General features: G+C 53.1%; 50 protein-coding genes (1 of these 50 running past the window's edge). 25 read left to right on the forward strand and 25 right to left on the reverse strand.

The features are described from left to right. Positions 1-37: 37 nt before the first annotated feature. The 8 genes from AC52PS_RS05060 to AC52PS_RS05095 all read left to right on the forward strand — a co-directional run bounded on the left by AC52PS_RS05060 (position 38) and on the right by AC52PS_RS05095 (position 13056). On the forward strand, positions 38-1297 hold the full coding sequence (locus tag AC52PS_RS05060) for an ABC transporter substrate-binding protein (RefSeq protein WP_495562183.1): 1260 nt from the start codon (positions 38-40) through the stop codon (positions 1295-1297). A gap of 99 nt (positions 1298-1396) precedes the next feature. Continuing rightward, positions 1397-2284: a carbohydrate ABC transporter permease gene (locus AC52PS_RS05065; RefSeq protein WP_495561955.1), complete on the forward strand. Its 888-nt coding sequence runs from the start codon at positions 1397-1399 to the stop codon at positions 2282-2284. 3 nt (positions 2285-2287) lie between these two features. Further along, positions 2288-3145: a carbohydrate ABC transporter permease gene (locus tag AC52PS_RS05070; protein WP_495561956.1), complete on the forward strand. Its 858-nt coding sequence runs from the start codon at positions 2288-2290 to the stop codon at positions 3143-3145. 4 nt (positions 3146-3149) lie between these two features. Then, a complete protein-coding gene (locus tag AC52PS_RS05075) occupies positions 3150-5414 on the forward strand; it encodes an alpha-galactosidase (protein ID WP_495561957.1) in 2265 nt (754 codons plus the stop codon). 43 nt (positions 5415-5457) lie between these two features. Further along, positions 5458-8961 carry a glycoside hydrolase family 2 TIM barrel-domain containing protein gene (locus AC52PS_RS05080; protein WP_495561958.1) on the forward strand — a complete coding sequence of 1168 codons (3504 nt, stop codon included), beginning with the start codon at positions 5458-5460 and terminating at the stop codon, positions 8959-8961. Between the two features lie 121 nt (positions 8962-9082). Further along, entirely contained in the window at positions 9083-9388 is a 306-nt protein-coding gene (locus tag AC52PS_RS05085; RefSeq protein WP_495561959.1) for a metal-sensitive transcriptional regulator, read from the forward strand. A gap of 66 nt (positions 9389-9454) precedes the next feature. Next, the gene (locus AC52PS_RS05090) at positions 9455-12055 is read left to right on the forward strand and encodes a heavy metal translocating P-type ATPase (protein WP_495561960.1); all 2601 of its coding nucleotides are present in this window, start codon (positions 9455-9457) and stop codon (positions 12053-12055) included. Positions 12056-12300: 245 nt separating this feature from the next. After that, positions 12301-13056 carry a sensor histidine kinase gene (locus AC52PS_RS05095; protein ID WP_495561961.1) on the forward strand — a complete coding sequence of 252 codons (756 nt, stop codon included), beginning with the start codon at positions 12301-12303 and terminating at the stop codon, positions 13054-13056. A gap of 17 nt (positions 13057-13073) precedes the next feature. Here the strand turns inward: AC52PS_RS05095 and AC52PS_RS05100 are convergent, their stop codons facing one another. After that, a complete protein-coding gene (locus tag AC52PS_RS05100) occupies positions 13074-14054 on the reverse strand; it encodes an aldo/keto reductase (protein ID WP_495561962.1) in 981 nt (326 codons plus the stop codon). After that, positions 14051-15169 carry a sensor histidine kinase gene (locus AC52PS_RS05105; RefSeq protein ID WP_495561963.1) on the reverse strand — a complete coding sequence of 373 codons (1119 nt, stop codon included), beginning with the start codon at positions 15167-15169 and terminating at the stop codon, positions 14051-14053. The genes AC52PS_RS05100 and AC52PS_RS05105 overlap by 4 nt, the downstream gene beginning before the upstream one ends. A gap of 158 nt (positions 15170-15327) precedes the next feature. Here AC52PS_RS05105 and AC52PS_RS05110 point away from each other — a divergent pair, with 158 nt between their 5' ends. Continuing rightward, on the forward strand, positions 15328-15798 hold the full coding sequence (locus AC52PS_RS05110; RefSeq protein WP_495561964.1) for a DUF134 domain-containing protein: 471 nt from the start codon (positions 15328-15330) through the stop codon (positions 15796-15798). A 116-nt stretch (positions 15799-15914) separates the two neighbouring features. Here the strand turns inward: AC52PS_RS05110 and ilvD are convergent, their stop codons facing one another. The 3 genes from ilvD to AC52PS_RS05125 form a co-directional block, all read right to left on the reverse strand. After that, positions 15915-17624 carry a dihydroxy-acid dehydratase gene (ilvD, locus tag AC52PS_RS05115; protein ID WP_495561965.1) on the reverse strand — a complete coding sequence of 570 codons (1710 nt, stop codon included), beginning with the start codon at positions 17622-17624 and terminating at the stop codon, positions 15915-15917. 107 nt (positions 17625-17731) lie between these two features. Continuing rightward, positions 17732-18685, reverse strand: coding sequence for an HAAS signaling domain-containing protein (locus tag AC52PS_RS05120; protein WP_495561966.1), 954 nt, complete (start codon positions 18683-18685; stop codon positions 17732-17734). A gap of 1 nt (position 18686) precedes the next feature. Further along, entirely contained in the window at positions 18687-19028 is a 342-nt protein-coding gene (locus AC52PS_RS05125; protein WP_495561967.1) for a PadR family transcriptional regulator, read from the reverse strand. A 189-nt stretch (positions 19029-19217) separates the two neighbouring features. Here AC52PS_RS05125 and AC52PS_RS05130 point away from each other — a divergent pair, with 189 nt between their 5' ends. The 3 genes from AC52PS_RS05130 to AC52PS_RS05140 all read left to right on the forward strand — a co-directional run bounded on the left by AC52PS_RS05130 (position 19218) and on the right by AC52PS_RS05140 (position 21872). Then, a complete protein-coding gene (locus AC52PS_RS05130; protein WP_495561968.1) occupies positions 19218-19490 on the forward strand; it encodes a DUF4342 domain-containing protein in 273 nt (90 codons plus the stop codon). Continuing rightward, positions 19477-20151 carry an NUDIX hydrolase gene (locus AC52PS_RS05135; protein ID WP_495561969.1) on the forward strand — a complete coding sequence of 225 codons (675 nt, stop codon included), beginning with the start codon at positions 19477-19479 and terminating at the stop codon, positions 20149-20151. Before AC52PS_RS05130 ends, AC52PS_RS05135 begins: the two co-directional genes overlap by 14 nt. 62 nt (positions 20152-20213) lie before the next feature. Then, positions 20214-21872: a formate--tetrahydrofolate ligase gene (locus AC52PS_RS05140; protein ID WP_495561970.1), complete on the forward strand. Its 1659-nt coding sequence runs from the start codon at positions 20214-20216 to the stop codon at positions 21870-21872. Here AC52PS_RS05140 and hutH read toward each other — a convergent pair. After that, the gene (gene hutH, locus AC52PS_RS05145; RefSeq protein ID WP_495561971.1) at positions 21857-23404 is read right to left on the reverse strand and encodes a histidine ammonia-lyase; all 1548 of its coding nucleotides are present in this window, start codon (positions 23402-23404) and stop codon (positions 21857-21859) included. The two genes, AC52PS_RS05140 and hutH, sit on opposite strands and share 16 nt — an antisense overlap. Positions 23405-23689: 285 nt before the next feature. Here hutH and chrA point away from each other — a divergent pair, with 285 nt between their 5' ends. Then, the gene (chrA, locus tag AC52PS_RS05150) at positions 23690-24853 is read left to right on the forward strand and encodes a chromate efflux transporter (RefSeq protein ID WP_495561972.1); all 1164 of its coding nucleotides are present in this window, start codon (positions 23690-23692) and stop codon (positions 24851-24853) included. 32 nt (positions 24854-24885) lie between these two features. Here the strand turns inward: chrA and AC52PS_RS05155 are convergent, their stop codons facing one another. The 5 genes from AC52PS_RS05155 to rsgA form a co-directional block, all read right to left on the reverse strand. Further along, positions 24886-25299, reverse strand: coding sequence for a DUF2721 domain-containing protein (locus AC52PS_RS05155; protein WP_495561973.1), 414 nt, complete (start codon positions 25297-25299; stop codon positions 24886-24888). Between the two features lie 21 nt (positions 25300-25320). Then, on the reverse strand, positions 25321-25554 hold the full coding sequence (locus AC52PS_RS05160; RefSeq protein ID WP_495561974.1) for a YgaP family membrane protein: 234 nt from the start codon (positions 25552-25554) through the stop codon (positions 25321-25323). Between the two features lie 75 nt (positions 25555-25629). Further along, on the reverse strand, positions 25630-26085 hold the full coding sequence (locus AC52PS_RS05165; RefSeq protein ID WP_495561975.1) for a hypothetical protein: 456 nt from the start codon (positions 26083-26085) through the stop codon (positions 25630-25632). Beyond that, on the reverse strand, positions 26082-27683 hold the full coding sequence (locus tag AC52PS_RS05170; RefSeq protein ID WP_495561976.1) for an aldehyde dehydrogenase family protein: 1602 nt from the start codon (positions 27681-27683) through the stop codon (positions 26082-26084). Before AC52PS_RS05170 ends, AC52PS_RS05165 begins: the two co-directional genes overlap by 4 nt. A 103-nt stretch (positions 27684-27786) precedes the next feature. Next, entirely contained in the window at positions 27787-28824 is a 1038-nt protein-coding gene (gene rsgA / locus AC52PS_RS05175; protein ID WP_495561977.1) for a ribosome small subunit-dependent GTPase A, read from the reverse strand. A 554-nt stretch (positions 28825-29378) separates the two neighbouring features. On the opposite strand from rsgA, the gene AC52PS_RS05180 reads away from it, so the two are divergent. Continuing rightward, positions 29379-30176, forward strand: coding sequence for an SGNH/GDSL hydrolase family protein (locus tag AC52PS_RS05180; protein WP_495561978.1), 798 nt, complete (start codon positions 29379-29381; stop codon positions 30174-30176). A 31-nt stretch (positions 30177-30207) separates the two neighbouring features. On the opposite strand, the gene AC52PS_RS05185 is transcribed toward AC52PS_RS05180, so the two are convergent. Both AC52PS_RS05185 and AC52PS_RS05190 read right to left on the reverse strand, forming a co-directional pair. Beyond that, complete coding sequence (locus AC52PS_RS05185) at positions 30208-31650, reverse strand: YfcC family protein (RefSeq protein WP_495561979.1); 1443 nt, start codon at positions 31648-31650, stop codon at positions 30208-30210. A gap of 77 nt (positions 31651-31727) precedes the next feature. Beyond that, positions 31728-33662, reverse strand: coding sequence for an AMP-dependent synthetase/ligase (locus AC52PS_RS05190; RefSeq protein ID WP_495561980.1), 1935 nt, complete (start codon positions 33660-33662; stop codon positions 31728-31730). A gap of 202 nt (positions 33663-33864) precedes the next feature. On the opposite strand from AC52PS_RS05190, the gene AC52PS_RS05195 reads away from it, so the two are divergent. From AC52PS_RS05195 to AC52PS_RS05210, 4 genes are all read left to right on the forward strand, one after another. Continuing rightward, on the forward strand, positions 33865-34620 hold the full coding sequence (locus tag AC52PS_RS05195; RefSeq protein ID WP_495561981.1) for an AzlC family ABC transporter permease: 756 nt from the start codon (positions 33865-33867) through the stop codon (positions 34618-34620). Next, a complete protein-coding gene (locus AC52PS_RS05200; protein ID WP_495561982.1) occupies positions 34617-34934 on the forward strand; it encodes a branched-chain amino acid transporter permease in 318 nt (105 codons plus the stop codon). The genes AC52PS_RS05195 and AC52PS_RS05200 overlap by 4 nt, the downstream gene beginning before the upstream one ends. Positions 34935-35028: 94 nt before the next feature. Next, entirely contained in the window at positions 35029-36114 is a 1086-nt protein-coding gene (locus AC52PS_RS05205) for a lysophospholipid acyltransferase family protein (protein WP_495561983.1), read from the forward strand. Beyond that, positions 36111-37082, forward strand: coding sequence for a class I SAM-dependent methyltransferase (locus AC52PS_RS05210; RefSeq protein ID WP_495561984.1), 972 nt, complete (start codon positions 36111-36113; stop codon positions 37080-37082). Before AC52PS_RS05205 ends, AC52PS_RS05210 begins: the two co-directional genes overlap by 4 nt. Positions 37083-37105: 23 nt before the next feature. Here AC52PS_RS05210 and AC52PS_RS05215 read toward each other — a convergent pair whose 3' ends face one another. Then, positions 37106-37870, reverse strand: coding sequence for a sugar nucleotide-binding protein (locus tag AC52PS_RS05215; RefSeq protein WP_495561985.1), 765 nt, complete (start codon positions 37868-37870; stop codon positions 37106-37108). 140 nt (positions 37871-38010) lie between these two features. Between AC52PS_RS05215 and AC52PS_RS05220 the strand changes: the two genes are divergently transcribed. The 3 genes from AC52PS_RS05220 to AC52PS_RS05230 all read left to right on the forward strand — a co-directional run bounded on the left by AC52PS_RS05220 (position 38011) and on the right by AC52PS_RS05230 (position 41184). Further along, entirely contained in the window at positions 38011-39846 is a 1836-nt protein-coding gene (locus tag AC52PS_RS05220; protein ID WP_495561986.1) for a 2-oxoacid:acceptor oxidoreductase subunit alpha, read from the forward strand. Beyond that, positions 39821-40699: a 2-oxoacid:ferredoxin oxidoreductase subunit beta gene (locus tag AC52PS_RS05225; RefSeq protein ID WP_495561987.1), complete on the forward strand. Its 879-nt coding sequence runs from the start codon at positions 39821-39823 to the stop codon at positions 40697-40699. Before AC52PS_RS05220 ends, AC52PS_RS05225 begins: the two co-directional genes overlap by 26 nt. 188 nt (positions 40700-40887) lie before the next feature. Then, positions 40888-41184 carry a ribbon-helix-helix domain-containing protein gene (locus AC52PS_RS05230; RefSeq protein ID WP_495561988.1) on the forward strand — a complete coding sequence of 99 codons (297 nt, stop codon included), beginning with the start codon at positions 40888-40890 and terminating at the stop codon, positions 41182-41184. Between the two features lie 16 nt (positions 41185-41200). Here the strand turns inward: AC52PS_RS05230 and AC52PS_RS05235 are convergent, their stop codons facing one another. Then, positions 41201-41827: a DUF1007 family protein gene (locus tag AC52PS_RS05235; protein ID WP_495561989.1), complete on the reverse strand. Its 627-nt coding sequence runs from the start codon at positions 41825-41827 to the stop codon at positions 41201-41203. Between the two features lie 162 nt (positions 41828-41989). On the opposite strand from AC52PS_RS05235, the gene AC52PS_RS05240 reads away from it, so the two are divergent. Next, entirely contained in the window at positions 41990-43399 is a 1410-nt protein-coding gene (locus AC52PS_RS05240; protein ID WP_495561990.1) for an alpha-amylase family glycosyl hydrolase, read from the forward strand. A gap of 80 nt (positions 43400-43479) precedes the next feature. On the opposite strand, the gene AC52PS_RS05245 is transcribed toward AC52PS_RS05240, so the two are convergent. The 5 genes from AC52PS_RS05245 to AC52PS_RS05265 all read right to left on the reverse strand — a co-directional run bounded on the left by AC52PS_RS05245 (position 43480) and on the right by AC52PS_RS05265 (position 49055). Further along, on the reverse strand, positions 43480-44859 hold the full coding sequence (locus tag AC52PS_RS05245) for a hypothetical protein (protein ID WP_495561991.1): 1380 nt from the start codon (positions 44857-44859) through the stop codon (positions 43480-43482). An 87-nt stretch (positions 44860-44946) separates the two neighbouring features. After that, positions 44947-46125, reverse strand: a complete 1179-nt coding sequence (locus AC52PS_RS05250; RefSeq protein WP_495561992.1) for a sodium ion-translocating decarboxylase subunit beta — start codon at positions 46123-46125, stop codon at positions 44947-44949. A gap of 1 nt (position 46126) precedes the next feature. Next, on the reverse strand, positions 46127-48001 hold the full coding sequence (locus AC52PS_RS05255) for a biotin/lipoyl-containing protein (protein WP_495561993.1): 1875 nt from the start codon (positions 47999-48001) through the stop codon (positions 46127-46129). Next, positions 48001-48201, reverse strand: a complete 201-nt coding sequence (locus tag AC52PS_RS05260) for an OadG family transporter subunit (RefSeq protein WP_495561994.1) — start codon at positions 48199-48201, stop codon at positions 48001-48003. The genes AC52PS_RS05255 and AC52PS_RS05260 overlap by 1 nt, the downstream gene beginning before the upstream one ends. A gap of 95 nt (positions 48202-48296) precedes the next feature. Beyond that, positions 48297-49055, reverse strand: coding sequence for a biotin--[acetyl-CoA-carboxylase] ligase (locus AC52PS_RS05265; protein WP_495561995.1), 759 nt, complete (start codon positions 49053-49055; stop codon positions 48297-48299). 250 nt (positions 49056-49305) lie between these two features. Between AC52PS_RS05265 and AC52PS_RS05270 the strand changes: the two genes are divergently transcribed. Genes AC52PS_RS05270 through AC52PS_RS05280 form a run of 3 tightly spaced genes read left to right on the forward strand, consistent with a single transcriptional unit; the run spans position 49306 to position 54063 of the window. After that, positions 49306-50724 carry a sodium/glutamate symporter family protein gene (locus AC52PS_RS05270; protein ID WP_495561996.1) on the forward strand — a complete coding sequence of 473 codons (1419 nt, stop codon included), beginning with the start codon at positions 49306-49308 and terminating at the stop codon, positions 50722-50724. A gap of 46 nt (positions 50725-50770) precedes the next feature. Then, entirely contained in the window at positions 50771-51622 is an 852-nt protein-coding gene (locus AC52PS_RS05275; RefSeq protein ID WP_495561997.1) for a DUF1295 domain-containing protein, read from the forward strand. Beyond that, entirely contained in the window at positions 51619-54063 is a 2445-nt protein-coding gene (locus AC52PS_RS05280; protein ID WP_495561998.1) for an alpha-galactosidase, read from the forward strand. The genes AC52PS_RS05275 and AC52PS_RS05280 overlap by 4 nt, the downstream gene beginning before the upstream one ends. A 7-nt stretch (positions 54064-54070) precedes the next feature. Here the strand turns inward: AC52PS_RS05280 and AC52PS_RS05285 are convergent, their stop codons facing one another. From AC52PS_RS05285 to udk, 5 genes are all read right to left on the reverse strand, one after another. After that, positions 54071-55051 carry a malate dehydrogenase gene (locus AC52PS_RS05285; RefSeq protein ID WP_495561999.1) on the reverse strand — a complete coding sequence of 327 codons (981 nt, stop codon included), beginning with the start codon at positions 55049-55051 and terminating at the stop codon, positions 54071-54073. A 170-nt stretch (positions 55052-55221) separates the two neighbouring features. Further along, on the reverse strand, positions 55222-56598 hold the full coding sequence (locus AC52PS_RS05290; protein ID WP_495562000.1) for a hypothetical protein: 1377 nt from the start codon (positions 56596-56598) through the stop codon (positions 55222-55224). Further along, positions 56591-57388 carry an RsmE family RNA methyltransferase gene (locus AC52PS_RS05295; protein WP_495562001.1) on the reverse strand — a complete coding sequence of 266 codons (798 nt, stop codon included), beginning with the start codon at positions 57386-57388 and terminating at the stop codon, positions 56591-56593. The genes AC52PS_RS05290 and AC52PS_RS05295 overlap by 8 nt, the downstream gene beginning before the upstream one ends. Next, the gene (locus AC52PS_RS05300) at positions 57385-57528 is read right to left on the reverse strand and encodes a hypothetical protein (protein WP_495562002.1); all 144 of its coding nucleotides are present in this window, start codon (positions 57526-57528) and stop codon (positions 57385-57387) included. Before AC52PS_RS05300 ends, AC52PS_RS05295 begins: the two co-directional genes overlap by 4 nt. Position 57529: 1 nt before the next feature. Continuing rightward, positions 57530-57671 carry the end of a uridine kinase gene (udk, locus tag AC52PS_RS05305; RefSeq protein WP_495562003.1) on the reverse strand. It continues 464 nt past the right edge of the window, so only the last 142 of its 606 coding nucleotides appear in the window; its start codon lies beyond the right edge, outside the window — the gene reads right to left on this strand; the stop codon is at positions 57530-57532.

Here is a 57671-nt window from a genome sequence, read left to right on the forward strand (position 1 = left end):
GGACAATGATATATCACATCAACGAGGAGGATGTTTGATGGTACGACGTGTGTTAGTAATAATTGCCTGTATGTTGCTTATTGTGCCCGTAGGTCTTGCAGCCAACGGTCAGGATGAAGCGGCAGACGACGGTCCCAGAAAGCTGGTGATCAATTCCAACCTTTCCGATCCGGCTCCCAAAGCGGCTTTCGAGGATCTGGTGAACAGATTCCGGGCAGAATACCCGGATATTGAAGTTACCCTGAACAGTTTTGATCATGAGGCATATAAAACGGCGATCCGGAATTTCCTGGCGTCCAATCCCCCGGATGTGGCGTTATGGTTTGCGGGAAACCGGATGAAATTCTTTGTGGATCAAGGGCTGATCATGGATATTTCCGATCTCTGGGAAGATGCGGGCTTCAATGATTCCATGGCTTCCAGCCGCCCCACCCTTACCGTTGACGGCAAACAATATGGTGTACCCTGGGGATACTATCAATGGGGAATGTTTTATCGGACAGATATTTTCGAAGAATACGGAATCGATGTTCCGGAAACCTGGGACGAATTCCTGGAAGCCGGGGATACCCTGGTCCAAAACGGCATTACTCCGGTTACCATCGGTACCAAGTTCCTCTGGACCGCAGCCGGCTGGTTTGACTACCTGAATCTGCGGATCAACGGCTACGATTACCACATGGATCTTACCGCAGGAGATGCAAGCTACCTTGATCCTGAACTGGATAGAGTTTTTGAGGTTTGGGAAGATATGATTAACCGGGGATTCTTCCTGGAAAATCATGCAACCTATTCCTGGCAGGAAGCTCAGGCGCCTTTTATCAACGGAAACGCTGCAATGTACTTAATCGGAAACTTCATTACCCCCGACCTGGAAAGCGCAGGGGTGATCGACAATGTGGGATTCTTCCAGTTCCCCCAAATTAATCCTGAAGTGGGTATGTATGAAGACGCACCCATGGAAGCCTATCTGGTACCCTCGGGAGCAAAGAATGTGGAAGAAGCAAAGCTCTTTCTTGAGTTCGCTTCCAGAGCGGATGTTTTAGCCGACTTCGCATATGAAGTTGGAAATATTCCCCCGAATAAGAACAGCCGTCCGCCGGAAGACCGATTTACTCTGGCTGGGTTCGAAATGCTGAATCAGGCAGACGGGCTTGCACAGTTCTACGACCGGGACACCGATCCGGAAATGGCCTCTGTGGGCATGGAAGGCTTTCAGGAGTTCATGGTGAATCCCGACCGGCTGCCGGAAATCCGGGCGCGGCTGGATGAAGAACGGGAAGATATTTTCCAGTAACGGCCTGTATTTCAAAGCGCTCCGCTGCATCCGTCCGGTGACCTTTTCCGGACGGGTGGGCGGTGTTTTTATTCTGCAGATCCGTAAGGAGTTTCCATTTTGAAAAAACGTACCGAATACCGGTTTCTACGGCTTCAGTTCACCCTTGCCCCGGTGTATTTTCTTGCTCCCGCTTTCCTGCTCTTTTCCATCTTTGTGGTATGGCCCATTATTCAGAGCATCTGGATCAGTTTTCATGAATGGAGCGGCTTCGGAGAAATGACTTGGGTGGGATTCGAAAATTATTCAAAACTCTTTCAGGATAATGATTTTCGTATCTCAATCTTTAATAATATTAAATGGCTGGCGCTCATGCTCCTGGCCCCCGTAGGCGGACTGATACTGGCTCTCTTTCTGAATCAACAAGTACGGGGAATCCGGATTGTGAAATCCCTGTTCTTTTTCCCCTTCGTAATTAATCTGGTGGTAGTGGGATTGATATTTTCCTGGTTCTACAACCCCGATCTGGGACTGCTGGCGGAGATTTTCCGGGCCTTCGGGCTGAAACCGATTCCCGTGCTGGCCGATGAAAACCTGGCCACCTACGGCATCATTCTGGCAAACCTCTGGCCACAAACCGCCTACTGCATGATTCTGTATCTTACCGGTCTCACCAGCATGAACACCCAGGTAATAGAAGCGGGAAGAATTGATGGAGCCAAGGGTTGGTTGATGTTGAAACATGTGGTGCTTCCCCAGTTGAGGGGGGCCAGCTTTATTGCAGTGGTGATCACCATCATCGGAGCTTTGAGAAGTTTTGACCTGATTGCCATTATGACTGCCGGAGGTCCCTGGGGGAGCTCCAATGTTCTGGCATATTTTATGTACGATGAAGCCCTTTTTAACTTCAAGATGGGGTATGGGGCTGCCATAGCGGTAATTCTGTTCCTGATCATGTCCGTGTTTATTGCATTTTTTCTCAACTCAGTGGTGAAAAACGAGAGGTAAGCCATGTTTCCAACACCGATTCAACGCACCAGCACCCCTGTACGGGTGATATATCGAATTGCACTTCCATTGGTTCTTCTATTCTGGCTTCTGCCCATGCTTGCGATCCTCATAACATCCATCCGTGGAAATGCGGATATTATCGCCGGGAACTACTGGGGCTGGCCCACAGAATTCAAGATGGTTGAAAATTACTCCGAGGTATTCAACCCCGCACGCTCTCCCATGCTGCTGTATCTGCGGAACTCCATAATCATCACCCTTCCGTCGGTATTTTTCGCAGTATTTTTCAGCGCAATGGCGGGCTATGGACTGGCGATCCATAAATTCAAGGGCAGGATCCTTATTTATGCCATGTTTATCGCCGGGAATTTTGTTCCATTTCAAATACTGATGATTCCGGTTCGCACCATATTTTCCAATCTGGATTTGCTGGACACCCTGCTCGCCCTGATTATATTTCACACCGCCTTCCAGATAGGGTTCGCAACGTTTTTCCTCCGGAACTTCATCGCCGATCTTCCCATGGCCCTGGTGGAGTCGGCCCGGATAGAAGGGGCCACCGAGCTGACCATATTCTTCCGGGTAATTCTCCCCCTGATCCGACCGGCCCTGGCCTCACTGGGCGTACTGCTTTTTACATTCATATGGAACGATTTCTTCTGGGCTCTTACTCTGGTTCAAAGCGATGCTGCACGGCCCATCACCTTCGGTCTCCAGGCTCTCAGGGGGCAATGGTCCATCTCCTGGAACCTGATCGCAGCAGGCTCGGTGGTTGCAGCAGTTCCCTCTATTCTGGTGTTCTTCGTACTGCAGAAGCAATTCATCCAGGGTCTTACATTCGGCGGAGTGAAGGGCTGAGTAGATGATTCACATAGATGAGTATCTGGATCACGGCCCCCGGTTTCGCCTGGATGCCGCTGAGGCAAGCTATGCCTTCATGATTTTCGACCGGCGGTATCCGGTGCACCTCTACTGGGGGGCCCGCCTGAGCCGGATGCCTGACCCTGCCGGAATTCTCCGTCCCTGCCCCCGGGATTACGCAGTGCTTCGGCAGGGCAGTTGTGACTTCAGCCCCTGGCCGGAGAGCGGGCCCGGGTACACCCCTTCCACCCTGCCGATGGAGCTGGGGATATGGGGTTGGGGGGACGACCGCCCGGGAGCGGTAGATATCCGCTTTAGTGATGGTACACCGGGAACGGAAATGGTGTATGAAGGCTGGGAAATCCTCAGTTCCGCCCAGCAGCCCGAGGGCATGCCGCTGATTCATGAACAGCTGGAAACATGTGAAACGCTCAAACTGACCCTTAAGGATCCCGCCCGCAGCCTGAAGCTCCATATGTTTTATACGGTACATGAACAGATGAACGGATTGATCCGCTGGATGCGGTTTGAAAATTCCGGCTCTCAAGAGCTTGCCCTTGTCAATCCGCCGGCCTTCACTCTGGACCTTCCCGCTAGCGGGAAAAGCCTGGTTCGGCTCCAGGGCGCATGGGCGTCGGAACGCCACGTGGATGCCCGTCCCCTCCCCCGGGGTATATCCAGGCAGGAAAGCCGAAGCGGGGCGGTGGGACATGGTCAAACGCCGTTCATTGCCCTGGGAGATCCGGGGGCTCATGAGTTCTCAGGGACCGTCAGAGCGTTCAGTCTGGCATACAGCGGCAATTTCTACGCACAGACAGCGGTGGATTACCAGATGAACTGCCGGGTGAGCATGGGCGTCAATCAGTACCGGGGCATTCTGGCTCCCGGGAAAACCTTCGACACTCCTTCAGCCGTCCTGGTGTACTCTAGCCGGGGGTTTTCCGGAATGAGCGGGAACTTCCACCACCTGATCCGGAATTTTATTCAGGAAGAAAAACTCCGAGCCTGGCCCCGTCACGTGATCATCAACAGCTGGGAGGCCATGTACTTCGATGTCACCGAAAAGAAAATCCTCTCCCTGGCCCGAAAGGGAAAAGATATCGGTGCGGAACTGCTGGTATTGGATGACGGATGGTTCTCCGGCAGGAGAAACGATCAAAGTTCGCTGGGGGATTGGGAGTACAATCCTCGGCGCTTTCCCCGGGGACTGGGGCTGCTTGGGGATGAGATCCGTTCCATGGGTTTGAAGTTCGGCATCTGGATGGAACCGGAAATGGTATCCCCGGACAGCCGTCTTTACCGGGAACATCCCGAATGGATCATATCGATCCCCGGCCGTGAACCCAGCCTGGCACGGAATCAGCTTGTCCTGGATCTCTCCCGGGATGAGGTGATCGACCATCTCAAGCAAATGATGACGAAGGTCTTGAAGGAAGCCCGCCCCGACTATCTCAAATGGGACATGAATCGAAACATGAGCGAACCGGGGTTTTCCCAGCTCTCTGAAGATCGTCAGGGCGAAGGTATGCACCGCTACATCCTGGGCCTGTATCAGCTCTTGAGACATATCAGGCGGACCTTCCCTAACATGATTATCGAAGGCTGTGCAGGGGGAGGCGGCCGCATGGACCTGGCCATGGCCGCCTATTCCCCCCGGTTCTGGACCAGCGACCAAACCGACGCCGTGGAACGGCTTCCGATTCAATACGGCAGCAGTCTGATATTTCCCCCGGAAACGCTGGGCGCACATGTATCTGCGGTTCCTAACCACCAGGTGGGTCGCATCACCTCCCTTGAGAGCCGCTGCATTGCTGCGGCCGCTTTCTCGTTCGGCTGCGAGCTGAACCCGGCAAGCTTATCCGTGGGTGAACGGAAGCTTCTAAAAGATTGGTCACTGGGCTACCGGGAATTGCGGGACCTGATCCGGGGTGGCCATTTCTTCAGACTCCGGGGGCCCCTGGAACCGGGCTGGCAGACTTCCCTGCCCGATTCACCTGAATACAGCCGATCCAGGAGCTATGCCTGGATGCTTGCCTCCGCAGATTTTCAGACTCTGGCGGTATTTTTTCACCGGCCGGTAAAACCGGGACTGGCAATGCTGCCGCCTCTCACCCTCCCTCTGCCCGATTCCTGCTTCCGGGACAGCTACCGGGAGAAACTCAGCGGCATGGTATATGAAGGCGCCGGTCTCTCCAGCTCAGGAATTTACTGGGGGGAAGCCGACGGGGATTACTTGAACCGCTTCATGCTTTTAATTAGGGAATGAAACCCCGGAAAATTCATCTGCGGGGAATTACAGGAGGTGCGGGATGAATATCGATACTTCAGGGCTGAAACGTATATGGAACGATCCGGAAATTACCGGGATCAACCGCCTTGCCATGCGCCCTAATATTTCCTGGCATCCGGATCTGGAATCGGCCCTCAACACGGATCCCATGGAGCGGGTGAAGGAAGTTGATCTCAACGGCCAGTGGGATTTCCTCCATTTCTCCACCCCCCGTAAGGCACTGGATTTTCTCTCTTCCTATCCGGATCCCTCCCATTCACAATCCGGTGAATCATCGGACAATACAATATGGGAGGATATCCGAGTTCCGGGAAACTGGACGCTCCAGGGATGGGACGCCCCCCATTACACCAATGTGCGAATGCCCTTCGACGATTTACCCCCAAATCCTCCTTCGGACACAGCCTGCGGGCTGTATCGCAGAAGATTCACCATTCCCCGGTCCCCCGGCTCCGATTCCCGCCAGGGCGTGCCCTTTCGCCGGATACTTCACGTCGGCGGAGTGGAAAGCCTGGGAATTCTATGGCTGGACGGGGAGTTTTTAGGCGCCATGAAGGACAGTCGGCTGGAGAGTGAGTTCGATATAAGCGCGTTCTTGCAAACTGAGCTGCCTTGTGAAGACCCCCCTGGTATAGACGGAGGCGAAGACAGAGGGGAGGATGAAAGCAAAGATGGGGAAGCCCATGAGCTGCTGATTTTGGTACTTCGATACTCCGACTCGAGCTTTATAGAGGACCAGGACCAATGGTGGATGGCGGGAATTCACCGGGATGTATGTATTAGAAAAGAACCTGAAGTATATCCTGTTAAGCTGAATATTAGAGGACAGCTTACCGGACCGGAATACGAGCAGGGGCTCCTGGAGGCGGATGTACAGCTGGCCGGGCTGGAACGCGATTCAGGCCCATGGGAGGTTGAACTGAGTCTTTTCGACGGTCCCGGAGATATGAGTTCCGCCCAGCCCCCACACGATTCTCTCTCGGACCGCCCCCCCCTTCCAGACTTTCCACCGGCGGATCATCATTGGCGGAGTAAGACGGGAGGAGAAAATCTCATCCCCGATCCGGGTATGGTTCTGAAAGCCGGCAGCAGCAGACTGAAACGCCGGGGAGGCACCCCCCGTGCGCGAAGATCTGTACACAAACGCTGCACCGGTCCCATGGCAAGCGACGGTCATGCCCATGAGTCCCCCGACCGGGCGGACCGGGTTTCACTTGAACTGGGAATCTCCGGAGTGAAGGAATGGAGCAGCGAAACCCCCTGGCTCTACACCTGGGTACTCAGAATCATACGCTCAGCCGACAGAGCCGTCCTCTCGGCCTATGCCGGCCATGTGGGCTTCAGAAATATCGAGATAGATTCCCGGCGACTGCTTATCAATCGGAGAGAAGTGATGATTCTGGGGGTGAACCGCCATGAACACGATCCGGTCACCGGAAAAGTGATCAGCCGGGAATCCATGCTCCGGGACATCCTGCTTATGAAGGCCTTCAATTTCAATGCGGTGCGCACCGCCCACTATCCTAATCATCCGGACTGGTACCATCTCTGCGACCGATACGGCCTCTACGTCTGGGATGAAGCAAATATTGAAGCCCACCACTATTACAACGAACTGAGTAGGGATCCCGCCTACTCCCAGGCCTTCCTGAACCGGGTCAGGAGAATGGTGCTCCGGGACCGGCTCCATCCGTCGGTGGTAGTCTGGTCCCTGGGTAATGAGAGCGGCTACGGTCCCAACCACGATGCCGCCGCCGCATGGGTCCGGCATGAGGATCCCCTCCGGCCTGTTCACTATGAAGGGGCGGTTCGCAGCCCCTGGGGGCAGCGTTCCTACGATTTCAGCCGGGGCCGTACAGCCACCGATATCATTGCTCCCATGTATGCTCCTGTTGAGGAAATTATCCGCTGGGCGAAACATGAATCCGTTCATACAGATGAATACCGACCGCTGATCCTCTGTGAGTATTCTCATGCCATGGGCAACTCCAACGGCGGACTGGCGGACTATTTCCATGCCTTTTCCCATTATCCGGGCCTCCAGGGAGGGTTCATCTGGGATTGGGTGGATCAGGGGCTGTACAAAACCGACGGGGACAAGGATGAGTACTTTGCCTATGGCGGTGATTTCGGAGACCTTCCCAATGACGGTGATTTCTGCATTAACGGTATGCTAAGCCCGGACCGGACTCCCCATCCCGTATTATGGGAATTCAAGCACCTTTCCCAGAGAATCAGCTTTCATCCGGCGGCGGCGTCATCGGCCGATGAAATCCGGCTGACAGTCCGTTCACTGCACAGATTCAACCCTCTGGAACACTGCAGCCTTGAATGGAATATCAGGCTTCACGGCAAAAGCCTAATGCAGGGCAGGGTTTCTCTCCCCACCCTCCCCCCGACCGGAGTCGACAGGGAGAATGCCCGGACAGGGGAATACATTGCCATATCCCTGGAGAAACCCGCCGACCAGGTTCCGGCTGAGGCCATACTGGAGCTGCAGCTGCGCAGCCCCGGATCACCCATATGCCTCCCGGGCCATATTCTGGCCTGGGAACAGTGGAGCGCTTCAGTATTCGGATGCACTGGAAGAACCGGGCATAAAGCTTCCAGGGACACAATTGGGGTAAACAATCAGCAGAGGCCGCCGGAAATTCTCCTTCAACAGTTGGAGAATAGGTCTCCCTCACGGAATGCGCTGGAGCTTGAACTGGACCCCCGCAGCCGCAGACCCCTGCTGAAGGTCAATAAAGAGCATACGCTCTGCAAAGGTCCGGAGCTCTGCTTATGGAGGGCTCCCACGGATAACGATCTCATCCGGGCGGTTCCCGGCCATCCTCTACATGCCGCCCATGAATGGCGGAACTACGGTCTGGATCAGCTTAGCTCACGCTGGGAGAAGAGTGAGTCCGGAGGATTGAAGGCCGGGTATTTCCACGGCGGGGAATCCCAAGCCCGGCTCAGCATGACCCTTAGTGATGTGGAAGGGTATCCGGGTATTCACCGACTCAGCGCCATTATCAATATAGACCCACGGATAGAAGACCTTCCAAGGGTGGGCTTGCTCTTTGAATTTCCCCATGAGTTTGAAGAATTAAAGTGGTACGGACCCGGTCCCGGAGAGACCTACCCCGACAGGGATTCCGGCTTCCCGGTGCGAATCTGGCATGATCGGGTGTCAAACCAGTATCAGCCCTATATATTCCCCCAGGAACAAGGAGGCCACAGCCGCTGCAGCCTGGTGGGCATGGCAGCGGCAGAGACGCCCGGAAGAGCATCATCCGGGGAAAATCGGGAATTCATACTGTCCGCCGGTGAAAGCTTTCACTTCTCCGCCCTCCACTCCCTGCCTGAGGATCTCACAATAGCAAAACACAGCCACGAGATACCGAAAAGAGACTCAAGCATTCTTATTGTGGACGCCTACCACCGGGGAATCGGAACCGCAGCCTGCGGACCCGACGCACACCCCCGCTGGATCCGGGGAGGAGGGGAGTACCGGATCGACTGGTATATGTGGGTGTAAGCCGGGGGTGTAAGCCGGCGGCGGTTGCGAGCCGGCGGCAATATCTTCCATCCAAATAATTGACACATTCTCTTCTGGGGTGTATTTTAAACCTAAATATAGGGTAGGGGGGTATTCTATTTTGGCACGACCCGAAACCGATGACACGGTGCGCAAGGCCCATCATCCATATGAGACCAAGGCGCATATGCTGAACCGGATGAAACGGATTGAAGGACAGATCCGGGGTATTTCCCGGATGATCCAGGAAGACGTCTACTGTGATGATATCCTCCACCAGTTTATGAGCGTTGAGTCGGCAATTCAGGGAGTCAAAAAGACCCTCCTTGAAGCCCATGTGAAAAGCTGCGTGGTGGAGCAGATCCAGAACGGCGAACTGGACGTGGTTGATGAGCTGATGACCACCATTCGGAAAATGACCAAATAGCCGCCGGGTGGGGCGCTGGATAAGCGGACGACAGCCTAGGAGCCGATAGCCGAAAAAGGAGATAACATGGATATTATTCAGTTGGATATACAGGGTATGACATGCGCCTCATGCGTGGGGCACGTGGAGAAGGCGCTGAAAAACGTGGACGGCACGGATATGGCGAATGTGAACCTTGCCACCGAGAAGGCCACCATCAGCTATGACCCGGAAAAAACCGATATTCAGGCTCTGCTGGAGAGCGTGAGCAAGAGCGGTTACTCGGCACGCCCCGCCGCTGAAGATCGGTCGGAAACAGAGGAGAAGAAGCGCAGGAAGCTGAAAAAATTGAAACTGCACACAATTATTTCGGCCCTTCTCAGTGTCCCCCTGGTACTGGCCATGGTCGCCATGCTGCTCTCTATTGAATCGCTGAGCTTTCTCCATAATCCCTGGGTGCAGCTGGCCCTTGCCACCCCGGTTCAGTTCTGGATCGGTCTTCGCTTTTACAAAACCGCATGGGCTACCCTGAAGGCGGGAAATCCGGGCATGGATGTGCTGGTTGCCCTGGGAACCAGCGCCGCCTATGCCTATAGCGTATTCAACGGCTTTTTCGCCGATGGGTTGGGAATAGCGAGCAGCGGTCTCTATTTTGAAGCATCTGCGGTGATTATTACCCTGGTGCTGTTCGGCAAATACCTCGAAGAGATGGCCAAGGGCAAAACCTCCGACGCACTGAAGAAGCTTATGAACCTCCAGCCGGAACAGGCAACGGTGAAACGGGGAAATGAGGAACTGGTAATCCCCGTAAGCGACGTAATCCGGGGAGATAGGGTTTTGGTGCGCCCCGGCGGCCGTATTCCCGTGGATGGAAAGGTTATTTCCGGTGCTTCGGCAGTGGATGAAAGCATGGTAACCGGTGAAAGCATACCTGTGGAAAAAGCCGAGGGTGATCAGGTTATCGGAGGCACGGTGAACAGCTACGGTTCCCTGATACTTGAAGCGGTGAATCTGGGCAGCGATTCGGTGCTGTCCAGAATTATCTCGGTAGTTGAGGAAGCCCAGGGCTCAAAAGCACCCATTCAGAAGCTGGCCGACCGGGTTGCGGGAATCTTCGTACCCGCAGTACTGGGTATCGCCCTGGTGACATTCCTTCTGTGGTGGCTGGTGGCTGGCAATATGAACGGCGGAATCATATCCGCAGTGGCCGTACTGGTCATAGCATGTCCCTGCGCCCTGGGCCTGGCCACTCCCACCGCAATCATGGTGGGCACAGGATTAGGCGCTCAGAGAGGTATCCTGATTAAAAACGGGGAAATTCTTCAGGCTGCCGGGAACATTAACGCTGTGGTGCTGGACAAGACCGGAACCGTCACCGAAGGCAGGCCGGTTGTCCGGGAAATCCACCGGATTCTGGATAGCGGTGAACCCGGAGCTGTATCCTTACTCGATGACGGTCTTCTCAGCATTGCCGCCGGATTGGAATATCATTCAGAGCATCCCTTGGCCCGGTCCATTGTTGATGCGGCTCAGGCCCGGCGGATTGAAATCCCCGAAATATCGGATTTTCGGGCCGTCCCGGGGAAAGGAGTGAGCGGAACTCTGAACGGAACCAGGCACATAATTGGTACAGCCTCATTTATGAAGGAAGAAAACATAGAAACCCGGGAAGCGGGAACGAAACTCAGTGAGCTGGAAAACCGGGGCATGACCTGCATTCTTCTGGCGGATCCCCACAGAGTGCTGGGTGTGATCGCCGTAGCCGATTCTATTAAGGAGCGTTCCCGTGAAGGGATTGAAATGCTCAAGAAGATGGGAATTGAGGTCTATATGATCACCGGTGATAACCGCCGGAGCGCAGCAGCCATCGCTGCAGAAGCGGGGATTGAGAATATCCTTGCGGAAGTTCTTCCTGAGGATAAAGCCAGAGAGGTGGAAAAACTCCGGGAACAGGGCTACACGGTGGCCATGGCGGGCGACGGGGTGAACGACGCCCCAGCCCTTGCCACTGCGGATCTGGGAATTGCCATGGGACAGGGAACCGATATCGCCATGGAAACCGCAGAGATAACCCTCATGCGGGGCGACCTTCGGGAAATTGCAAACACCATTCTGCTGTCCAGAAAAAGCATGTCCAAAATCCGGCAGAATCTATTCTGGGCGTTTTTCTACAACAGTGTGGGAATCCCCTTTGCGGCCCTTGGGATGCTGAACCCCGTGATCGCCGGTGCAGCCATGGCATTCAGCTCAGTCTCGGTTGTGAGCAACTCTCTGAGTCTGAAAAGATTCGATCCGGCAAAAGCCCTGAAGCGCTTCAAACCCGCAGGGGTCCCCGGCGGATCGGGAGAAAAGAATACGAATACCCGGCTCGGGAACCAAAATGAATCAGGTTCCGAAACCGGACAGAATTCTTCGGGGCAGTCCTCCGAAGATACCAATAACATAGTGGAAACCAACAACATACAGGAGAGTACTATGCAGATACAGGTACAGGGAATGAGCTGCAATCATTGCAAAATGGCCGTGGAGAAAGCGGCTTCATCGGTGGAGGGGATCAGCAACCCCAATGTGAACCTGGAAGAAGGTATCCTGAGCTTCCAGCTGAGTGGGGCGGCTGAGGCCGATTCGGCTTCATATGTGGAACAGCTGAAGTCGGCGGTTCAGGACGCCGGGTACGAACCGGTGTAGTCCGCTTCAGGTTCCCGATTTTACCTCGGAAATGGAAAGCATCAGGCTGCTTCTCATCGCTTCGTATCATCCCGCCTTCCCCACCTGGCCGGTGCAGCGGGCGGGCTTGGAGAGAAGCTGGGACTGCTCCCCCCGTATCACGGAGTTCTCACAGCAGATGACAATGCTTTGAGCTTTGTCATGAGGAACCGGGAAGAGCTTTTCCCGGGAGTCCCATTGGTATTCTTCAGAGTGAGGAATTCTGGGTGCGTTTCCGCTGTACAATCCTACAGGGACACCGATTTGACTGGAGACGGGTTTTAGTCTCCACAGAAGATATTGATGAGAAAATCCGGAACCGGCAGCTGCTTTCCGAGTCTCTGAGAGAAAAAGAAATTCTCCTGCGGGAGATGCACCACCGGATAAAAAATAACCTGAACACCGTCAGCTCGCTTATTGATCTCCAGGAGGAGAAAATATCCGACCAATCGATGCGGGGCGTGTTGGATGGAGCACGGGGAAGAATTCACAGCATCTCAATGATGCACGAACTGCTCTACGGCTCTGAAGCAGGCAGCTCAGTTCGTCTGACAGATTACTTCATCCGCATACGGGATGCGGTGTTCAGTCTGCATCAGGAAGAACTCAGCCCGGATTCACTCAGGGGCCATGCATCCATCCCGGAAAGTATGGATGCGATTGAACTGGATATATCCCGAATGCTGCCCCTGGGACTCATTTTCAATGAAATCTTAACCAATGCAATTAAGCACCGCAGCATTCCCCTTCACAGGCTCAGGATTGAAATTCAATGCAGAATAAACGGAAACCAGGCTGACCTTCTGTTCCGGGACAACGGCGGAGGGAATACAGAATTCCCCGAGGAAGGTTCCGCTTCCCGAGGACTGGGATTGGAGCTTATTCAAATTCTGGGAGAACAATTGGGGGGAGCTGTGTTGGCTCGGGAGGTACCCGGGGGCTTCAGCATAGCAGTGAGCTTTCCGCTGACCTACCCGGATTAATAGTCCCGCCCAATAGTTTACCAGCGCTGGTGAACGTGATCCCGGATATAGCGGCCGTATACTTCATTCACCCATTGATGCTGTTCAGAACTGAGTGACGGCATCTGCTGGGCGGCGATATTGGCCTCTATCTGCTCAACCCTGGAAGCTCCGGGAATAACGGTACTCACCTCAGGATGATCAAGAATCCAGCGGAGAGCTGAAGCAGATAGAGGCTCGGGAAGTCTGCCCTTCAAAGACTCGGCGGCCTCCACACCGGTTTCGAAGGGAATTCCGGCGAAGGTTTCCCCTTTGTCGAAGGCTGCTCCGTCCCGGTTGAAGTTACGGTGATCATCCGGTGAAAAACTGCTCTCTTTTGTGAACTTGCCGGTGAGAAGACCGCTCGCCAGAGGAACCCGCACCAGAACCCCACAGTCCTTCTCTTTTGCCCGTGCAAAGAACAGATCTGCTGGCCGTTGGCGGAACATGTTAAAGATAATCTGAACCGAAACCACATTGGAGTATTCCATGGCCTTCAGCCCCTCCTCAACCTTTTCTACACTGACTCCCAGATGCTGAATCTTTCCCTCTTCCTTCAATCGGTCGAATGTTTCAAATATTTCTGGACGGTAATACACTTCAGTGGGGGGACAGTGGAGCTGAATCAGATCCAGCCTCTCCCGGCGGGTGTTCTTTAGACTTTCCTCCACAAATTCTCGAAGTGCCTTAGGCGTGTAGGATTCATTTACATGGGGGTTCAAGAACCGGCCGCATTTGGTAGCCATATAGACTTCCTCGGATCGGGATTTAATCACCCGGGCCACCGCGGCTTCGCTTTTCCGGTTCTCGTACACATCGGCGGTATCGATAAAATTCACACCCAGATCTATGGCCCGGTTGAGAATCTGCTCAGCCAGGGGGTCATCAAACCCGCTGCCCCATTTACCGCCCACTTGCCAGGTTCCCAATGATACTTCCGACACCTTCCAGTCAGTCTTTCCAAATCTTCGATAGTTCATACCGTCTCCTTACTCGCGGGAAAAATCATCATCACCTCAAGCCCCTGATTTTCCGGAGAGGCAATGCTCATACTGCCTTCTAAAACCTGGACTACCAGACTGTACACGATGCTCAGCCCCAGTCCGCTATTACCCGCTTTGCGATTGACACTGTAAAACGGTTCAACCAGTCTGTCCAGTTGCTCCGGAGGAACTCTAGGACCGTAATCCCGGTAGCTGATATAAACCTCATTACCTTCAGCAGAGAGGCTGACGGTGAAGTATGGCGGTGATTCATCTTGCTTTTCAGTCCCGGTATTATGTTTCAGTCCATGGTCAAAAAGGTTATCTATGAGACAATTGAAAATAAAACGGAGGACCTCCACATCGGCGACCACATTAACGATCTGTTCAGAAGAGAATTCCCAGGCAAATTCCTCCAGAGCAACCCCCTGAATTCTCCCCTCCGCACCTCGGACAGAAAACTGATCCTTTAAGCGGGTCTGTATCGTATTAGGAAGAAAGCGGTTGAGCTGAACCTGCTGGATCTGCGGCTCCCAACTTTCGGCTCTAAGCCGGCGGATGCTTTCCACCAGAGCCACTGTGCGCTGAAGATTGGTTTCCAGCAGATCCAGGAGCGAGCTAACCTGCCGGGGCAATTCGGTTTCCGGCTCGATTTCTGCTGACATCTGCTCGGCGGTCAGAACCGGAGCCAACGAATGGCGAAGGGTGGATACGGCGGTAACCGAAACCCCAAGGGGAGTATTGATCTCATGGGCAAATCCAACCATCAGATCGGAGAGGGCCTGGTTCTTTTTCCGCTCAACCAGTTTCTTTTGGGTACGGTTCAGTTCAACGGTTCGGCTGGTAAGCTGCCGTTGGAGTTCTCCCTGATAGCTATTCTCAATCTTCCGGATCAGTCCCTCATAGATTCGAATCATGATAAAAATGAGAAAAGCGGTAACCACCACATAGCCCCAGCCTTTTAAGGTTTGGAGCCTGCTGAGCTGTTCAGGACTTTCGGCCATAGCCTCCACAAATCTGTCGGAGAAAAGGATCCAGAGAGTTCCAAAAATGGCATAGAGCCCGGCGATTGTCGCAGCTCCGTACGGCCGGTAGAGAAAACGCTGTTTCATACCTTCATTCTACAACTTATGCCCATAATATGCAGGAAGAGTGGAGGAATCCATAGTGTTTTTCCAGTGGGCGTCACCCCATTTAATCCCAGGGGATATTTCCCGTTTCCAGAACTGGGCAGATTGCAAGTCCCCGGATAAGCGGATATACTTTTTTCATGGGTAGACAGGAAAAGATCCGTAGCATGCTGGCGCCTCCGCGAAGTTTCAGATTTACCGCTGAAGAGAGTCCGGGCAGCGGCGAGCACAAGATAGTTCTCCGGCTTGACGAGTACGAAGCGATTCGCCTGGCAGATCAGAACGGGTACGATCACAATGAAGCTGCAGCGGTAATGGGTATATCCCGCCCCACCTTTAACCGGCTTTTAAATAAGGCCCGGAGAAAGATGGCGGAATTTCTCACCATCGGGTCCTCTCTGGAAATTAACGGCGGGAGGGTGCTGTTCGGTCCAAACGTATATTGCTGCAAGAACTGTCACAAACCCTTTGTGGTTGCCGAGAATGATGAATACCGCTGCCCCCGCTGTCTGGGGGAACATATTATCGCAGCACGGCCCGAATGTGACCATGACTGCCGATGCTGCGAAGAGAAGGACCGTCAGGCCGGGCAGCTGTTTCACGCCCGATGAAACCCCGGTATATTGGTCCGTATCCGGCCTGAATTTGGCCCGTATCCTCCCTGGAACGGTCCCGATTGTAGCCTGGATCTGTTCCGAATGAGAATTCCACATTCTTTGGGGCACTTCTAGCTGGTAACAGCTCCCTCACTGGCTGAGGAACTCAGGCGGGCGAACTTGGCCAATACCCCCCGGGCATAACCATGGTCCCTGGGCTGCCAGTTTTCCAGACGTTTCTTCAATTCTTCCTCACTAAGCTCAACTTCCAGAAGCTTTTCTTCCAGACTGATACGGATCATATCCCCTTCCCTGACGGCGGCAATTGCCCCGCCGTTCTGAGCTTCAGGACTCACATGACCCACAATCAGGCCGTGGCTTCCCCCGGAGAAGCGCCCATCGGTAATCAAGGCGACCTTCCCGGCCAGACCTCTGCCTGCTATGGCTGCGGTGGGGGCAAGCATCTCCCGCATTCCCGGTCCGCCCCGGGGACCTTCATACCGGATCACCACCACGTCCCCCTCAACCACGTCTCCGGAAAGGATGGCGTCCAGAGCTTCTTTCTCACCCTCATATACCCGTGCAGGTCCCCGGTGAGTGGTGACCTTGAGACCGCATGTTTTCAATACTGCCCCTTCAGCCGCCAGGTTGCCGAATAATACGGCAATGGGTCCGGTTGCTTTCTCCGGGCTCGAGAAAGGCTTAATTACATTCTGCCCCTCCAGATTCACCTCCACCTGTTCCAGGTTTTCAGCAAGAGTCTTTCCGCTTACCGTCAGGCAGTCGCCGTGAAGCAATCCCTCATTCAGAAGTATTTTCATCACCACCGGTACGCCGCCTGCCAGATGAAGATCCTCCATGACATAGCGTCCCGCGGGCTTCATATCAGTCAGCATGGGAGTTGTATCGTGAAAGTGATTAAAATCCTGAATCGAAAGCTCTACTTCGGCTTCCCGGGCCAGTGCCAGAAGATGAAGCACCGAATTGGTGCTGCCCCCCAGAGCCATTACCGTACGGATTGCATTTTCGAATGCGTTGCGGGTCATGATATCCCGGGGAGTAATATTTTCCCGTACAAGATGGGCAAGAGCGTGAACCGAATCCCGCATGTGTGTATCTTTTTCCGGGTCAACCGCAGGAATACCTGAACTGCCCGGAAGGCTCATACCCAGAGCCTCCACCGCAGAGGCCATGGTGTTTGCCGTATACATCCCTCCGCAGGCACCTGCGCCGGGACAGGCGCTGCACTCAATGCCATAGCGCTCTTCCTCGCTGATCTTTCCCGAGCTGTGGGAACCCACCGACTCAAATGCGCTTACAATATCAATGGCCTTCCCCTTGTGCCTGCCGGCCTTGATACTTCCGCCGTAGCAAAAGACCGCCGGCCGGTTCAGCCGGGCCATGGGCATTACGGTACCGGGAATGGTTTTATCGCAACCGCCGATACCCAAAACTCCGTCCAGGGCATGTCCCCGGACCACAAGCTCGATAACATCTGCAATGGTATCCCGGGAGACAAGGCTGGCCTTCATGCCTTCGTGCCCCATGGCCTGTCCGTCGGTGACCACAAAGGTGTTAAACTTCATGGGTTTCAGTCCAACCGATCCCATCTCTTCTTTTACAATTTCTGCAAGATCATCATGATGAATGTTGCAGGGGCTCAGTTCCGCCCCTGCGCTGGCCACACCGATGAGGGGCTTATGAAAATCCTGATCCTGAAAACCGATGGCACGGAGCATTGCCCGGTTAGGGGTTCGTTCCACCCCCGATGTCATATCTCCGCTGTAGCGCTTTCCCGTTTCATGCTCTGTGTGATGATTCGTGTGATGATTCGTGCCCATCCCGGCCTCCTGTCCGGCATCCCGCTGTGAGCTTGCCGGAGGTATAAATATTACATAAATAATAATATTTATACCGGGGTTCGGACAAGAGCTGATTGCTTTTCAGTTCAGGGCTTCTTTCGGAGTCGGAACAGTGAATAGATCAGCTCAATAATGTTGATGCCCAATGCCAGGAGAAAAAAGAGACGGACTCCCCTCCATCCACCGCCGATCCACAGCTGGGAATGGCCAACCATAACCAATGCCACCAGCGCTTCCAGCGCATAGTAGCCGCTTTCCATCCAGCGCAATACCCGGGTCTTTCGTCCCACCCGGATACCGTAGAGGGTATGGGCAAGCTGGAACAGCCAGAGCAGGCCGAAAACGGCAACATACCATGGAAAAATCGCAAGGTTCACCCGATGGTCAAGCGGCAGGGTGCTTCGCATATACAGTTCTTCCAGTAAGCTGATGATACCGGGATATATGGCCAGAACCAGGATGAAAGCGAGACTGATTCCCAGGCCCAGGTAGGCACCCACCCTGCTTTCTATTTCATCACCCAGCTGCACCTGGTCAATTCGGGATATATCCCAAGTATCTTCATCCAGAGCGGAAGCCGGGTGCTTCATTGCCGTGCTGATTCCCATGAACACCAGGAGCAATACACCAATACCGCTGATCCATGCCTGGAGAATCTGCAACAGCGTTAATGCGAACTGGCGAATCAGCTCAGCATTGGAGTATGCGTTCTGCAGCATTTCAATGATCAACACGATCATCAAACTAAGAGAGAGCGCACCAAGAATGATCAGCATGATGGTACGGAAAAGCGCTACAAGGGGTGGAGCTACAAGTCTGGGCTCCCCCGCGTATCCTGCGGCCAGTTTTTTTGGAGAACCAAGCTCATCCAGGGCAGTCCGGATCTCTTTCTCTCCCGGGTCCCCCCCGAAACGCTGCTCCGCCTCATCCAGAAAATTACTTTTCAATTCCCGTACGATATCATCCCGGCCGCCCACGGGCAGCGCGCTGCGTACTAAGGCAAAATATTTATCAACCTGACGTAACACATTCTCTTTCATTCTACTCCTCCTCTGAAAGAACAGCTTCCATACTTCGGAACATCTGTCTCCATTCCTCTTTAAGCAGCTGCCGGGTTTCCCTGCCTTCATCGGTAATCCGGTAATACTTTCTGGGTCTTGATTCGCCGGTATCCCAGCTGCTCTCCATAAGTCCCTGCTGCTCAAGGCGGCGAAGCAGCGGATAGAGGGTGTTTTTCTCCGCCCATACTCCAGCCTGCTTCAGACGCTCCACCAGCGCATAGCCATAGCTGGGAACATCGCTTAAATGGAGAACTGCAAGCACAAGAGACCCCCGCCGGAGTTCCTGAACCAGATTTTGAAATCTTGAATCGTCTGCTTCCATATCATCCTCCTGATCATATTATAGTGTGCGTTGCACACTAATGTCAACTTAATTTTATACTTTATTACACATCAAAAGGTGACTCATCAGGAATGATTGAAATCGGCGTTCCAATCCCATAATATATAAGAGTGCCGGAAACTGACACGCGGCTTCACGGTATAAAGACAGCTCATCAAGGGAGGATACATGGGTGATCCGCATAAATTCACCGAAGAATTCATGGTACGGGGAAGCGAAGCAGTTCAGAAAGTAAAAGAGCTCATCGCCCAGGGGAATGTCCGGAAAGTAATTGTGAAAAACGAACAGGACAAGATTCTCTTCGAAATTCCTGTCACCGCCGGAGTTGCCGTAAGCGGAGCCTTGACTCTCATGGCACCTGTTCTGGCCGCCCTGGGAGCAGCGGCGGCACTGATGGCGCGGGTGAAGGTTGAAGTAGTGAGAACCGATGACCGAGAGTGAACTCGCCCTCTTGCTCAAAGATATTTCAACATGCGAAGGAAGAATCATAGATTCCCAGGCATACCGAAACTCCTCGGTGGTTATCCCCATTATTCCCGGCGGAAGCCTGGGTTCGTGCAGAATCCTGCTGGAGAAGCGGGCGGAACATATGCCCCAGGGGAGGGAAATTTGCCTTCCCGGAGGGGGCATTGAAGAGGGCGAAAGTTCCAGAGATGCCGGCTTCCGGGAACTGTATGAAGAGACGGGGCTGCCCCCCGATTCTATGGGTGCAGCCGTATATTTCGGCAGCCTGGTGAACGCCGGAGGACGGCTTGTTCATGTGTGGATGGGCATTGTAGATAATAACCATCCCTGGGAACCCAATGAAGAGGTTGAACGGCTGTTTACCCTGCCTCTGGAGCTTCTGAAAAACAGTCCCACAAAAATATACAAGGTCTCCGTCGATTTCGGGCGGCGCACCCCGGACAAAGAAATCCCTTTTCACAACTTCGATTTCTCCCATAATTACAGCAGGGACTGGCGGGGACGGGATCTTGAAGTGCTGTTTTATGAAAACCTTGAGGAAACAGTATGGGGCATGACCGCAAAAATTCTCAGGGATTTCGTACGCGATCTCTACCGGGCCCACGATGATCGCTTCGGAGCGGTTCAACCCCGGTGATTTCCGAACGCGGGAGAATTATTTTCTTGAACAATCAGCTGTTCGGGGAGATGATGTGATGTATGGAACAGATCAACATGAAAGAGATTACTGAAATAGCCGACGGTATGGGCCTGACAGGGGATGACTTTATTCCCTATGGAAAATGGAAGGCAAAAATTTCCATGCCGGCGGTAAAGCGGATTATGGAGCAGCCCAGAGGAAAACTCATTCTGGTAAGCGCCATAACCCCCACCCCTGCAGGTGAAGGAAAGACCACCACCAGCATCGGTCTCAGCCAGGGGCTGCGGCACATCGGCGTCAATGCCGTGGCAGCCCTCCGGGAACCCAGCCTGGGGCCGGTTTTCGGCATCAAGGGCGGCGCAACCGGCGGGGGGAAAAGCATGGTCCATCCGGCGGATGAAATCAATCTTCACTTCACCGGAGATCTGCACGCAATCAGTGCCGCTCATAATCTCATTTCCGCCAGTCTGGATAACCGGCTCCATTTTTTTCCTGAGGACGCTCCTGCAGTGGCCGACGTCTATTGGAGGAGAGTGATGGATATGAACGACAGAGCTCTTCGGGATATCGTGGTAGGACTGGGTAGTCGCAACGGACCCCCACGGGAAGACGGATTCGATATTACCGCCGCCAGCGAGATCATGGCAATCCTGTGCCTTTCGAAAAGTTACTCCGACCTCAAAGAACGGATTGGAAACATCCTGCTGGGGCTTCGGCCGGATAAAACTCCGTTCCATGTCCGGGATCTGGGCGTACATACCGCTGCGGCGGCTCTGCTGAAAGATGCCTTCCTTCCCAATCTGGTCCAGACAAGCGAGGGCGGACCCGTACTCATCCACGGTGGGCCATTCGCCAACATCGCTCAAGGTGCGAATTCCGTACTGGCAACCAACCTTGCCCTCCGCCTTGGGGAAGTGGCAGTAACCGAAGCGGGCTTCGGGTTTGACCTTGGTGCGGAGAAGTTTTTCGATATCGTCAGCCCCTATGGAGGGTTCCGGCCCCAGATGGTGGTTTTGGTGGCAACCGTACGGGCCCTGAAAATGCACGGGGGCGTGAATAAAAAAGAATTGGACAAGGAAAACCCCGATGCGGTGAAACAGGGCGGGGAGAACCTGGCCAAGCATGTGGAAAATATTCGAAAATTCGCCGTTCCGCCCCTGGTTGCAATCAATGTATTCCCCGGGGACAGCGACGCCGAGCTGCGGGAGGTGGAAAAGCTCTGTAAATCCATGGACGTGGAGTATGCGGTTTCCCGCCATTTTGCCGAAGGGGGAGCAGGAGCCTCGGAGCTTGCCAACAAGGCCATGAACCTTCTGAACCGGCCGGGAACCGGCAATGAATCCGAAGGCATGCCCCTCTACGACTGGAACGCACCAGTCAGGGAAAAGATTGAAACGGTTGCACGGCAGATATATGGAGCTCATGCCGTGGACTTCACCGCCGCGGCAAAGAAGGATCTGAAAACCATCGAGAGCAGGGGCTACGATAATCTTCCCGTCTGCATCGCAAAAACCCAGGCTTCCCTCAGCGATAACCCCAAACTGCTGGGCAGACCCAAGGATTTTCTGGTAACCGTACGGAGAATTCTGATCAATGGGGGCGCCGGATTTCTGGTACCCTTAACAGGCGATATTATGAGAATGCCGGGACTCCCCCGCACACCTTCAGCACTGGAGATTGATATTGATGATGAGGGAAATATTCACGGATTAACCTGAGCGTCAGCGTCGTCTATACCCGCTTCCCTGGCACAGTTGGAAATTGCCCCCCGGTGAATGAGTTTCCGGGCCTCTTCCAGGTCATCGGCGAAGACCCTGTCTTCGTCAGCATGATCTATCTGCTTCCTCACAAGGTGGTGGCAGGCTTCAAGAATCGGACCTGAACGAAGGGGGCGGCGGAAATCAAAAGCCTGAGCGGCACAGACCAACTCCACAGCGAGAATTTTCTCCACGTTGGTCAGAATTTCATGGAGTCTTCTGGCGCTGATGGATCCCATGCTCACATGATCCTCCTGACCCAGGCTGGTGGGTATACTGTCTGCAGACGGAGGATGGCAAAGACTCTTGTTTTCACTCACCAAAGCGGCAGAACTGTATTGGGGAATCATGAACCCCGAATTAATGCCAGTATGCTTCATCAGCAGTTTGGGCAGATCCCGGCTTGACCCGTCAAGAAGCAGGTAGCTTCGTCTGTCCGAAATATTCCCCAGTTCCGCGGCAGCTATGGATGCATAATCCAGGGGAATGGCCAACGGCTGACCGTGAAAGTTTCCTCCGCTCACTGCCGATCCGTCTGATGTGAGGATGGGGTTGTCGGTGACCGAATTCAGCTCAATCTCAACCATCTCTTTCAGATGGATCCATGCATTTCGGGACGCCCCGTGAACCTGGGGCATACAACGAAGTGAGTACGGATCCTGAACCCTGCCGCAGTCTTTATGATGCTCAAGAATCTGGGATCCCAGGAGACATTGGCGAATCCGTCTGGCGGTTTCCAGATTCCCCGCATAAGGTCGCAGCTCATGCAGCTCCGGGGCAAAGGGTTTAACAGAACCCAATGCGGCTTCCAGACTCATCGCCCCGACAATATCCGCCGTATCCAGTAGATCTTCCATGAGTTCAAGATCCGCCACCGCCCAGGCAAGAATGAACTGGGTACCGTTAATCAGCGCCAGCCCCTCCTTGGGGCCCAACACCAGCGGCTCCAGCTGCAGTTCTTCAAGGACCTCTGCCGCCGGACGGAGATTACCACGGAAGTGCAGCTGCCCCAGCCCGATCAAAGGAAGAAACAGGTGAGCCAAAGGAGCAAGATCCCCGGAGGCCCCCACCAAACCCTGAGACGGAACCACCGGTACGGCATCTTCCCGGAGAAACAGCATGATGCGCCGAAGGGTTTCCAGCCGGATACCCGAGCGTCCTGCAGCAAGGGCGTGAAGTTTCAGTACCATCATCAGCCGGGCAATCTCGGAGGGAACGGGGGGTCCCATTCCCACGCTGTGACTTTTCAGAATATTTTCCTGAAGAAGGCGGGTTTGGTGATTGTCTATACGGGTGCTGCACAGGGGTCCGAACCCGGTGTTCACCCCGTATACGGCCTCAGCTCCGGCTACTATCCGCTCCACCTGCTCCGCAGCGGCCTGAATGCGGGCACAGCCTTCCTCGCTGAGATCCCCTGTGAATTCGCTCCTTGCAAGGGCAAGGGCGGTTTCAGGATCTAATTTCTGATCACCGTAGAAAAACGTTCGGTCCATACCCACTCCCGAATGGCAGTTGATCATTCAGCTTAGTCCCCGATCAGGAAATCTGTCCAGCTCTTTCTCCCGGCTTACTGTATTTCGGGGCTTACCGTTTCTGCCGGCTTACTGTTTCACCCTGATTATTGATTCTCTAGGCTTACTGGGCCATAGGCTTACTGGATGAGTGCCCATCAAATTATCCAATTCGAGTCTTTCCAGTGAATTTTCACGGCGCCCTGTTCATTCACGGCAGATTGGTAGTATTTTCCACCCATCCATGTGTGCAGAAGGAGACATTTGATGGCAGCGTTTCTACGGGATGTATTTCTGGTTTCCCTTCAAGCTTTCGGCGGACCTCAAAGCCATATTTCCGTGTTTGAACAGATACTGGTGAAACGCCGGGGCTATGTAACAGATGAGGAGCTGATGGAGCTTCTTGGGCTCTGCAGCATGCTTCCCGGCCCAACAAGCACCCAAACCATCGTCTCTATTGGCTATAAGCAGGGAGGCTGGTTTCTTGCGGTACTCACCCTGCTTGTGTGGGCGTTTCCCATTCTGACTGCAATGGGTGGGTTGAGTTTTGTATATGCATCGGTGGAATCATATGAGCCGGTTCAAAGGGGACTGCGCTATATTGGCCCTATGGCTCTGGGCTTCATCATCGTTGCCGCATTCAGAATAGGCCGTAAGGTAATAAAAGATCTATTTACCGGAATAATTTTTGCTGCCAGTGCCGCCATCACTTTTTTCTTCTCCATGCCATGGATTTTTCCCCTGGTACTTTTGGCCGGAGGAGGGGCTGAAATTTTACGGAACTGGGACCGGAATCTTTGGAATCCGGTACGGGTCAAGCCCCGTTGGAGTCTACCCGCTCTGGTGCTGATCATAGCCGGTATTAATCCGGCCCTCACCGTTCTCAGCGATTCTCCCCTGATTGTTCTCTTTGAGAGCTTTTTCCGATACGGATATTTGGTATTCGGCGGAGGACAGGTGATTGTTCCGATGATGTACAGCGAGCTGGTTGAACTTCGACAGTACCTGAGCAGCCAGGAATTTTTAGCGGGCTACGGATTGGTACAGGGACTTCCCGGCCCCATGTTCAGCTTCACCGCCTTTGCCGGCGGGTTGGCAATGAGATCCGCACCGGTCCTGCAGCAGCTGCTGGGGATTATCGTTTCGGCAACCGGAATTTTTCTCCCCGGTCTGCTGCTGATATTCTTCGTCTATCCCCTCTGGGAAGATTTGAAAGGGATACGGGCCCTTGCCCTCTCGGTTACCGGAATTTCCGCAGCCGCCGGCGGGCTGCTGGCATCCGCTGCACCAAGGCTGATTATCGCCGGTAGTTCCGACCTTATCGCTGCGGGGGTAAGCCTCATTTCGGTTCTAATTCTGGGGTTCACCAAAGTTCCGCCGCCGCTGCTTGTGGCGGCTGTAATCCTTACAGGTCTCCTTCTACCCATGTAGCAGGTAAAGACCGGGGAGAACTGCTAGGCAGATCAGGGATGATCGGCACAACCGTCCTCCAAGTCGGAAAGCTGGAGATTCAGAGCGGTAACAGATATTCTCAGTTCAGCCAGAGAGTAGCCCAGGCTGGTGATCATGGAGATAAGACTGAGGGCAAACACCACTTCTGCAACCGGCCGCACCGAGAAAAAAAGAAGAAACATGGTTACCACGCAGAGTAACAGCGATAATACCCCGAACATCTGCATAATTTTAATTAAAAAAATACGGCGTTGAAGATTTCTGATCTGGCTGAAGACCATATTCACATGTTCCTCTCCCTCCTCACGGGATTCCCGGTGCAGATGCCGGATGAGGTTTGCAAGGGTGATGAACCGGTTGGTATAGGCCAAAAGAAGCAGAGAAAGCGCCGGGAACAGCAACGCTGGAGTGGTAATATCTATCATAGGGGAATGCCAGCCTCCGGCCTATTGGGACGGTTTGCGGGTATTTATTCCAAATGGAATATACATGGGACATCTTGCCGCCGCAGAAGTGATCATGAGAACAACGCCGGGTATGGCAAGCCACCACCATCCTCCGCTGAGGATTTGAAGTGCAATGCCTGCGGCCAAAAGCGCTATTCCGATGATCATTCTCAGGGTTCTGTCGGTCTGTCCCATATTTTTCACAAATTGTTTCATGTCTTTCTCTTGTTTCATGTATTCCTCCATACCGGGGAATTTTCAAGGATCTACGCCAACAGCCCCGGAAGCATGCAGGCGAAAAGGTTGTTTTCAGCGGGTAATCAAAATGATACTGATATACCCGGCGGCGAAACTGCCCATGGCTGCAGCTCCGCTAATACGGTGCTCTATACTGCCCGGCTCCAGGACGAAAGCGTTTAAAAAGAGTCCGGTAACTCCAAGGGCATTGAAGAGCATATGGGGCCATACCCGCTCAATCCGATCCGAATAGGCAATGGTTCCCGCGATGCTGCTCAGGGCCGCCGATCCGAGACTTGCGTATCCCAGATACGGATGACCTTCCCAGCCCAGCAAACCGGTTACTCCTGTGGCAGTCATCAGCCCCAGTGAAGCATATCCGCCGATACGGTGAATATTATTGCTGCGGATAAATCTGGCAAGATTCATATCCCCTTCCCGGGACTGGTCGCCGTTTCCGGAACTCTGAGCTGACACTCCTCCCCATGCAAGGGACAGCAGCAGCAACAGGATAATCAGCCGTTTCATTTGTCCTCCTTTCTGAACATCCGCATGAATGTTCTCAGTAAAGATACTGAAAAAAACAACCTCCGTGGACCCTTAATGACTCGAATTGCCGCAAGCAGACCGTCGTAGAGTTTGCCGCCGTATGGGTACCACCACATCTGCCGGGGTGCAAAGTCCAGAAAATCCTGCACAATCACCTTGGGCTGGGTCATCTCTTCAAAACCGAGAAACGAATGGCTTCGCCCCAGCGCCGACTGTTTATAGCCGCCCCATGGGGTTTCCGGCATGCCGTGACTCATAAGATGGTCGTTCACCGTAACCGCTCCCGCTTCCAGCTCGCGGAGAAAAAAGGTTTTCCTGGATCTGCTCCGGGTCCATAGCGATGCGGTAAGCCCAAGATAGCTGTCGTTTGCGTACTCCAGTGCTTGCCGGTCTGTGGAAAACGGGGTAAGGGTGAGAACCGGACCGAAACTTTCATGCTTCTGTATATCCATGGACATATCAACATTTTCAAGAACAACCACCGGATGAGCGAAGCCGGGGAGACTGGGGGATTGCTCATGATATGCTTCACCGCCGGGAACGGAGCTGCACAGCACCGCCGCCCCCTTGCTCAGCGCATCCCGAATTTGGGCCGAAACTGAATTTCGTTGGCTTTCTGTGGTGAGGCTGCCAAGATCGAAATCTTTGGAACCTTTCTTTTCCGGATGTTTCTGAGAATCCGCCCCAGCGTGCCTCAGACCGCGTATTTTCCGGGACAGGAGTTCACGGAACTCCCCATAGACCGATTCATGAACATAGATACGCTCCACCCCGCCGCAGGATTGACCGCAATTGGAAAGCCCCGCCCACATCGCGCCGTTCACCGCCCGCTCAATGTTGGCGTCTGAACAGACGATCATCGCATCGTTTCCTCCAAGTTCCAGGGAGACGGGAAGCAGAATGCTACCCGCTTCCTGTGCCAGCTTCTTCCCCACCTCCACCGATCCGGTGAAGAACAGTTTCTGAATTCCCGAATGAATAAACCCGCTCCCGGCCTTGGAACCCGGGACATGGGACAGCTGAAGGAGGTCAGGATTAAGCCCTGCATCTGTAAAGTAGCCCTTCATCATTTCCCCAAGAGGCTGACACTGGCTGGCCAGCTTGAGGACCACTCCATTTCCCGCCATCAGGGCGCTTGCAACCTCCTGAAACGGAATGGAAAAAGGATAATTCCAGGGGCTGATAATCCCCACCACACCCAGCGGCTCCCGTATGAGCCGTGACCGCTTATTAAAAAAGAGAATACTGCTGCCGGTCAGGGGGCGGGGTGCAAGTGCTGCGGCGGCACTCCGGCCGTAATAGGAAGCTGATATGACCGAAGGCAGAACCTCTGTGGCAAGGGCGTCCACTTCTGTTTTACCGGTGAGCACACTGATCATGGAGGCAAGTTCTTCGGCATGATCGGAAATAATCCGAGAAACCTTCCCGAGCAGCTTCTTCCGCCGGGAAATCGGTTCCTGCTTCCAGGTTTTCTGGGCTGAAGCCGCCTTGGCGACAAGATCCGGAAGAGTGGAGGGATCATCCCGTTTTTGTTCGCACACCACTTCACCGGTGGCGGGGTTATAAATGTTTTGCATCGCGGTACAAGTGTACACCCCGCAGGTACGGGGTGCAACGGGCAATAGTAACTTGTTGTATAAGGCCTTCCATAGACACTCGCAGGTATGAGGTGCAACGTGATTATCGTTTTTCTCCCTTGCGGGCTTCCTGCAACCTGCGCCGCTCAAGATACGCCAGTTCCCTAAGCAGTTTCAGATAGGATTTAAATCGCCGTTCGCTGAGTCTACCTTCCCTTATTGCCTGTTTAACCGCGCACCCGGGCTCATGTTCGTGCCTGCAGTCCCGGAAACGACAATCTTCGGCCAGCTCATGAATATCGGGAAAGCTGTGATCAAGCTGCTCCTCCTCTCCCCAAATCTTCAGCTCCCGAAGTCCGGGCAGATCTGCAAGCAGCAGTCCGTTTCCCACCGAATAAATTCTGCTTGAACTGGTTGTATGACGCCCCTGCAGATCACCCCGGCGCTGACGCCCCTCCCGGGCAATTGAACCATCCTCATTCTTGATGCCCGTTTTGCACTGAAGGGAATTCACAATTGCGGACTTTCCTACTCCGCTTTTTCCCAGCATGGCCATGGTCAACGCCCGCTCCGTTCCCCCGTTTTTCACCAGTTGGATGAGTTCGGCTATACCTTCTCCGCTATGGGCACTTACGGCGCATACGGGAACACCGAAGGCCAGTTCCTCCGCCATTGCAATGGTGGTACGGGCGTGCTCAGTTGCCGCAGAATCCAGTTTATTCAGAACTATGATAGGTTTGGCACCGGAGTTCCAGGCAACGGTGAGACTGCGCTCAAGCATGGACTCCAGAAAATTCCTGCCCCCATCCAATGCGAATACCAGCAGCAAATAGTCAAGATTACTCACCATCCACTGCTGCTCAGTCTTTCGACCCGCAGCCCAGCGCTGGAGGCCGCTTCCTCGGGGGAGTATGGATTCAATTATAGTCTCCCCCTGCTCATGCCGGGCCGCTACCCAGTCGCCCACCGCAGGATACTCGGCGGGAGTGGAAATTCCGGATTCAAAATGACCGGAAATGCGGGCTCTTTCCAAACCCGGTGATCCTGCATTACAGTGGATGCCGCCATCCTGAGCACCGTCCTTTCCCGTCCCAAGGAAATATACATGGTGCTCCTGTCCAATAACTCGCGCAGGAAACATGGGAGAGCTCTCCTCCCCGAATTTCTCTACCCGGTTCATCCAATCGTGTTCACGTTCCCTGGTCCATCCCCAGGAATATAAAAATTTATGTACCATATGGTCCTGTTAATTATTCGGTCGCCCGGGAATTGTTGCCGTTCCCTGAGCAAAAAGAATATTTCAACACCCCGGAGATGGAGAATTGAAATCCGATGCCGACGCATGGCAGGGCCCCTGGAACAGCTGGCAATGCTGATCGGAGTGAATATCCCATTGTACGGAATCTACCTAACAGGAATTAATTTGAACGGAATCGGTGAGAAAGGAATCTGTGGTGATGTTATTTACTATAGAAGGGTTATTTACTATAGATGCGTTCTTATACAGAAATTCCGGAGATTGATTCTGGACCATGCGTGTAATTATGGAAAATTTGAATAGTATTCTGCATGTTGCACCTCCGGAAATTAAGATAATTAAACTGTAGCATGACCCTGTATCCACCGCAATCTGTAAACAGCCGCAAAATGCAGATTTTTCTTTCTGTTTGCATCTGGAGTGAATATATTTTCCACATGGCAGGCATGTATGAAAACATCGATTCCTTTCTGAGACCCAGCATTACACCCAACTCCGGCGCTTGGGGGATTCCCCGTTTGCTAAGTCCTTCGGGGCTGATATTTCCGGGTATTATCCTGACATTGTTCTTCTTTTCCGCATGCAGTTCACAACCCCCGCTCATTCCCGGTGAACCTGCTGCAAGCTACTTGGCGTTGGGAGACAGCTACACAATAGGTGAGTCGGTGGAAGCAGGAGATCGCTGGCCCGCAATTCTCGCCCGGGAACTGGAAGAACAATATCCCCACACCGAAATCTCCGTTGAGTACCGGGCCCGCACCGGCTGGACCACCGCCGATCTCCTCAGTAGTTTAACTGAAAGTCCTCCCGAGGAAAGCTACGATATGGTAAGCCTTCTAATCGGGGTGAATAATCAATTCCGGGGATTGAGCTTTTCCACATACCGGGAGGACGTTCCACGGCTTATCGCCCTGGCCCAGCGCTACAGCTCCGGAGGGGATATATTGGTCTTGTCAATTCCGGATTACAGCTATACACCCTATGGAGGGATGCTCAGCACGGCCGAACGGGCGGAAATACAGAGAGAAATCGACGAATATAACAGCTGGATGGAAAATTACTGTCGGCAGCAGGAAATCCCCTTCGTCAATATCACCCACATAACAAGAGAGGGAATTACCAATCCCGCGCTGGTCGCGGTTGACGGATTGCACCCCTCTGCAGAAGCATACAGTCGTTTTGTAGATGAGATTTTTCTCCGGACAGATCCGGCGGCTTTGCTGGGTGTGAACTAAGTTGCCCAGGAGTGGGCAGCGCCCCCCATTGTCAGAAGGGTCCGTATCCTATTGCATATGCAACATACAAATACCCCAGAGAGAGAATAAACATTAGCGCCTGAACGGGGAGAATAAACTTGAGCCACCGGTAATAGGAGACTCCGGAAATTCCCAGGGATATGAGGAGAACCGCATTGGTGGGGAAAAGCAGATTGCTGAATCCGTCCCCGAAGGAAAAGGCCAGGACCGCGGTCTGACGGGTGAACCCTAAAATATCCGCAAGAGGCGCAATAACCGGCATTACCAGCAGAGCCTTTGCTGAAGCGGAGCCGACAAACAGATTCAGAATAAATACCAGAAGATATATTGCTGCCAACGCAAAAAAGTCGTTCTGCCCCTGAATGATTTGAGAAGCACGGTACAAAATACTGTGAAGCACCCCGGCTTCAACAATAATGTATTTTACACTGGCAGCCATAAGAATGAGAATCACACCGGGCAGCACTGCAAGAATGCCCCGGCCGAAGTACGCTCCCAACTGTTTCAGGGAAAATCCCCCCAGCAACCCGCTAATCCATGCGGAAAAGAAAAACACCCCCGCAATCACCGGCATGCTGTAGTCTGACAAACCGGGAACCATAGAAGCTGAAAGAATGTATGCGAGTATAAGGAGCAAGGAAAGCATAAATGCCCGGTAGGCGGCGGGCTTGGGCAGCGGAGGACGGGGAGCTGCTTCTTCGCCTACTCCTTCCCCGGAGTGCCCGTATTGGGAAAGAGGAGTTCCTTTCTCCCTGGGAGGATTCGAGCCGAACCGTCGGATATACCGGAAAATGAACAACAGGAGAAACAGATACGTCAGGGCAAAAATGATCAGCCGGAGCCCGGCGCCGGAAAAGAGGGGAAGACCGGCAATCTGCTGGGCTACACCAATGCTGAAAGGATTGGACACCGCCGCGCTGAAACCGAATCCGGCGGCGAGAATACTGATGGCCAAGCCCGTAAAGCGGTCCCAGCCCATGGAGAGAGCTATGGATATGGCAATGGGAACGAGAAGAACCACCTCCTCGAAAATTCCCATAAAAGCACCGAAGGCCATAAAAAGCAGAACCAGTACTGCCACCAGCATTCTCGGGCGGCTCCTGAATCGCTGGACGCTTTCGTGGATTAAACGGGGGATAATTCCGGTATTTTGAAAAACGGTGATGGCTCCGCTGACAATACATATAAATGCGATAATAACCAAAATAATCAGAGAGTCATCGCTGAAGAGTACCAGAACGGGAGCCGCAAGCCATTTCAGAAAGGGCAGAGCTTCCACATCTCCCGTTTCATAGCTCCCGGGCACCAGCACCTCACGGCCGTTCTCCACCACTGTGGCATAGCTCCCCGGCTCAATCACTCTGGAGAGCAGCCCCGCCACAATCATAATGGTGAACAGGGCTGCAAAGGATACGAGAAAGGCCCGTTTTCCGATATGTATGCTCTGCTCCATGTTGCCTGCCTGTATCTTCCAGCCTTCGGCCCGGGAAAGCCGTCAGTACCGCGGCGGCACCCGGGACAGGGGGATTATTAGGTGAAAAGCTTCCGGATTTCCTTTGCGTAGGTATCGGAAATATAATGGCGTTTCAGGTCCTGTTTGCCGGAAAGCTCTTTTCCCACTTCAAAGCTTCCCGAAAGGACGGTAAATCTGCTGATCTGTTCCCATGTCCTGAAGCCGTTCTTCGCGTTTACTGCCTCGGCAATTTCATATTTGATAAGAGATCGTACCGCATCGCCGGTAATGAAAGATTCCCAATCATCGCTGGGTATTCCCTGTTCTCCCGCCCAATCCAAAACGTTTTCCCGGTTGGGAACAATGAGTGCGGCGAGAAACTTCTGATCCTGGCCAACGACTACGGCAAAATCTATGTAGCTGCTGGAGCGGAGTTTCGCTTCAATGGGAGTAGGTTCGATATTTTCCCCGCCCAGGAGCACAATGGTATCCTTGGCTCTTCCCCGGATTGCAATTTCTCCGTTATGGGTCATCTCCGCCAGATCTCCGGTGTTGAGCCAGTTCTCGCCGTCGATCATCTGTTCGGTGAGATCCGGGCGTTTATAGTATCCGATCATCCGTTGCATACCCCGGACCCAGAGTACGCCCTTGTGTCCGGGAGGCAGAACCTTTCCGTTTTCATCCCGTACCTGGGCTTCAGTGTATCGCAGGGGAGAACCGATGGTTCCCTGTACCGGAGACCATTGGGTCCTTACGGATATTACCGGGCTGGTTTCAGTGAGACCGTAACCCTCCAGAAGGAGAATTCCCGCCGCAGAGAAGAATTTATCAATATGAGCCGGCAGGGCGCCGCCGCCGCTAATTCCCGCAACGAAGCGGCCGCCGAGCTTGGCGCGGATCTTCCCGAACACCAGCGCACTGCCCAGAGCATGGAGGGGGAGCAGAAGAAGCCAGGGAATCAGCGATGCGGCAATATCCAGCACACGGCTGCGTCCGGAAAAGTTGGGAAGCCACCCTCTGAGTTTGGCTTCCTGATGCTTGTATGCCCCGCCGACAGCGACAAAGAAGCGGAATAGCGCCCAGCTGACCCCGCCCTTGGCTCTCAGGTTCTTATATATGCCTGCCTGAAGGCTTTCCCAGATTCGTGGAACAGACGCCATCCAAGTGGGACGCACCTTGGCAAAATCCGCAAGCATTATAGGTCCCACCGGTTTGGAATAGGCAAGAGCCGAACCGTTGGCCACAGATATGTACTGCATTACCCGCTCGAAGCTATGCCATACCGGGAGTACGCAAAGCCAAATATCTCCGGCGGAAATATCAATTTTATTATCTATATAGAGAGCTTGAACCAAAAAATTCCAATGACTGATCATCACACCCTTGGGTTCACCGGTGGTACCGGAAGTAAAAATGATGGTGGCCAGATCCTCCGGTTTTCCTGAGTCGATGCTGGTTTTAATTGCCTCCCGGTGCTTGGAAAGATGTTCTTTACCGCTCTCCAAAATGGTTGAAAAGAGTATCAGTTTCCCTCCCCGGGGAAGATGGGCTTCTATATCCTGGAGGGTTTCCTTCGCATCTGCTCCCGGCTCATCAAAAAGAATCCAGTTTTTCAGCTGTGGAACTTCCTTTTTCCGGTCAAGCACCTTCTTCATCTGGGTAATATTCTCAAACACCGAGGACTTTGCTTCCACTGTTTTAAGAATATACACCAATTCTCCGGGCATGGTGTCGTTTCCCCTGGGAACATCCGCAGCACCCAGTGCCTGGAGGCCCAGGTCCGCAAGGAGCCATTCTTTCCGGTTCTCCGAAATAAGGCCAACCAGATCGTCCCGTACAATGCCATGCTCCAGAAAGCCTGAGGCAGCAATGAACATCTGTTCAACCAGCTGGGGATAGGTGGTGGGCTGGAAATTTCCCTCGTCATCCTTGCTGTATTGGGCAACCGCCGACGGCCAGGTATCGGCACTGATCATCAACTGCTGGGGAATGGTTCTCTTGTTCAATTCCATAATAGTCCTCTTACTTATCTTCTTCCTGAAAACCCTGCAGACGCTGTTCCGGAATTCCGCAGGAAATGCATATTCAAATTTGTTCATATTCCGGCGCTACAGGTAGTATGGAGCCCTTTCGGGGAAATGACAACCGCTAATTGGCATCCTGAAATCTGTACCGTATCTGTACGCTTTTCCGGGCAATGGGTACAATGAAGGAATGGATCGGCATCTTCGTACCTTCACATCGGCATTACGCAGCTCATTGCCGGTATTTTTCGGATACATGAGTATCGGCGTAGCATTCGGCTTTCTCCTGGTAAACTCCGGCGTTCACTGGATTTGGGCATTTATCATCAGCATGACCGTTTACGCCGGAGCGGCACAGTTTCTGGCCGTGGGATTGATAAGCAGCGGCAGTTCTCCGGTGGAAATCGGTATTGCCGTGTTTCTGATCAATGCACGGCATATGGTGTACGGTCTGTCCCTGTTGGAACGGTTTCAGCTGTTCCGGCGCTTCAAGGCATATATTGTTTTCGGGTTAACCGATGAGACCTACGGGCTGCTCACCGGTATTGACGCCCCGGAGGGCTCTGATCCCGAATTGTTCGATTTTTATATCACCCTGCTGAACCACTCCTACTGGGTTCTGGGTTCTGTGATGGGCGCCCTCATAGGCCGTTTACTCCCCTACGACGCACCGGGTATAGAGTTTTCCATGACGGCCCTGTTCACCGTCCTGCTCATCGAACAGATTAAGAGCATGCGAAAAGCCGCCCCCTTCGTTATTGCTCTGGGCATCTCCGTGCTTCTCTATCTGCTCAATATCCGGGAACAGCTGCTGCTGCCGGCAATCGTTCTCTCCGCCCTTGCAGCGATGCTTCTGCCGGTGGATGATTCATCAAATAATTCAAAGGGTGATTCTGCAGGTGATTCTCCCCAGCCTGGAGAAAACGGAGAGGGGGGTGACTCATGAATATCTATCTGCTGAGTGCCACTTTTGCCATGGCCCTGGCAACAATAATCACCCGGGCGCTTCCTTTTCTGATCTTCCACCGTGGTATTCCCCACCCGGGTTTTGTGAAACGTGCCAGAAGGATTCCTGCTGCGGTGATGGTAGTTCTGGTGTTCACCAGCCTTCCGCTGGAGGGAGCTATTCTCTCCCGGGAAATACTTATTCCATGGGTATCAGTGGCAGTCACCGCCCTCATCCATCTGGCCACCCGTCATCCCCTATTGAGTATTTTCGGAGGCACAGGAATATACATGCTGCTGCTTCATATTAGCTGATACACAGGGGCGCGGCATTGAAGATCCACCCTGCCCGGGGTATAGTGTTCTTGATTGAACAGGGTTCAGTTTTACCCATTAAACAGAGGTTACCATGAAAGAGTTTTCAGATATACAGGCATACTCAGACAGTCAGTTCCGGGAAGGCTGGCGGCAGATGCTCCGTGATCCAGGATTCAGCGGAATGATCGGCGGCATGAAGGGACGTTTCAGAAGGCTTCGCCGGAGAATCTTCCGGATACGGAGAATCGGCCAGTTCCGTCGGCTCATGATCAGACTTGTTGGCTACCTCATCCGCAAAACCACCAGGGGAGTCAGCTGGAGCGGAGAGGAACATCTCCCGGGGGGCAGGGGCAGGAAAAAACGAGGGGCAATTTTCATCTCCAACCACAGAAGCACCTCCCTTGATCCCATGCTCTTCAACTACATGCTGAATTCCGAGATGGGCACCACAGCATTCAATGCAGCAGGGGATAATCTCATGAACACTCCGTGGCTGGGGCATCTAATTCGCCTGAACCGTGGGTTCATCGTGAAGAGGAATCTTTCCGACCCGGATGAAAAACTTGAGGAAGCGGAAAAACTCTCCCGATATATTCGGAAACTGGTGGAATCGGGCAAGCATGTATGGATTGCCCAGAGAAACGGTAGAGCAAAAGACGGCAATGACCGCACAGACTCTGCCGTTCTGGCCATGATCAAAATGGCCCACCGGGAAAAATCCTGGGAGGAATTGAGCAGTGAAATTCCTATTATTCCGGTAAGCATGAGCTATGAAGAAATTCCCCTGGATGATCTTCTGGTGAAGGATCACCTGGGAATTCTCGACAGCAGCTCCCCGGACCGGGATAAGAGCCAGGTACTCAGAGAGCTGAAAGACAGAAAACGGCGCATCCATATTCATGTGTCTTCAAGAATTCAGGGGGCGAAACGGGGAGAATTGGTGCGAAGCCTGGATCGGAGCATTATTCAGGGCACACGGATCTGGGAATCCAATGCGGTGGCCGCAGAACTCCTTGAGCATATAAAGCCCACTTCAGCTGCTTCATTCCATACTCTCAGCATACGGGAAGGTGCAGGTTGGCTGTTGGAAAAGCTCCAGCATCATGACCTGCATATCCGAAGCGCCCTCCTGCGGCTTTATGCCGCTCCCCTTCTTAACAGGCTGGCTCTTCAGTGAATCCGGACAAGCTGCTCCTCATAATCTTCCTCCTCCAATATGCCGCCCGGCAGGAAGTGACCATGGAGCTGCTGTTTCAGGAAGCCGACAAGTTTTTTCCCGGAGAGCACAATATGCCGGCGGTCCTTTCATCTGAAATCCGCCAGCAATTAGGCAAGCTCCGAGAGAAGGGGCTGATAATTGAACAGGGAGATTGCTTCAAAATCCCCGAAAAAAATCTTAACCGGGTAATGCGTCACAGGGTGGAGTTTGAGTTCAAGGCCGGCTCTGCTCTCAGCAAATTGAGCAAGGCAGACGAGGCGCTGCGCTCAGGAATGTATGAAGAGGGCGGTTTCATCGGGCTTTGTGACCACAGCCAGCGAAGCTGGGTCGCAGGTCAGTTGGCTGATATGCATTCTCCCGTACTGGATCTGGGCTGCGGAAACGGCCGCCAGGGAGAGCTCCTGGAGCAGCTCAGCTCATCGCATATAACTGGTGTTGACTACAGCGAGGAAGCGGTCCGCTGGGCATCCGGTAGACTAAAAGGCGGAGCGTACCTTCATGACATGGAAGCCCTGGAAACCCTGGATCTGGAATACCGTTCAATCCTGTCCATCGACTCTCTCTATTTCAGCCGCAATCCGGCCGCCCTTCTGGAACAAATCCGGGAGCATAGCGGCACGGGAGAGCGGCTCATCGTCTATTCCGAGTACCGTCCGGAAAACAGCAATGCAGCTCCTCTTTTGACGCCCGGAGACACCCTCCCGGGAACATGGCTTGAAAAGGAGCATATATCCTTTGAAGCAGCGGACTTCAGCGGCAGCGAAGCAGAAAACTGGGCGCTGAGGATGGCACTGCTGGAAAAACTGAAGGAGCGGTATTACCGGGAAAGGACGGCGTACCTCTACTGGTCACAATACCAGGAGGCTTCTGTTCTCGCTCAAATTACATCCCGGGGCAGCTTCATTCGATACGGCTTCAGATTCTAACGCCGGAGAGCGCTTCGGGGAAATCATATAGATCGGGATCGGCTCAAACGAGCCGGTATTGAGATCGGCCGGCAGCGTTCATCGGGCATCCGCTGATCAAATACAAAGGAATTGTCTTCTTTCAACTCCCAGGGAAGATCCAGCAGTTCCCGTATCTTCACCAGCATATCATAGAAACTCTCAGCCTCACCGCTGTTTCCATCCAGATGATACACCCCCTCTGCACCCTGAAGCATCAGATCCCGTATCCATTCTCCGCTGTCACTCATATGGGAACAGGCCGGTATCCATTTTTTGGATGCGGATATAAAGCCCTGTTTCTCCGCCTGGGTGGAAAGCTGGGCGAACATATTATTTCCACCGCTTGTTTCATCGAATTGCCAGCCCATACGGATGATCAGCCCCCGGGGATTCTCCCGTAGAACGGCATGTTCACAGCGAAGCTTGTAGGCCCCGTAATCATCGGCGGGCTCGGGCTCACGGTCAGGCTCGAAGGGACCCTGCATGTGATTACCGAACACCATCACGGAACTTGTGAAAGCAAACGGAATCCCCGCATCTGAGGCCAATCCTGCCAGCAGACCGGCCCAGTTTTCATGCCCCATTCCCAGATGCAGCAGGGCGTCAGGCCGTACACGGCGGAAATAACTGACACAGGCATCCCGGTCATCTGGATCTGCCAGGTTTCGGTCCCATGGGCTCCACTGCCATCCGGATCTGGTGAAACTGCGGATGACCCGGGGGGCCAGGGTTCCCCCGCTGCCGGTTATGAGAATATTTCTTTTCATATACAGCCCATCCTATGGGGCCTCCGGCCGGGGGTCAAGGCATTAATGGGAAGGAAACTGCTCATTGTTCAATATATTGAAATTTTCCTTTACATCCTGAAATTCCCGCATATGATTATAGGTGTACCAGGAGGCTTGCAATGGACAGGCAGGACTTTGTTTCCAATGTGGATTTTATTATCCGGGTTGCGGGAGAAGCAGGCGAAGGGGTGATTAGCTGCGGTGAGCTCTTTGCCCGGGCGGCTTCCAGAACCCTGTATCATGTGTTCACCTTCATCACCTATCCTGCGGAGATGAAAGGCGGATACTCGATGATTCAGATCAGGGTCAGGGATAACACCATCTATTCCCTGGGCAGCAAGGTAGATTATCTGATCGCCTTTAACCAGAGAGGCTATGACCGGAGCATCGAAGATATCAAGGACGGCGGGGTACTGTTTTATGATCCCCGGGAGGTTGAGCCTGAGTCCCGGGGAAACTATGAACGAATTCCCCTGCCCTTTACCGAACTGGCAAAAAGCAGCAGTAATTCGCTGCGCACCAAGAATGCGGTAGCCCTGGGAGTTTTAGGGCATTTATTCGGGGTGGAGCCGGAGGTATCCCGGAAGCTTCTAGAAGACCGGTTTAATAAAAAAGGACAGGGTCTCCTGGAAAAAAACTTCCTGGCCCTGGACGCAGGATACGGATACGGCAGGGAACAAGCCATTAGCCCCCGCTTCTCCCTGGCATCCGGTCCCCCGGCAAAAGAGCATTACATGTTTCTCTCGGGGAACGAGGCGGTCGCTTTGGGGGCCATTACCGCAGGCTGTCGTTTCGTAGCCGGGTATCCAATAACCCCATCAACATCAATTTTTGAAACCCTTTACCGCCTCATGCCGCTTGTGGGGGGCACAGCCCTTCAGATGGAAGATGAGATTGCCAGCATATCGGCGATCATCGGTGCGTCCTTCGCCGGCGAGAAAGTGATCACCCCCACCAGCGGCCCGGGCCTCCAGCTTATGGCCGAGCAGATGAGTTTGGGATCCATGCTGGAAACCCCGCTGGTGATCGTAGATGTTCAGCGGGGAGGGCCGAGCACCGGACTCCCCACCAAAACGGAGCAGTCTGATCTGAAATTTGCAGTGTACGGGGGAGCCGGGGAGAGTCCCAGAATTATCCTGGCACCCACATCTGTGGAGGACAGCTTTTATCAGACCATTCGGGCCTTCAATCTGGCAGAACGGTACCAATTGCCGGTCATCGTGCTTCTGGATCAGTCAATCGGCTACCGGAAAGCTACGGTGAAAATGCCCGATTTCAACCGCTTTAATTTTATTGATAACAGCAATCTCAGGAAGCATTTCAAGGTTCCCAAAGCAGACGTGGTGGAGATTGTATCCCGATTGGCTCCCCTGGAAGATGAGCTGACAGATTACCGCCGTTATGAGGACAGCAAAGACGGTGTTGCAGCCATGTCCCGCCCGGGAACTCCCGGAGGGGAATATCTTGCAACCGGGCTGGAGCACGATGAATACGGCAGCGCCGACCAGACACCGGGAAACCACCTGAAAATGAGCCTCCGGCGCAAAAGGAAACACTTCAGCATCAGCAGAGATTTGGAAAAAAACCCCCTGGAAATTTACGGCGACCCCTATGCGGAAATCGGCATTATCGGATGGGGGTCCACAGAAGGTGCAATCCGCGAAGCCCGATACATGGCACTTGAACAGGGAATTGTGGTACGGCATCTCCACCCCCATACCATTTCTCCCCTCCCGGAGCGGCAAATCGGCAGATTTCTCATGCATCTGAAATACTTAATCATCGTGGAGGAAAACATTACCGGGCAGTTCGCACACCTCATCACCGCCAGATTCCGGGTGAAGCCCATAGAAGTGCATAAATCTCAGGGGATTCCCTTTAATCCCGAAGAAATTTTCAGAAGCATAGAAAAAGTAGCGAGGATCGCAGATGAAGAAGCAATCACCCAACCCTGAAACCGCTGGAAACTGGTACAAGAAGCCCAATGTTAAACCTATATGGTGCCCGGGCTGCGGTGACTACGCGGTCTATAACTCCCTGCTCAAAGCCATGAAATCTTTGGAAATACAGAGAGAGAATGTGGCCATGGTCTCGGGAATCGGATGTTCGGGGAGATTCAGCCATTATTTCAACGTATATGGTCTGCACGGCACCCACGGCAGAGCGCTCCCCACTGCCTGCGGCATTAAGGCGGCACGACCCGATCTGACTGTCTTCGCAGTGGGCGGAGACGGGGACGGTCTGAGCATAGGCGGGGGGCACATCGTACACGCCGCCCGGAAGAATGTGGATATCACCTACATTCTCATGGATAACAATATATACGGACTTACCAAAGGCCAGACATCTCCAACAACCGATCTGGACTTCCGCACCAAGACTTCCCCCTTCGGACCCCAGGATGATCCGCTGGAGCCTATTCCCATGTTTCTTTCCTATGATATTTCTTTCATTGCCAGGGTACAGGCTCTGAATCAGAAGCAGATGCTTGAAGTTATGCTCCGTGCCATTGAACACAAAGGTATGAGCATAGTTCATATTGTAAGTCCCTGTGTTACCTATCAGGCTATGCCCTGGGGACACTTGAAAACCGGTTGGGAGGAACTCCCGGAGAGTCACCCCCGGAACGACAGGATGGAGGCATTCCGAATGGCCTACTCCCGGGAGCCTCTTTACAGCGGGATATTTTATGAGGTTGATAAGCCAAGCCTGAATGACCGGCTGAAAGCCCAGAGAGAAGCATCTTTGAAGAGTTTACACAGAGATACCTATCTTGAACCGGATGAAATAGTTCATCTGTTCCGATAGCCCGGCCCCTGCTGTGAAACCCAGACCCGCCCTCGGCTTCGGAATTCTGTCCCGTGCTCTGTTCCTGAACCCTATACCGGCCCCTGCTCCCGAACCCTGACCCGGGAAGGGGAATTGATTTAGAGGAGAATGGGCGGTATAATATTACTTTGTAATACTATGCACATTGCGGATGCTCCGGAGGAACTATGTCAAAAAAACAGGAAATTATCAGTTTCAAGGTTGAGGAGGATCTGGCGGAAGTGATCAAACAGCTTCCAAACAGATCTCAGTTTATTCGGCAGGCCCTGCTTGCAGCTCTGGACAGTACCTGCCCTCTTTGCCAGGGAACCGGCCAGATCACCCAGTCACAAAAACCCCATCTGGATGAATTTTTAAAACACCACTCACTCCAGCAATGCAACAGCTGTGAAGCGGTGTTTTTTGCCTGTGACGAACATCATGAAGAAAAAGTTCAGGCTCACAGCCCGGTGCAGCCCGGCTGAACCCGCCCTGGTTGAGTTATCTGAGTTCCCGAATGAGCCGTCCCCTGCTGCGGAATGCCCGTCCCAAGCCGCGGCCGAAGCGCAGTTCTCGGGTACTGTATTCATAGCCCGAAGACATCTCAAGACGGACTGTACGCCCCATTGTTGCTCCCGGGTCACTCATGTAAAACGCAATATAATTGGTGGTGTCGAAACTGGTAACCGAAAGGGCTGCCCCCTCTTTCATCCGTTGGGCGTCTTCAGAGTTTAACGGAAGAGTAAACTGATACACCACCTGACCGGAACTGAATGCCACATAAAAATCGTAGGCCTGGCCAAAATCCAGCATCTCACCGTCCAGTTGAAGATAACTGAAATATCCACCATCTTTCAAATGAAGAAACGCCTCACGATAGATTGCATCAGCCTCTTCCTGCTGGAACACCCTGTCCCGGTTTTCATCAAAATCCACCAGGAAGCCGCTGCTGTAAAATTCATCGAAACGCCACTCAAGCCGCACCCCTTCCGGTCCCTCCTGATCCTCCACAAGAACCGCGTCCACGTCGATCCAAATATGGGGATGGGCGGAAACAGCCTGAAGATGCAGGAGTAATCCGATACCCAAAAGGAAAATAATTTTGTACTTGTGCTGCAATGCTTCCATATACAGAATACATAGTTAAATGTTCCTTCCAGGTCAAGCAGTATCAGAGCTGCGCTCCATGAAAGCTTGCAGATGGGTAATTCAGCTGGTATTCTGTGGCTGCCCGTTTTCATTCAAAAAGCCAGACACGGGCGGTATATTCACCCCCTCGAAGGAAGGATTATGAACAATAATAATACACCCCATACCGGCAGAAACATCCCGGTGCACCGGCGTTTGGTGCTGATACTCGGTGCCGGGGCCCTGCTCTTGCTCATCGGCTGTAATTCCCTCCCCACCCCTGTGGAGGGCAGCAGGCCCTCGGATGTGGTTCAGGAAACACATCTGGAGCCCCAATGGATTCAGGAAGGCCTTGTGTATGAGCTCTTCGTCAGAGATTTCACCCCGGAAGGAACCTTCAGAGCCATCATTCCCCGGCTGGAGGAAATCCGGGAGCTGGGGGTTGAAACCATCTGGCTCATGCCCATCCACCCCATCGGAGAGGAAGAACGGAAGGGAAGGCTGGGTTCTCCTTATTCAATCCGGGATTACTACACGGTGGACCCGGCATATGGAAGCGAGGCGGATTTTCAGGCCCTGGTGGATGCCGTACACCGCCTGGATATGCACATTATTATAGATCTGGTGGTAAATCACACCGCCTGGGATCATCCCTGGGTGGAAGAGCATCCCGAATGGTATACCCGGGACGGGGAAGGGAACATTGTGCCCCCGGTGGAGGACTGGTCTGATGTGGCCGACTTGGATTTTTCCAATCAGGAACTTCGGGAAGAGCTCACCCGGATAATGAAATACTGGGTATCCGAATTTAACATTGACGGATATCGGGTTGATACCGCCTCCATGATTCCCCCGGGATTTTGGAAAGAGAGCATTCCCCGGGTTAAAGAAGTAAAGCCGGTATTATTCCTGGGTGAAACCAACGATCCCGCACTCAGTGAAGCAGGATACCAGTTGATCTACAGCTGGGACTCTTACGGGTGGTTGAAAAACACCGCTGAAGGGGGCAGCTCCGCTATATTTGTTGCCGGCGCAGAGCGTCAGATGGAGAATATCGAAGGGGCATCCTACCTCAGGTTTATAACCAACCATGATGAAACAGCCTGGGACGCCCCGCCTCCCGTACTGTTCGACTCCCAGGAAGGAGCCATGGCCATGGCGGTGGCACATATGTTCATGCCCGGTGTCCCTCTTGTATATAACGGCCAGGAAATCGGAAATGAGGATAGTTGGGCATTCTTTGACAAATGGAATTACGATTGGAGTCTTAATCCTGAAGTGAGAGACTTCTATGTTCGGCTTGGTGAAATCTGGCAGCAGGAAGAAGCCTTGCGCTTTGGAGATATGCGCCGGATACGTCTTGAAAATTCAGAACGAACGGTGGGGTACCTTCGAAGAACTCAGAACGATGAGCTTCTCATATTGGTGAACACCGGGAACGAGAAGGTGCACCCCGGACTTCCCCCGGAATTGCACGGCAGCTATACCGAACTGTTCAGTAAAAGCCTAGTTCAGCTGGATGGAGAGAGCGCACTGGAAGCCCTTGAATATGGAGTGTACAGCAAGAACTGAGTGAGACTCCTGTCTAATATAGCCCAGGGATACTCATGCATCGCAGGGGATAGCAGGGCAATTGCCGGATGGGAGAGCATCTATCCGGCAGCGCCCTTGGCCCCTTCCCGGGACTCCACAAATGCGCTCAAAATACCGCGTCGTGTAAATGCCATTTCCGCACAGGCCTTTATTACCGGAAGAATCAGATTGGAAGGAAGCGCATCCAGAAAATCCTCGGGACTCCGTACCCCGTCGAACATCTCTTTCAACGTTGCCAAATAGTCCTTCAGTGCAGCGGAACCGATGTGCAAATAGATATGCTTGGCAAGGGGACTGCGGTTCAGATCAAATTGGGTATTGGAGTTTCTTCCTTCAGCCAGAAGCGAATAGACCGTTGAACCAATTGCAGCTCCTTTCTGAACCTCTGAATGGGGAAGCATGGACTCAAAATGATCGATGCTCTGGGCGTCTGAAATATCTCCCATCAGCAGAGCGATGGGAACATCTCCGCCGGAAATCTCCGCAATGGCCTCCAGAACCCCTGTGGTCAACAGCTTCACCCCCAGATAATCCCTGGCAGCCAATACATTCCGCTTGGCATGATAGTTCAGATCCTTCAAATCCTCACTACTGGGAACTCCCTTATAGGAGGTGAAAATCACTGACGGATTCAGAAAGTTCATGAACCCTTCCATTTTCTGAAGGGCTATCCGGTAATTTTTCACAGTATATAATCCGGTTGTCCGGAGAGAAGGGTTTGTTTCCGGAAGAAGTTTCCAGGTGTTATCCAGAAATGCGGCAACTTCCTGTTCGGCAAAGTTTTCCACATCCGTATTGGCGAATATCACCGCCTTTTGAATCATGGAAGTAATATTCTCTTCACTCAACCCCATCTGTCTGGACTCATTCAATTCGGTCACCCGGGAAGCCAGGCGCTGGGGTGGAGTATGCCCGTTCGCCTCGGGCTTTCGAAAGGGTATGGTGGCTTCAATGCTGCAAACAACCTGGAGCAGATCTGTCCGCTTCATGAACGGTTCCATCTCATGAACCAAAACAATGGCGCTTAAGCATTCGTTCATGCCCCCGAAGGCAGGCAGGTGGTCGCCGGGCTGAAAACCGAATACTGATAATACCCCGTGAATACAGGATTGCTCCGTATTCAAATCTTCCCGAATGACAATATCACCCTCATCTATGTAGACATAGTTGATCAGTATGTCTTCAATCTCCGGAATGAAGCCCTGATCGATGCTGTAATACACTATATCGTGGAACAACGCGGCCAGGATTTGGAGAGGCTGATCCTGCCGGGCGAGATTAAAAACATGCTCTGCGGTATGAAAGCTCCTCGCCTGGGTGGACATGGCTTTGTTCACCATAATACCCAGACGTTCCACATCTTTGAGCTCAACCGGTAGCTCCAAACGGTCAACTGCGGTCTGTACCAGACGTATTGTACGTAATAATGTAGCTGCCACAAAATCTCCCTAAAAAGAGTGTAATTCAGTCAGAATTATTTTGCCAATAATGAGCCGTCACATAAAATTCGGTGTGGGGCACATTCCTTACAATGGAGAGCTCAAGGCAATGAGTATACCCGCTGCTACCGCCGATCCTATGACACCGGCAACATTAGGCCCCATGGCGTGCATGAGCAGCATATTCTGATGATTTTCATCCTGTCCCACTTTATTTACAACCCTGGCAGCCATGGGAACCGCGGAAACCCCCGCCGCACCAATGAGAGGATTAACCGGCTCACGGGATAGTAAATTCATCAGCTTACCCAGCAATACCCCCGCGGCAGTGCCGATGGAAAATGCAACAAGCCCCAATACAATAATGCCCAGGGTTTCCGGCAGAAGAAATTTGTCTGCCTGAAGCTTGCTTCCCACGGCCAGTCCCAGCAGTATGGTTACCGAGTTTATCAGCGCGTTCTGCATAGTGTCGGAGAGGCGGTCAACCACCCCGCTCTCTCTTGCCAGGTTCCCGAACATCAATGCGCCGATAAGGGGTGTGGCATCCGGGAGAAAGAGTATGCACAGCCCGAGCACCAATATGGGAAAGATGATCTTCTCTGTTTTCGAGACATGGCGAAGTTGGGTCATTACGATTTTTCGTTCCCGTGAAGTGGTAAGCGCTCTCATAATGGGGGGCTGAATAATGGGAACTAAAGCCATATACGAATAGGCGGCCACAGCAATAGCCCCCAATAGCTCCGGCGCTAATTTGGTGGAAACATAGATGGCCGTGGGCCCGTCCGCCCCGCCGATAATACTGATTGCCGACGCCTGACGAATGCTGAAATCCACCGCCGGCAAGAGGTCGGATACCCCAAGAGCCGCCATAAACGTGAAGAAAATTCCAAATTGAGCCGCCGCTCCCAGCAAAGCTGTTTTCGGATGTGCCAGCAGCGGACCGAAATCTGTCATAGCCCCCACCCCCATGAAAATAAGAAGAGGGAACAGACCGTTGGAAACACCAAAATCGTAAATAATTCCCAAAAAACCCCCGGGGCCTGCAATTCCCGCCAGCGGGATATTCGCAAGAATCCCTCCGAAACCGATGGGCAGTAGAAGAAGAGGTTCAAATTTCTTGACAATGCCCAGATAAAGCAGGAGAAATCCCACAAGAATCATAATGAGTTCGCCGGGAACTACCCCGAAAATCAGTACATCGGAATTGAGAAATCCATAAACTCCGGTGGACTGCCAGAGCTGCTGCATCGATTGAAGAAATTCCATTCTACCCCCCGACCGCTGCGCTGCAGCGGATCTGGGCAAGCCGGGCTCCCGAGGCAACCTTCTGCCCCTGCACAACGTCCAGGGATTCCAGTACGCCGTCTTCCGGCGCTTTTACTTCATTTTCCATCTTCATGGCTTCCAGGACACATATGGTTTCCCCCGCAGCAACGCTCTGATCCGGGGATTTGGCCACACGTACGATGGTACCGGTCAGGGGGGCATCCAGGGAAACAATCCGTGAAGCCTCCATGTTTCGGCTTTTTCCGGCCCGGGGATCCGAAACCGGTTTGTCCCCAGAGCTGACTGATTGTTGATCCACTTCCATACGGAATTTCTGACCGTCAATTTCGGCCGACCCGTCGGGCAAAAAGTTAACCAGGAAATCCCGCCCGTCCACATGTACCTTCACCTGCCGGGCAGCTTCTCCTGCCGGACGCTCATCTGCTTTGTCAGTCTTCCCGGCTTCCGGGGATTTCTTCCGGATTCCCAGAACCGCCTCTCCTTTCAGATACTGAATCCCCTTTTCCCGACATGTTGCGGCAATAAATATATTCTCCTCACTCTCCGGGATCCCCGCTTCTTTAAGCATGAGACTGGCTGCTTTCCGGCCTTTGGAAGGATCTTCATCGTTCAACTCCAGGACGGTTTTCGTGGTGGGTTCCAGGCCCAGCTGCTTGGAAGCTTCGGCTATTACATCAGGATCAGGAGGGAACGGCGTCTTACCAAAATACCCCAGCACCATCTTTCCATAGCCCTGGGCAATCTTTTTCCAGTCTCCGAACATTGCATTGTTAAACGCCTGTTGAAAGTAAAACTGGGAAACCGGAGTCACCGAGGTACCGAATCCACCCAATTTCACCACTTCACGCATCTTTTCAATAATCCGGGGATATGAATCCATCATATCGTTGTCCCTGAGCATTTGGGTGTTGGCGGTAAGAGCACCTCCGGGCATGGGCGAAAATGGAATGAGGGGCTCTATGGTTTTAGATTCAGGAGGTACGAAGTAATCTTTCATGCAGTCTTTGAACACTTCTTCGGCTTCCCGCATTTTTTCTATATCTATGCCCAGATCAAACTCGCTGCCTCTCAGTACATGCCACATAGAGATCACATCACTCTGGCAGGTACCTCCGGATACCGGAGCCATGGAAAGGTCAATACCTGAAGCACCCGCCTCAATTGCAGCCTGATATTGGGGAATACAGGTACCCAGGGTGTCGTGGCTGTGGAAACGGAGGGGAATTTCCGGAGGAAGAATTTTTCTTGCCTCCCGGATTGCCCGGTACACCGTCATGGGGGTTGAAGTTCCCGATGCATCCTTATAACAGACAGAGTCAAAGGGAACCCCCGAATCGAGAATCTTTTGCAGGGTGGCGGTGTAGAACTCTGGAGTATGGGCGGTATCTGCTCCGGGGGTTCCGGGAGGCAGGCTCATAAGAGTTACGGCCACTTCATGTCGGAGCCCTGCTTTATGAATGAATGTACCGGAGGGAATCAGATTATTTACATCATTCAGTGCATCGAAATTCCGAATGGTGGTTATGCCATGTTTTTTGAAAAGTCGTGCATGCATTTCTATGATATCGCTGGACTGTGAATCCAGGCCCACCACGTTCACTCCCCGGGAAAGAGTCTGAAGATTCGCTTCCGGACCCGCAGCCTCCCGGAACCGGTCCATCATTGTGAAGGCGTCCTCATTGCAGTAAAAGTAGAGCGCCTGAAAACGGGCACCTCCACCGGCCTCAAAATGGGTAATTCCCGCTTCTCGGGTTGCTTCAACCGCAGGAAGAAAATCATCGGTGAGTACCCGCGCCCCGTAGGCGGATTGAAATCCGTCACGGAATGCGGTGATCATTACATCTATCTTTTTCATTAGCTGTTTCCTCTGCTTCGAAACCGGTATGCTGCCGCAGCAGCAACTGCCCTTCTGTGGAGATCAGGCTCAGCTTCCCTGCCTCCATGGGAGGCAAAACGCTGCAGAAGCAGCATCGATCCAACCAACAGGAGCAAAAAAACGAACACAGCCCCCATTCCAATCAACATAAAATTCACACCTGTCATAATTCCAGACATGGAACATACCGCCTTTGATTTTTTAATACTCAATATTCGGGTAGAGCCATTCCATTATACACCCATTCCGGCTGCCTAGGCCATTTTCCCATCCGTCACCGTACATCACCGGCCTGGATATTCAGTAACACCCCTTCAGGATTGCGCACTACAATCTCCCCGGCATCGTTAATTTCTTCAAAACTGTGCTCATCTTGGAATCCGTCGGATTCGATAAACACCGGCCGCCGGTATTCAGATAGTCCCGAACGGTACTCCCTGCCGATAGAGGCGAACCCCGATTCCAGAAAATCAGCATAGCGTTTCATGTACTCCTGCATCACCGAGGCGGCGAACTCATCGCGCCCGGGAGGCTCCTGGGCAATTGTCCCATTTCCCGTATGGGCAAAACTCACCGCCGGGTAGAAGCTCCCGGCTTCAAGAACCGGAGCCTTTCTCAGGTTGAGCCCCACACCAATAACCAGGCCCAAAAAGCGCTGCCCCCGAAACCTGACCTCGCTGAGTATCCCCCCTGCTTTTCCTCCGCCGAGCATCAGATCATTGGGCCACTTTATCCGAAGATCGAAGCCCGCACTCCGGGCGGCGGAGCGTACGGACACCGCCATCAGCTGGGTGTAGTTGGGAAGATTCAGATGTTCGGGGGTCCGTTTTTCCACAAGCGTCATGTAGAGATTCCCCTGCACGGATGAATCCCATTCCCGCTGCCTTCTTCCCCGGCCGGCGGTTTGAATATCGCTGATAATCAGCGCGTGATGATCAAGCTCGTCCAGGTGGGAGAGGGCATATGCGTTGGTTGAATCCAGCTGCTGGAAATGGGAAATGCGTATACCGGGGTGAAACATGCCACTGATCATATCACGAAGCAGAATGATTGTGTGAAAACTGCCGCAAAAAGAAGGAAGGGCCACATGTTCAACGCTGCGGAAAAATCTGGACAGTTTCGGTGTTTACCTGTTAGGTTTACGTGTTTGAAACTTTAAAAAAAATCTATTTTCAAAATTCAAACGGCTGCCGGAAACAGGAGATCGTAAGCCCGCTTCCACCGGCCGAAGTAAAAAGATAGGAACGGGAACAGTTCCCCTCTCCTGAAAAGGCAGGTATTGTATGATGTTCAACTGGGATTTCTTCATTCATGCAGGGATCATATCCGCTGCGATGCTCCTGGCAAGCTTCATCCGTTCAAGGGTACGCTTTTTCCAGCGCTTTCTCATACCCAACTCAATTATTGCGGGCTTCATTCTCCTTCCTTTTTTCAACTACGTGCTGCCCCATATCGGCATGAACCAGGATTTTCTCGGAGAGTTTGCATATCACCTTCTCAGCATATCATTTATCGCCCTCACCCTCCGGCCGCCGTTTAAGCGCCAGGGTGCACGGCGGAATATCACCGCTACTGCAATGGGGATATTGGGTCAGTTCGGGATGCAGGCGCTTCTGGGCCTTACCCTCACCTGGATTTTCATCCACAGCTTTATGCCCGATCTGTTTCACAGTTTCGGGCTGCTGCTCCCCCTTGGCTTTGCCCAGGGTCCCGGCCAGGCATTTGCCATAGGTGAAGGATGGAAGCTGTTCGGAATTGAAGATGCGGGATCCGTGGGTCTCACATTTGCCGCCCTGGGATTTATCCTGGCAAGCTTCGGCGGTATCTTTCTCATTAACTACGGCGTGAAGCGTCACTGGATCAGCCCCGACTACATTAAATCCATTAAAGGTCCCGATGTACGCACCGGAATATATCCCAAAGGCAGTAAGCTGCCCGTGGGTTCATATCAGACAACCCAGACGGAGGCAATCGATACCCTCACCTTCAACGTTGTGACGGTGCTGTTCACCTATCTCATGACATATCTCTTCCTCCACGGATTGGGATTTCTTCTGGGCCTGCTTGGGGATACCGGTGCCGAACTGGCCACCAATCTCTGGGGAATCAGTTTCATCTTTTCTGCAATGATGGGGATGTTCATGCGGAAAGTCTTCTCAATTTTCAAGGCCGATCATATTCTGGAGTCCCGCACCCTCAACCGGGTTTCAGGAATTTCCGTTGACCTGATGGTCACAAGCTCCATAGCAGCCATCAGTCTGGTTATTGTGGCCCAGTACTGGCTTCCCATTCTGATTGTGGGAGTTGCCGGAGCGGCAATGACATTGGCCATTATTCCCTGGATGGGATCCAGGGCTTTCAGCGACCACCGGTTCCTCCGCACCTTGCTGATCTTCGGCGTATCCACCGGCACACTCTCTACCGGCCTTGCCCTGCTGAGGGTTCTGGATCCGGAGTTTGAAACCCCTGTGGCCTCGGATTACACCTATGCATCGGGAATGACCTTCGTCCTGGCTATTCCGTTCATCCTCTCCATCAATTTCAGCGCCGAAGCCTATAAGACGGGCAATATGATGTGGTTTTTAGCAGCCATTGGCGTTGCACTGGCCTATATTCTTGGTGCCTTTCTTTGGTATCTTGGAATTGCAAAAGGTGATGCTTTCGCCAAATCATCTAAAGTATGGTTTGAAGGGAAAAGCTGATCCTGCAGCCTCCCTTTCCCGGGGAGGCATCCAATAAGGAGGTCGTATGCTTTTCGAACTTCTGCTGATCAGTCTGGGAATAAACGGACTGTTTTTTCTCATGGCCGCGTTTCTCAAGAGCGACCTGTTCACCGATCTGACCTACAGTCTCAGTTTCATTCTGCTGTCCCTCTATCTGGGATTCCGAGCTCCTCTGTATCATCCCGCCCAATACGTAAACCTTGCCCTGGTAATACTCTGGGCGCTCAGACTGGGAGGGTATCTGTTCCGGAGGATTCTCCTTATTAAAGTGGATCACCGCTTTGATGACCGGCGGGACAGTTTTATCCGTTTCGGTTCATTCTGGCTGCTTCAGGCGTTAACTGTATGGATCGTAATGTTCCCCCTTGCGGGAAGCAGCATGCCCCCTTCTCCTGAAATAATCTCCCCATTGGGACTCATCCTTCTGGGTGCAGGCTGGACGGTATTTGCCGCAGGCTTGGTCATTGAATGGGTCGCGGATCGGCAAAAATTCGCGTTTAAATCCCGTACAGACAATTCGGGGAAATTCATGCAAAGCGGTCTTTGGTCCCGCTCACGACACCCCAACTATTTTGGGGAAATGCTCATTTGGTGGGGAATGGGTCTGGCTTCTTCGGCCTTTTTTCGTTCATTTGAATTTCTGTACTTGGCAGGTCCCCTGTTCATCACCATTATGCTGCGCTATGTAAGCGGCGTACCTCTCCTGGAGAAGCAGGCAGACAAGAAGTGGGGCGAACAGCAGGAGTATCGGGAATACCGGGCCTCCACACCTCTGATCATTCCCCGAATACGCCCTGCCTCAGCGACAGCCGGGACTTCACCGGGAAACAGCGGGGATACTATGGTTAGCAGGGACAACGGAAACAGCAAAAAATGATCCGCACCCAGGGTTCCTTTTTTCATCTTGCCACACATAACTCAAGCCTTATCCTTCATATTCGGGAAAGCGGACATCCGGAACTGCTGCATTTCGGCGGAAGACTCCGGGACCGGGAGGATGGGTTTTCCAGTCTAATCCAGGATTTCAGCTTTATTCCCGGAATAGAAACCGCCTACAGCGAAGAAGCGGGATTCAGCCTTCAGACCATCAGTTCGCTCATGCCCGGAAGCGGCAAGGGGGATTATCGGCTGCCCTCCATTGAGCTGGAGTATGCCGACGGAACATCCATATGCGATTTTTTATACAACGGCTACCGCATATACCAGGGCGCTGTGCTTCAGGAAACAGATACCGAAGAACGTGAACACAGCGAGGAGGGGTACGGCGAAGCCTCTCCCCGGTCCGTCCCCGGTGCTCACGCCCTGCCCATTCCCCGAAATCCCCCGGAAACCCTCGAGTTTATACTCAAGGAAGCGGTACGGGACGTGTATCTGTACATCAGTTATGATCTCTTCCCGGAACACGACGTATTTGCATGCAGAACCCGGGTTGTAAACCGGGAACCTGAACTCCAGATCCACCGGATAATGAGCATGAACATGGATGTTGAAGGTGATGGCTGGGAATTTATCAGTCTGGAAGGCAGATGGATTCGGGAAAAGTACATCCAGCGTGGTCCCATACCCCGAGGGAGAACTTCCATCTCATCCCGCCGCTTTGCATCCAGTGCGGAACACAATCCGTTTATAGCTCTCGCATCCGGGAACACCGGAGAGGACCGGGGGGAGTGCATGGGGTTCTCCCTCATGTACAGCGGCAACCACGAAATGAACCTTGACCGGAATGAATACGGTTATGTGCGGGTTCAATGCGGTATTCACGATCACGATTTCCGCTGGACGCTTTCAGAGGGTGAACAATTCAACGCCCCCGCAGCGTTCTTCAGTTTCAGCTCCCGGGGCCTGGGAGCGCTAAGCCGCCAGTTTCATGGGTTTATTTCAGATCATGTAATCCCGCCCCGATGGAGGAACAGCCCCCGTCCCCTGCTGTTTAACAGCTGGGAAGCCCTCTACTTCGATTTTAACGAGACCCGCCTCCTTCAGCTTGCCCGGAAGGGAAAGAACATGGGAATGGAGCTCTTCGTGGTTGACGACGGCTGGTTTAAAGGGCGGAATAACGATCATAGCAGTCTGGGCGACTGGGTTGCCGACAGGAAGAAACTTCCCGGCGGAGTAGAGGCCTTGAGCCGGAAGATCCGAAAACTGGGGCTGCAGTTCGGCCTTTGGATTGAACCGGAGATGGTCTCTCCTGACAGCGATTTATTCCGAAGTCACCCGGAATGGGCAATTTCCAGCCCCCACCGCACCCCAAGCCTTGGCAGACACCAGCTCATGCTGGATATGAGCAACCCCGCTGTGGTGAATTATCTGCACCGGGAACTGAGGGAACTGTTTCTCGCATGTGAACCGGATTACGTGAAATGGGATATGAACCGAAGTATTTCCGACCCCGTTTCCAGCTACCTCCCACCTGCCAGGCAAAAAGAGCTGGGACATCGTTACACCCTGGGGGTGTACGATCTGCTGAAACGGCTTACGGATGAGTTCCCTAATATACTCCTGGAAACCTGCGCCAGCGGTGGAAACCGTTTTGATACCGGTATGCTTTTTTACAGTCCCCAGATCTGGACCAGCGACAATACCGACCCGGTCAGCAGGTTGAAGATCCAGCACGGAAGCAGTCTTCTCTACCCCCAGCATACCGCCGCCGCCCATGTGGGATCCGATCCTTCCCACCAGACCTTAAGGAACAGCAGCATATCCACTCGCTTTCACTGCGCGGCCTTTGCCCCGCTGGGATATGAGCTTGATCTTCAATCCCTCTCACCCTTCGACGAAAAAATCATCGCAGGACAGGTTGAATTATATAAGGAACATCGGGAACTATTTCAATTCGGCACATTTTATCGGCTGGCTTCTCCGTTTGAAGGAAACACCGCCGTATGGCAGCTGTACCGGGAGGAAACCGGATCGGGGGTTGTGGGTTATTTCCAGTTTCATCAGGAAGCCAGTCCGTTGAGAGAACGGATACGGCTGAAAGGGCTGGATCCGGCAAAAAAATACCTCATACGAACCGCCCCCCACTTCCTGAACATTCGCCGCTTCGGAGAGCTGATCAACGGCTACCTGCCGTTCAAGGTGAAAGCATCGGGTTTGCGGGGCCTGGCTCACAAAGTAATTTCAGACAACTATCTTTTTCCCGCCGAGACCCGGGAAGTGATCGCCTACGGAGACGAATTAATGGAGGCAGGGTTTCGGCTCTGGCCCCAGTTCACCGGAACCGGCTACAATGACCGGGTCCGGATCATGGTTGACGTAAGCTCCCGGCTGTATATTATCCGGAAGGAAGACGGAGAGACAGGCTCGGGGACAGAATAATGTTCCCTCAGCTGATCAAACCTTCCACGGCTGCCCGCTCATTGAGCAGTTCTTCCCGGGTTGCATTCAGTTTTTCGTGACCGAAGCCGTTATGCTCAAGGCCCTGAACAATCTCCCAGCCGTCTGGGGTATTTCGAACCGGAAAACTGAACATAATTCCCTCGGGCACCCCGTAACTTCCGTCGGAAGACACGGCAACTGAGAAAAACTCCCCCTGGGGCGTGGGCGTTGTCAGGTGACGTACCGTATCTACCACTGCGTTGGCCGCACTGGCGGCGGAAGATGCCCCCCGGGCTTCAATAATGGCCGCTCCCCGTTTTTGTACTGTTGTGAGGAAGTCCCCTTTCAACCAGTTTTCATCTTCGATCACCTGGTGAACAGGCTTCCCGTTAATGGTTGCATGATAAAAATCAGGATACATGCTGGGTGAATGATTGCCCCAGATTGCAAGGTTTTTAACTGCGGATACGGGCACTGAAGCCTTCTGGGCGAGCTGGGTGACCGCACGGTTCTGGTCCAGCATGGTCATGGCAAAAAAGTTACGCCCATCCATATCTTTCGCCATGGCTTTGGCAACATAGCTGTTGGTATTGCAGGGATTACCCACCACAAGGGTCTTGCAGCTTTTCCGGGCATTTGCCCCGATCGCCCTTCCCTGCTCCACAAAAATACCGCCGTTTTTCTTTAACAGATCCGCCCGTTCCATTCCCTTTTTCCGGGGAATACTCCCAACAAGCAGAGCCCAGTCGACGTCCTTGAACGCCACAGCCATGTCGGAAGTGGGAGTCACCGAACTCAGCAGAGGGAAGGCACAATCTTCCAGCTCCATTACCACCCCTTTCAGAGCCGGGAGTGCCTGTTCCAGCTCAAGCAGCTGAAGATCCACCTGGGTGTCTTCTCCAAACATTTGACCCGATGCGATCCTGAACAACAACGCATAGCCGATCTGACCTGCCGCACCTGTAACTGCAACCCGAACTCGTTTCATACTGACCTTCCTCGTGTGATGTAATAACAGATTCCCGCCGACTTTTCCTGCCCTGCATTCAACATGTGTATCCATGTGTTGATCTTGTAACTCCAGGAAAAGCAGTGGTATTTATTAGCATTGTACTCATGAAACCGGGAAAAATAAACCTCTTTTTCCCGAACAGCGGTTCAGTCTGAACCCCCATCAGTGGATCCGGCTGCAGGGTGAATATACAAGGCGCGGATACGCTTTCCCCCGTGGGGAAAGTCCCGGGTACTGCTTCGTTTAAGAATCCGATGGGGGGGGACATCCTCAGGCGCCAGGAACGGCTTCCCGGAGGAATTCAACGGAATAAGAACTATTCCAAACCATGTGGGCAAAATTTCCGTAAAAAGGTTCCAGATACGCCGGTACAAACCTGTGTGGGAACGTACCCGCCAGTTATAGGGAGGATTACAGATCAGCAAACCAGGCTCTCCGGAAATCTGCACTCCCCCCGGCTCCAGCTGGTCGTAGATCCATACGAAGAAATCCTCGTTGCTCAAGGTTATTCCGGGGGCAGTGACATCAGTTTCACCCATCAGATAGGACAGCTGGTCCCGAAACCCTGTGACATTCTTTTCAAGCAAATTGAACACATTTTCGGCAATCTCCACCCCATGAAAATCTCCGCGACGGGTTTCGGGAGCAAGATCCGGCGAGGATGCAATTTCGCCCAGGGCTTTCTTCCTGAGGTAGTTTTCCGCCTCGGGCCTGTATACCGGCCAGCTGTGAAAACTGAATTCTCTCTGGGGAAGAGGGGGAAGCCCCAGTGCAGAGAGCAGCGCTTCGAACAGGAATGTGCCACTTCCCGCCATGGCATCCACGATTCTCAGAGGTATGGGGAAAGGAGCCGCCTGAACAATAGCCGCCGCCAGGTTTTCCCGGAGGGGGGCAAGCCCCTGGGCGGGGGCATACCCCCGGCGATAAAGAAGGTTTCCGCTGGCCTCCAAGCTGATGCTGGCTCTGCTATGTTCGATCCGGATATGAATCACCTGGGGGTGCGGCGCTTTTGAGTGCGGCGCTGTTGAGCTCAGCGTTGTTGAGTCCGGCGCTATGGAGCCGGATTCTGCTTCCCCGTTTCGGGCTGAGTGACGCCGGGGATATATCTCATCCATTCTTCCCTGAACGGCCTTGGATGCACTCTCTTGCGCCCTTCCCTCATGCTGGATCCTGGCGGATTGGAGCGACATCTTAATCCGGATGGGGGTGGTCTCCCCTATCCAATATTCCCAGGGAAATCCCCTGATCCGGGAAAAAAGGTCCTCTCTGCTGCCGCAGCGGAACTCGTCAAGCCTGATTCTGAATGAGGCGGCAATACGGCAGTACAGATGAACTCGGTATATATCTTCAATGCCTGCGCTGAACAGCTCCACCCCCGGATACTCCTCCCGGGAATCAATTCCCAGCAGGCGAAGCTCCCGACGCAGGAGATCCTGCACGGCAGGATGACAAATTCCTGCAATTGAGTGTTTCCGGCCTTTTACATGCTTCTTAATTCTCCGCTGGAGGTTAATTTCAGCCATGAAGGGCTCCCTGAGCTTCCAGAGCAGATCTCAGCATACCCGATGCGATAAGCGCCGCCGTCTCGGTCCTCAGAATACTGGGTCCAAGACTCAGGCAGGAGAATCCGCTGCGGGAGAAATCTTCAAGCTCGTCATCAGTCCAGCCCCGCTCCGCGCCGATAGCAATGGTGGGAATTCCGGAGATCATTTTTCCACGAATGCTGCAAAGCATATCCATCAGCTCCAATTGAGTACCGGCACTTCTCCCGGAAGCAGGAGACTCATCATCGGGATGGAGGATAATCCGCAGCTCATTCCCCGCTCCGCCGTCTCCCAGCTCCCTGAGGCATGCATGGAGTGAATAATATTTTTCCACCCTCGGCAGGCGGCTGTGTCCCCCCTGTTCCAGGCCCAGAACGATCTGTTTGCGGAGCGCATCTCCAGTCCACGCCCTGCTTGAAAGATAGCTTTTTTCCCCCAGGCGGGGGTGCACCCAGAAAAGTTCACATACCCCCATGGAGCTTAAATCCCGGAGAAGCCGCTGAAACACCGGCGGCCTGGGATGCCCCACAATCAGGCGGAAACGGGGCAGCGGAAGCTGCTTCAATTCACGGGGAAACTCAAGCCTGAGCTCCTGGTTAGGGCCCGGCGCGCTCAAAAGCCGGGCCGTTCCCACGCCCTGATTTTCCAGCCCCACCTTCAGGGTATCGCCTTTTTCCAGCTTGAGTTGTTCGCGGATATGCTCTTCCCGATAATCCCCTGCAGGAAGAGGTCGTCCCCATTCCTCATGGGAAAACAAGGCCATATTCATTCATCTTCTCCGTGTCTAATAATGCCGTAGTTTATAGCGCTGTGTGTTAGAACGCCGGGCTTCTGTTCTCCGTCCTTCTGTTTACCGGGCTTCTGTCCTCCGTTCTTCAGATCGCAGGTTTTTAAATCTCCAAGTTTCATATTAGAATTGTTTGAGAAAGGCACTGAGCACCTCAAGCGCCATTTCATTCATTCCGCCTTCGGGTACAATCAGATCGGCGAATGCTTTGGTGGGCTCAATAAACTCATAATGGCCGGGACGCACCACTTCCAGGTACTGGGTT

The organism is Salinispira sp. (genome assembly GCF_059431795.1).

Coding starts and splice junctions, on each gene's coding strand:
- ilvD (WP_495561965.1), bottom strand. CDS start 17,624: ATGGGCACGAATCATCACACGAATCATCACACAGAGCATGAAACGGGA.
- AC52PS_RS05120 (WP_495561966.1), bottom strand. CDS start 18,685: ATGAAAGAGAATGTGTTACGTCAGGTTGATAAATATTTTGCCTTAGTA.
- AC52PS_RS05250 (WP_495561992.1), bottom strand. CDS start 46,125: ATGGAATTTCTTCAATCGATGCAGCAGCTCTGGCAGTCCACCGGAGTT.
- AC52PS_RS05220 (WP_495561986.1), top strand. CDS start 38,011: ATGGACAGGCAGGACTTTGTTTCCAATGTGGATTTTATTATCCGGGTT.
- AC52PS_RS05260 (WP_495561994.1), bottom strand. CDS start 48,201: ATGTCTGGAATTATGACAGGTGTGAATTTTATGTTGATTGGAATGGGG.
- AC52PS_RS05110 (WP_495561964.1), top strand. CDS start 15,328: ATGGGTAGACAGGAAAAGATCCGTAGCATGCTGGCGCCTCCGCGAAGT.
- AC52PS_RS05070 (WP_495561956.1), top strand. CDS start 2,288: ATGTTTCCAACACCGATTCAACGCACCAGCACCCCTGTACGGGTGATA.
- AC52PS_RS05265 (WP_495561995.1), bottom strand. CDS start 49,055: ATGATCAGTGGCATGTTTCACCCCGGTATACGCATTTCCCATTTCCAG.
- AC52PS_RS05235 (WP_495561989.1), bottom strand. CDS start 41,827: ATGGAAGCATTGCAGCACAAGTACAAAATTATTTTCCTTTTGGGTATC.
- AC52PS_RS05090 (WP_495561960.1), top strand. CDS start 9,455: ATGGATATTATTCAGTTGGATATACAGGGTATGACATGCGCCTCATGC.
- AC52PS_RS05080 (WP_495561958.1), top strand. CDS start 5,458: ATGAATATCGATACTTCAGGGCTGAAACGTATATGGAACGATCCGGAA.
- AC52PS_RS05240 (WP_495561990.1), top strand. CDS start 41,990: ATGAACAATAATAATACACCCCATACCGGCAGAAACATCCCGGTGCAC.
- AC52PS_RS05275 (WP_495561997.1), top strand. CDS start 50,771: ATGCTTTTCGAACTTCTGCTGATCAGTCTGGGAATAAACGGACTGTTT.
- AC52PS_RS05200 (WP_495561982.1), top strand. CDS start 34,617: ATGAATATCTATCTGCTGAGTGCCACTTTTGCCATGGCCCTGGCAACA.
- rsgA (WP_495561977.1), bottom strand. CDS start 28,824: ATGTTTCCTGCGCGAGTTATTGGACAGGAGCACCATGTATATTTCCTT.
- AC52PS_RS05140 (WP_495561970.1), top strand. CDS start 20,214: ATGGAACAGATCAACATGAAAGAGATTACTGAAATAGCCGACGGTATG.
- AC52PS_RS05195 (WP_495561981.1), top strand. CDS start 33,865: ATGGATCGGCATCTTCGTACCTTCACATCGGCATTACGCAGCTCATTG.
- AC52PS_RS05160 (WP_495561974.1), bottom strand. CDS start 25,554: ATGAAACAAGAGAAAGACATGAAACAATTTGTGAAAAATATGGGACAG.
- AC52PS_RS05230 (WP_495561988.1), top strand. CDS start 40,888: ATGTCAAAAAAACAGGAAATTATCAGTTTCAAGGTTGAGGAGGATCTG.
- AC52PS_RS05075 (WP_495561957.1), top strand. CDS start 3,150: ATGATTCACATAGATGAGTATCTGGATCACGGCCCCCGGTTTCGCCTG.
- AC52PS_RS05170 (WP_495561976.1), bottom strand. CDS start 27,683: ATGCAAAACATTTATAACCCCGCCACCGGTGAAGTGGTGTGCGAACAA.
- AC52PS_RS05190 (WP_495561980.1), bottom strand. CDS start 33,662: ATGGAATTGAACAAGAGAACCATTCCCCAGCAGTTGATGATCAGTGCC.
- AC52PS_RS05255 (WP_495561993.1), bottom strand. CDS start 48,001: ATGAAAAAGATAGATGTAATGATCACCGCATTCCGTGACGGATTTCAA.
- AC52PS_RS05215 (WP_495561985.1), bottom strand. CDS start 37,870: ATGAAAAGAAATATTCTCATAACCGGCAGCGGGGGAACCCTGGCCCCC.
- AC52PS_RS05130 (WP_495561968.1), top strand. CDS start 19,218: ATGGGTGATCCGCATAAATTCACCGAAGAATTCATGGTACGGGGAAGC.
- AC52PS_RS05100 (WP_495561962.1), bottom strand. CDS start 14,054: ATGAACTATCGAAGATTTGGAAAGACTGACTGGAAGGTGTCGGAAGTA.
- AC52PS_RS05290 (WP_495562000.1), bottom strand. CDS start 56,598: ATGGCTGAAATTAACCTCCAGCGGAGAATTAAGAAGCATGTAAAAGGC.
- AC52PS_RS05280 (WP_495561998.1), top strand. CDS start 51,619: ATGATCCGCACCCAGGGTTCCTTTTTTCATCTTGCCACACATAACTCA.
- hutH (WP_495561971.1), bottom strand. CDS start 23,404: ATGGACCGAACGTTTTTCTACGGTGATCAGAAATTAGATCCTGAAACC.
- AC52PS_RS05060 (WP_495562183.1), top strand. CDS start 38: ATGGTACGACGTGTGTTAGTAATAATTGCCTGTATGTTGCTTATTGTG.
- AC52PS_RS05165 (WP_495561975.1), bottom strand. CDS start 26,085: ATGAAACGGCTGATTATCCTGTTGCTGCTGCTGTCCCTTGCATGGGGA.
- AC52PS_RS05180 (WP_495561978.1), top strand. CDS start 29,379: ATGGCAGGCATGTATGAAAACATCGATTCCTTTCTGAGACCCAGCATT.
- AC52PS_RS05135 (WP_495561969.1), top strand. CDS start 19,477: ATGACCGAGAGTGAACTCGCCCTCTTGCTCAAAGATATTTCAACATGC.
- AC52PS_RS05125 (WP_495561967.1), bottom strand. CDS start 19,028: ATGGAAGCAGACGATTCAAGATTTCAAAATCTGGTTCAGGAACTCCGG.
- AC52PS_RS05105 (WP_495561963.1), bottom strand. CDS start 15,169: ATGAAACAGCGTTTTCTCTACCGGCCGTACGGAGCTGCGACAATCGCC.
- AC52PS_RS05155 (WP_495561973.1), bottom strand. CDS start 25,299: ATGATAGATATTACCACTCCAGCGTTGCTGTTCCCGGCGCTTTCTCTG.
- AC52PS_RS05205 (WP_495561983.1), top strand. CDS start 35,029: ATGAAAGAGTTTTCAGATATACAGGCATACTCAGACAGTCAGTTCCGG.
- AC52PS_RS05185 (WP_495561979.1), bottom strand. CDS start 31,650: ATGGAGCAGAGCATACATATCGGAAAACGGGCCTTTCTCGTATCCTTT.
- AC52PS_RS05270 (WP_495561996.1), top strand. CDS start 49,306: ATGATGTTCAACTGGGATTTCTTCATTCATGCAGGGATCATATCCGCT.
- AC52PS_RS05295 (WP_495562001.1), bottom strand. CDS start 57,388: ATGAATATGGCCTTGTTTTCCCATGAGGAATGGGGACGACCTCTTCCT.
- AC52PS_RS05225 (WP_495561987.1), top strand. CDS start 39,821: ATGAAGAAGCAATCACCCAACCCTGAAACCGCTGGAAACTGGTACAAG.
- chrA (WP_495561972.1), top strand. CDS start 23,690: ATGGCAGCGTTTCTACGGGATGTATTTCTGGTTTCCCTTCAAGCTTTC.
- AC52PS_RS05285 (WP_495561999.1), bottom strand. CDS start 55,051: ATGAAACGAGTTCGGGTTGCAGTTACAGGTGCGGCAGGTCAGATCGGC.
- AC52PS_RS05300 (WP_495562002.1), bottom strand. CDS start 57,528: ATGAAACTTGGAGATTTAAAAACCTGCGATCTGAAGAACGGAGGACAG.